This window comes from Chelativorans salis, assembly GCF_025336525.1.
GTDB lineage: Bacteria > Pseudomonadota > Alphaproteobacteria > Rhizobiales > Rhizobiaceae > Chelativorans > Chelativorans salis.
In genome coordinates this window covers 57165-113545 of record NZ_JAOCZP010000011.1, presented here as the reverse complement: position 1 = coordinate 113545, position 56381 = coordinate 57165, and the positions used below count along the sequence as shown (strand labels likewise).

Annotated in this window: 55 protein-coding genes and 3 pseudogenes (2 of these 58 cut by a window edge); 36 read left to right on the top strand and 22 right to left on the bottom strand. The window is 62.3% G+C overall.

Annotated features, from left to right (window positions below; translation table 11 throughout):
- The 3 genes and pseudogenes from N5A92_RS24370 to N5A92_RS27570 all read right to left on the bottom strand — a co-directional run.
- Positions 1 to 1120, bottom strand: the 5' portion of a protein-coding gene (locus N5A92_RS24370; RefSeq protein ID WP_260906973.1) for a glycerophosphodiester phosphodiesterase family protein. It extends 107 nt beyond the left edge of the window; the window shows 1120 of its 1227 coding nt (coding positions 1-1120); the start codon lies at positions 1118 to 1120; its stop codon lies beyond the left edge, outside the window.
- Positions 1121 to 1387: 267 nt separating this feature from the next.
- A complete protein-coding gene (locus tag N5A92_RS27575) occupies positions 1388 to 1495 on the bottom strand; it encodes a hypothetical protein (RefSeq protein WP_425248639.1) in 108 nt (35 codons plus the stop codon).
- Between the two features lie 82 nt (positions 1496 to 1577).
- Positions 1578 to 1706: pseudogene (locus N5A92_RS27570) on the bottom strand (hypothetical protein); the annotation flags it as partial.
- Between the two features lie 26 nt (positions 1707 to 1732).
- Between N5A92_RS27570 and N5A92_RS24360 the strand changes: the two are divergent.
- The 5 genes and pseudogenes from N5A92_RS24360 to N5A92_RS24340 form a co-directional block, all read left to right on the top strand.
- A pseudogene (locus N5A92_RS24360) lies at positions 1733 to 2110 on the top strand (hypothetical protein); the annotation flags it as partial.
- A gap of 331 nt (positions 2111 to 2441) precedes the next feature.
- Positions 2442 to 3947 (top strand): tripartite tricarboxylate transporter permease, encoded by a 1506-nt coding sequence (locus N5A92_RS24355; protein ID WP_260906972.1) that lies wholly within the window; start codon positions 2442 to 2444, stop codon positions 3945 to 3947.
- Entirely contained in the window at positions 3944 to 4429 is a 486-nt protein-coding gene (locus tag N5A92_RS24350; RefSeq protein WP_260906971.1) for a tripartite tricarboxylate transporter TctB family protein, read from the top strand. The genes N5A92_RS24355 and N5A92_RS24350 overlap by 4 nt, the downstream gene beginning before the upstream one ends.
- Positions 4430 to 4463: 34 nt before the next feature.
- Positions 4464 to 5429, top strand: a complete 966-nt coding sequence (locus N5A92_RS24345) for a Bug family tripartite tricarboxylate transporter substrate binding protein (protein ID WP_260906970.1) — start codon at positions 4464 to 4466, stop codon at positions 5427 to 5429.
- A gap of 54 nt (positions 5430 to 5483) precedes the next feature.
- Positions 5484 to 6734 (top strand): LysR substrate-binding domain-containing protein, encoded by a 1251-nt coding sequence (locus tag N5A92_RS24340; RefSeq protein WP_260906969.1) that lies wholly within the window; start codon positions 5484 to 5486, stop codon positions 6732 to 6734.
- 21 nt (positions 6735 to 6755) lie between these two features.
- Here N5A92_RS24340 and N5A92_RS24335 read toward each other — a convergent pair whose 3' ends face one another.
- The 8 genes and pseudogenes from N5A92_RS24335 to N5A92_RS24305 all read right to left on the bottom strand — a co-directional run bounded on the left by N5A92_RS24335 (position 6756) and on the right by N5A92_RS24305 (position 13279).
- Positions 6756 to 7637 (bottom strand): hypothetical protein, encoded by an 882-nt coding sequence (locus N5A92_RS24335; protein ID WP_260906968.1) that lies wholly within the window; start codon positions 7635 to 7637, stop codon positions 6756 to 6758.
- Positions 7634 to 8503, bottom strand: coding sequence for an amidohydrolase family protein (locus N5A92_RS24330; protein ID WP_260906967.1), 870 nt, complete (start codon positions 8501 to 8503; stop codon positions 7634 to 7636). The genes N5A92_RS24335 and N5A92_RS24330 overlap by 4 nt, the downstream gene beginning before the upstream one ends.
- Before the next feature lie 298 nt (positions 8504 to 8801).
- A pseudogene (locus N5A92_RS24325) lies at positions 8802 to 9079 on the bottom strand (IS5/IS1182 family transposase); the annotation flags it as partial.
- A gap of 187 nt (positions 9080 to 9266) precedes the next feature.
- Positions 9267 to 9710: a cupredoxin domain-containing protein gene (locus N5A92_RS24320; RefSeq protein WP_260906966.1), complete on the bottom strand. Its 444-nt coding sequence runs from the start codon at positions 9708 to 9710 to the stop codon at positions 9267 to 9269.
- A 232-nt stretch (positions 9711 to 9942) separates the two neighbouring features.
- Positions 9943 to 10830 carry a YghX family hydrolase gene (gene yghX, locus N5A92_RS24315; protein ID WP_260906965.1) on the bottom strand — a complete coding sequence of 296 codons (888 nt, stop codon included), beginning with the start codon at positions 10828 to 10830 and terminating at the stop codon, positions 9943 to 9945.
- A gap of 109 nt (positions 10831 to 10939) precedes the next feature.
- Positions 10940 to 11338 (bottom strand): GrpB family protein, encoded by a 399-nt coding sequence (locus N5A92_RS27565; RefSeq protein ID WP_425248638.1) that lies wholly within the window; start codon positions 11336 to 11338, stop codon positions 10940 to 10942.
- Positions 11339 to 11496: 158 nt separating this feature from the next.
- Positions 11497 to 12240 carry a class II aldolase/adducin family protein gene (locus tag N5A92_RS24310; protein ID WP_260906964.1) on the bottom strand — a complete coding sequence of 248 codons (744 nt, stop codon included), beginning with the start codon at positions 12238 to 12240 and terminating at the stop codon, positions 11497 to 11499.
- Positions 12241 to 12313: 73 nt separating this feature from the next.
- Positions 12314 to 13279, bottom strand: a complete 966-nt coding sequence (locus N5A92_RS24305) for a Bug family tripartite tricarboxylate transporter substrate binding protein (protein WP_260906962.1) — start codon at positions 13277 to 13279, stop codon at positions 12314 to 12316.
- A gap of 310 nt (positions 13280 to 13589) precedes the next feature.
- On the opposite strand from N5A92_RS24305, the gene N5A92_RS24300 reads away from it, so the two are divergent.
- Complete coding sequence (locus N5A92_RS24300; RefSeq protein WP_260906960.1) at positions 13590 to 14588, top strand: NAD(P)-dependent oxidoreductase; 999 nt, start codon at positions 13590 to 13592, stop codon at positions 14586 to 14588.
- On the opposite strand, the gene N5A92_RS24295 is transcribed toward N5A92_RS24300, so the two are convergent.
- Together N5A92_RS24295 and N5A92_RS24290 are read right to left on the bottom strand one after the other, a co-directional pair.
- Entirely contained in the window at positions 14548 to 15825 is a 1278-nt protein-coding gene (locus tag N5A92_RS24295; RefSeq protein WP_260906958.1) for a LysR family transcriptional regulator, read from the bottom strand. The two genes, N5A92_RS24300 and N5A92_RS24295, sit on opposite strands and share 41 nt — an antisense overlap.
- Positions 15826 to 15897: 72 nt before the next feature.
- Entirely contained in the window at positions 15898 to 17529 is a 1632-nt protein-coding gene (locus N5A92_RS24290) for an aldehyde dehydrogenase family protein (RefSeq protein ID WP_260906956.1), read from the bottom strand.
- Positions 17530 to 17641: 112 nt separating this feature from the next.
- Here N5A92_RS24290 and N5A92_RS24285 point away from each other — a divergent pair, with 112 nt between their 5' ends.
- Genes N5A92_RS24285 through N5A92_RS24275 form a run of 3 tightly spaced genes read left to right on the top strand, consistent with a single transcriptional unit; the run spans position 17642 to position 21411 of the window.
- Positions 17642 to 19408: a thiamine pyrophosphate-binding protein gene (locus N5A92_RS24285; RefSeq protein ID WP_260906954.1), complete on the top strand. Its 1767-nt coding sequence runs from the start codon at positions 17642 to 17644 to the stop codon at positions 19406 to 19408.
- A 36-nt stretch (positions 19409 to 19444) separates the two neighbouring features.
- Positions 19445 to 19894, top strand: a complete 450-nt coding sequence (locus N5A92_RS24280) for a tripartite tricarboxylate transporter TctB family protein (protein WP_260906953.1) — start codon at positions 19445 to 19447, stop codon at positions 19892 to 19894.
- The gene (locus N5A92_RS24275; RefSeq protein ID WP_260906951.1) at positions 19894 to 21411 is read left to right on the top strand and encodes a tripartite tricarboxylate transporter permease; all 1518 of its coding nucleotides are present in this window, start codon (positions 19894 to 19896) and stop codon (positions 21409 to 21411) included. The genes N5A92_RS24280 and N5A92_RS24275 overlap by 1 nt, the downstream gene beginning before the upstream one ends.
- 369 nt (positions 21412 to 21780) lie before the next feature.
- Here the strand turns inward: N5A92_RS24275 and N5A92_RS24270 are convergent, their stop codons facing one another.
- Positions 21781 to 22710, bottom strand: a complete 930-nt coding sequence (locus N5A92_RS24270; RefSeq protein WP_260906950.1) for a LysR family transcriptional regulator — start codon at positions 22708 to 22710, stop codon at positions 21781 to 21783.
- 153 nt (positions 22711 to 22863) lie between these two features.
- Here N5A92_RS24270 and N5A92_RS24265 point away from each other — a divergent pair, with 153 nt between their 5' ends.
- The 14 genes from N5A92_RS24265 to N5A92_RS24200 all read left to right on the top strand — a co-directional run bounded on the left by N5A92_RS24265 (position 22864) and on the right by N5A92_RS24200 (position 33544).
- Positions 22864 to 23616: a methyltransferase domain-containing protein gene (locus N5A92_RS24265; RefSeq protein WP_260906948.1), complete on the top strand. Its 753-nt coding sequence runs from the start codon at positions 22864 to 22866 to the stop codon at positions 23614 to 23616.
- An 88-nt stretch (positions 23617 to 23704) separates the two neighbouring features.
- Positions 23705 to 24670: a Bug family tripartite tricarboxylate transporter substrate binding protein gene (locus tag N5A92_RS24260; protein ID WP_260906946.1), complete on the top strand. Its 966-nt coding sequence runs from the start codon at positions 23705 to 23707 to the stop codon at positions 24668 to 24670.
- A 96-nt stretch (positions 24671 to 24766) separates the two neighbouring features.
- Positions 24767 to 25501 (top strand): class I SAM-dependent methyltransferase, encoded by a 735-nt coding sequence (locus N5A92_RS24255; RefSeq protein WP_260906945.1) that lies wholly within the window; start codon positions 24767 to 24769, stop codon positions 25499 to 25501.
- A gap of 30 nt (positions 25502 to 25531) precedes the next feature.
- Entirely contained in the window at positions 25532 to 26008 is a 477-nt protein-coding gene (locus N5A92_RS24250) for a tripartite tricarboxylate transporter TctB family protein (protein WP_260906944.1), read from the top strand.
- Between the two features lie 3 nt (positions 26009 to 26011).
- Positions 26012 to 27523, top strand: a complete 1512-nt coding sequence (locus tag N5A92_RS24245) for a tripartite tricarboxylate transporter permease (RefSeq protein WP_260906943.1) — start codon at positions 26012 to 26014, stop codon at positions 27521 to 27523.
- Positions 27523 to 28158, top strand: a complete 636-nt coding sequence (locus N5A92_RS24240; RefSeq protein ID WP_260906942.1) for a malonic semialdehyde reductase — start codon at positions 27523 to 27525, stop codon at positions 28156 to 28158. Before N5A92_RS24245 ends, N5A92_RS24240 begins: the two co-directional genes overlap by 1 nt.
- Positions 28159 to 28176: 18 nt before the next feature.
- Positions 28177 to 28737: a DsbA family protein gene (locus N5A92_RS24235; RefSeq protein WP_260906941.1), complete on the top strand. Its 561-nt coding sequence runs from the start codon at positions 28177 to 28179 to the stop codon at positions 28735 to 28737.
- A gap of 280 nt (positions 28738 to 29017) precedes the next feature.
- A complete protein-coding gene (locus N5A92_RS24230) occupies positions 29018 to 29686 on the top strand; it encodes a DUF6088 family protein (RefSeq protein ID WP_260906940.1) in 669 nt (222 codons plus the stop codon).
- A complete protein-coding gene (locus tag N5A92_RS24225; protein WP_425248637.1) occupies positions 29683 to 29937 on the top strand; it encodes a nucleotidyl transferase AbiEii/AbiGii toxin family protein in 255 nt (84 codons plus the stop codon). The genes N5A92_RS24230 and N5A92_RS24225 overlap by 4 nt, the downstream gene beginning before the upstream one ends.
- 605 nt (positions 29938 to 30542) lie before the next feature.
- Positions 30543 to 32057: a group II intron reverse transcriptase/maturase gene (gene ltrA / locus N5A92_RS24220; RefSeq protein WP_260906939.1), complete on the top strand. Its 1515-nt coding sequence runs from the start codon at positions 30543 to 30545 to the stop codon at positions 32055 to 32057.
- Positions 32058 to 32189: 132 nt separating this feature from the next.
- Positions 32190 to 32528 carry a nucleotidyl transferase AbiEii/AbiGii toxin family protein gene (locus N5A92_RS24215; protein ID WP_260906938.1) on the top strand — a complete coding sequence of 113 codons (339 nt, stop codon included), beginning with the start codon at positions 32190 to 32192 and terminating at the stop codon, positions 32526 to 32528.
- Positions 32504 to 32764, top strand: a complete 261-nt coding sequence (locus tag N5A92_RS24210) for a nucleotidyl transferase AbiEii/AbiGii toxin family protein (protein WP_260906937.1) — start codon at positions 32504 to 32506, stop codon at positions 32762 to 32764. Before N5A92_RS24215 ends, N5A92_RS24210 begins: the two co-directional genes overlap by 25 nt.
- Positions 32719 to 32976: a hypothetical protein gene (locus tag N5A92_RS24205; protein ID WP_260907045.1), complete on the top strand. Its 258-nt coding sequence runs from the start codon at positions 32719 to 32721 to the stop codon at positions 32974 to 32976. The genes N5A92_RS24210 and N5A92_RS24205 overlap by 46 nt, the downstream gene beginning before the upstream one ends.
- A 127-nt stretch (positions 32977 to 33103) precedes the next feature.
- Positions 33104 to 33544 (top strand): hypothetical protein, encoded by a 441-nt coding sequence (locus tag N5A92_RS24200; RefSeq protein WP_260906936.1) that lies wholly within the window; start codon positions 33104 to 33106, stop codon positions 33542 to 33544.
- Positions 33545 to 34058: 514 nt separating this feature from the next.
- Here N5A92_RS24200 and N5A92_RS24195 read toward each other — a convergent pair.
- From N5A92_RS24195 to N5A92_RS24185, 3 genes are all read right to left on the bottom strand, one after another.
- Positions 34059 to 34943: a GNAT family N-acetyltransferase gene (locus N5A92_RS24195; RefSeq protein WP_260906934.1), complete on the bottom strand. Its 885-nt coding sequence runs from the start codon at positions 34941 to 34943 to the stop codon at positions 34059 to 34061.
- 180 nt (positions 34944 to 35123) lie between these two features.
- Entirely contained in the window at positions 35124 to 35507 is a 384-nt protein-coding gene (locus N5A92_RS24190) for a hypothetical protein (protein WP_260906932.1), read from the bottom strand.
- 38 nt (positions 35508 to 35545) lie between these two features.
- A complete protein-coding gene (locus N5A92_RS24185; protein WP_260906931.1) occupies positions 35546 to 36871 on the bottom strand; it encodes an NAD(P)/FAD-dependent oxidoreductase in 1326 nt (441 codons plus the stop codon).
- A gap of 179 nt (positions 36872 to 37050) precedes the next feature.
- On the opposite strand from N5A92_RS24185, the gene argE reads away from it, so the two are divergent.
- From argE to N5A92_RS24155, 6 genes are all read left to right on the top strand, one after another.
- Positions 37051 to 38193, top strand: coding sequence for an acetylornithine deacetylase (gene argE / locus N5A92_RS24180; RefSeq protein WP_260906929.1), 1143 nt, complete (start codon positions 37051 to 37053; stop codon positions 38191 to 38193).
- A gap of 84 nt (positions 38194 to 38277) precedes the next feature.
- Positions 38278 to 39201, top strand: a complete 924-nt coding sequence (locus N5A92_RS24175; protein ID WP_260906927.1) for a 2-hydroxyacid dehydrogenase — start codon at positions 38278 to 38280, stop codon at positions 39199 to 39201.
- Positions 39202 to 39233: 32 nt separating this feature from the next.
- Complete coding sequence (locus N5A92_RS24170) at positions 39234 to 39587, top strand: cupin domain-containing protein (RefSeq protein WP_260906924.1); 354 nt, start codon at positions 39234 to 39236, stop codon at positions 39585 to 39587.
- A 29-nt stretch (positions 39588 to 39616) separates the two neighbouring features.
- Positions 39617 to 41080, top strand: coding sequence for an aldehyde dehydrogenase family protein (locus N5A92_RS24165; RefSeq protein WP_260906923.1), 1464 nt, complete (start codon positions 39617 to 39619; stop codon positions 41078 to 41080).
- A gap of 6 nt (positions 41081 to 41086) precedes the next feature.
- A complete protein-coding gene (locus tag N5A92_RS24160) occupies positions 41087 to 42130 on the top strand; it encodes a tartrate dehydrogenase (RefSeq protein ID WP_260906922.1) in 1044 nt (347 codons plus the stop codon).
- A 15-nt stretch (positions 42131 to 42145) separates the two neighbouring features.
- Positions 42146 to 43603 carry an NAD-dependent succinate-semialdehyde dehydrogenase gene (locus N5A92_RS24155; protein ID WP_260906921.1) on the top strand — a complete coding sequence of 486 codons (1458 nt, stop codon included), beginning with the start codon at positions 42146 to 42148 and terminating at the stop codon, positions 43601 to 43603.
- Between the two features lie 45 nt (positions 43604 to 43648).
- Here the strand turns inward: N5A92_RS24155 and N5A92_RS24150 are convergent, their stop codons facing one another.
- Complete coding sequence (locus N5A92_RS24150; RefSeq protein ID WP_260907044.1) at positions 43649 to 44926, bottom strand: NAD(P)/FAD-dependent oxidoreductase; 1278 nt, start codon at positions 44924 to 44926, stop codon at positions 43649 to 43651.
- Between the two features lie 11 nt (positions 44927 to 44937).
- The gene (locus N5A92_RS24145) at positions 44938 to 45606 is read right to left on the bottom strand and encodes a haloacid dehalogenase type II (protein ID WP_260906920.1); all 669 of its coding nucleotides are present in this window, start codon (positions 45604 to 45606) and stop codon (positions 44938 to 44940) included.
- Positions 45607 to 45777: 171 nt separating this feature from the next.
- Here N5A92_RS24145 and N5A92_RS24140 point away from each other — a divergent pair, with 171 nt between their 5' ends.
- From N5A92_RS24140 to N5A92_RS24115, 6 genes are all read left to right on the top strand, one after another.
- The gene (locus tag N5A92_RS24140) at positions 45778 to 46614 is read left to right on the top strand and encodes a GNAT family N-acetyltransferase (RefSeq protein ID WP_260907042.1); all 837 of its coding nucleotides are present in this window, start codon (positions 45778 to 45780) and stop codon (positions 46612 to 46614) included.
- A 15-nt stretch (positions 46615 to 46629) separates the two neighbouring features.
- Positions 46630 to 48027 (top strand): aspartate aminotransferase family protein, encoded by a 1398-nt coding sequence (locus N5A92_RS24135; protein ID WP_260906918.1) that lies wholly within the window; start codon positions 46630 to 46632, stop codon positions 48025 to 48027.
- Positions 48028 to 48150: 123 nt separating this feature from the next.
- Positions 48151 to 49755: an ABC transporter substrate-binding protein gene (locus tag N5A92_RS24130; RefSeq protein ID WP_260906917.1), complete on the top strand. Its 1605-nt coding sequence runs from the start codon at positions 48151 to 48153 to the stop codon at positions 49753 to 49755.
- A gap of 26 nt (positions 49756 to 49781) precedes the next feature.
- The gene (locus tag N5A92_RS24125) at positions 49782 to 50735 is read left to right on the top strand and encodes an ABC transporter permease (protein ID WP_260906916.1); all 954 of its coding nucleotides are present in this window, start codon (positions 49782 to 49784) and stop codon (positions 50733 to 50735) included.
- Positions 50736 to 50738: 3 nt separating this feature from the next.
- Positions 50739 to 51554: an ABC transporter permease gene (locus N5A92_RS24120; RefSeq protein WP_260906915.1), complete on the top strand. Its 816-nt coding sequence runs from the start codon at positions 50739 to 50741 to the stop codon at positions 51552 to 51554.
- Position 51555: 1 nt separating this feature from the next.
- Positions 51556 to 53211 (top strand): ABC transporter ATP-binding protein, encoded by a 1656-nt coding sequence (locus N5A92_RS24115; protein ID WP_260906914.1) that lies wholly within the window; start codon positions 51556 to 51558, stop codon positions 53209 to 53211.
- 99 nt (positions 53212 to 53310) lie between these two features.
- Here N5A92_RS24115 and N5A92_RS24110 read toward each other — a convergent pair whose 3' ends face one another.
- From N5A92_RS24110 to N5A92_RS24100, 3 genes are all read right to left on the bottom strand, one after another.
- On the bottom strand, positions 53311 to 53787 hold the full coding sequence (locus tag N5A92_RS24110) for an Lrp/AsnC family transcriptional regulator (RefSeq protein ID WP_260906913.1): 477 nt from the start codon (positions 53785 to 53787) through the stop codon (positions 53311 to 53313).
- A gap of 327 nt (positions 53788 to 54114) precedes the next feature.
- Positions 54115 to 54546 carry a RidA family protein gene (locus N5A92_RS24105; RefSeq protein WP_260906912.1) on the bottom strand — a complete coding sequence of 144 codons (432 nt, stop codon included), beginning with the start codon at positions 54544 to 54546 and terminating at the stop codon, positions 54115 to 54117.
- The gene (locus N5A92_RS24100; protein WP_260906911.1) at positions 54546 to 55628 is read right to left on the bottom strand and encodes an alanine racemase; all 1083 of its coding nucleotides are present in this window, start codon (positions 55626 to 55628) and stop codon (positions 54546 to 54548) included. The genes N5A92_RS24105 and N5A92_RS24100 overlap by 1 nt, the downstream gene beginning before the upstream one ends.
- Before the next feature lie 191 nt (positions 55629 to 55819).
- Here N5A92_RS24100 and N5A92_RS24095 point away from each other — a divergent pair, with 191 nt between their 5' ends.
- Positions 55820 to 56381 carry the 5' portion of a LysR family transcriptional regulator gene (locus N5A92_RS24095; protein WP_260906910.1) on the top strand. The gene runs 344 nt beyond the window's last position, so 562 of the gene's 906 nt are visible here — the first part of the coding sequence; it begins with the start codon at positions 55820 to 55822; its stop codon lies beyond the right edge, outside the window.

The following is a 56381-nucleotide window of genomic DNA, read 5'->3' as shown; positions in this document are numbered from 1 at the left end:
TATCGCCGTCATTGTTCGTCACATCGCTGATCGAGTGGTAGTACCAGCCGCCGCCGTCTTTGAGCGGCCCGGAGCGCTCTGCTGTCCAGGAGATAATCTTGAGGCCGGCAGCCTTGGCCTCCTTGGCATAGGTGGAGGGAACAATCTTGCCGTCCTCGACCGTCACCAGCATCCACATGGGCGGCGCGATGTAGTTCACATCCATCTCCTTCAACTCACGCATGCCCGGTTCCCAGCTGGACGGGTCCATGTGTGAGAAGCTCGCGTCCTCGTCGCGGCCGTCGAGATAGACGGCCTGCCGGCCGAATTCCGGCTCGTTCTCGACCCAGTAGAGCACGTCGGCCAGGTTGAAGGACTGGGGAAAGACGTCCGCCGGGTCGACGCCTGCCGCCTTGTATTCGTCGATCATCTGCTGGGCATACATTTCCTGCGTGTAGTCGCCCTCGAACGGCATCCGGACAGCAGGTGCCTTCAATTCCGGCGTGAACTTCACGCCGAGCGACTTGAAAAGCTCGATCGATTCGGCGTGGGTCATGACCGTGCCGTGAGTGGCGTAGAGATCGGTGCGCCAACGGGGCGTGGCGTCGAGAAACTCTTCGACGGTCACGGCTTGCTTGTCGCTTGCGTCCATCTTGCCGTTGAGCGACTTGAACTCGGCCAGGGTAATGTCGGAGGTTCTGCATTCGGCCGTGGCGTCTTGCCCGCCGCTGGCGGGCGTGAATGGTGTGGCGCAGGTGGAGGAGAATTCCCTGGCGAGGATGTCGGTGGTGGTGGCGAGATCGTCCTGGCTATGGCGGCAAACCAATGCGCGGTCCTTGGTGAAGGTGACGTCGCATTCCACAATCCCCGCTCCCATGCGTGCTGCAGCGACGTAGGATTCAAGCGTGTGTTCGGGAAACTGCAATCCAGCGCCGCGATGGCCGATCGACCAGGAGGACTTGGTGAAGGGGCCTGCCTGGCAGGCAGCGAGCTTTTCCTTAAGTTCACCTTCGTCCATGTCCTGGACGAGATAGAAGGGCCGCGGACCGAGCTGGATGCTTTGCGGGGCGTTGGCCGTTTCGGCCAAGCCCGGACCCGTGGCGGCGGCAAGAAGCAGTGCCGATACAAGATAGCGAGGCATGAACTGTCTCCCAGATGGCCCTTCGATCCGCGGACGCAATCAGTTTACCATGAGTTCGACCGCAATTACCTGACGGCCACATGACACATCGCGGACGACCAACATAACGGTATTGCCAAGACAGCACGACTGGTCGGCGTCGCGCATGCGAGAAGGCTCCCGTCCGGACGCGGGCAATCCCGTCGGAAACGCTGTCGCCAAACAGTCGCTCGGTTCCAGCTGCGGTGCGATCTTAAGTCGTTATAACAGATACCTCTGACGTTCAGCTCAACCTTGACATGAACTGTTGCTGCCGGGAGCGCTAGGAACAGCTGTTGCCTTCGGGTGGTTGAGCGCCTCGGCGGAGGCAAGGTCGGTGCCGAAAGGCTTTTCGATGACGATGCGGCGAAAGCCCCTTCTCCCGCGAAAATCCGGCAGCGCTCAGCTGCTCGATAACGATACCAAAGAAACGCGGCGCCGTGGCGAGGTAGAGGACGGCGTTGGCATGACCACTTTCCTTGGCACGCTTTTCCAGGCGCTCGGCAAGGCGGCGGTAGGTTTCGGGATTGTCGAAATCGCCCGTGAGATAGAAAAGACGCCCGACAATCCAGCCCCAAGTCTCCAGATCGAGATGGACCTTGGGTTAACGCGGCAGGCGAAACGATTGCCGAGAGTGTCGATGAATTGCATGGCGACCAGAACCTCATCAGCAAGGAGACGGCACTCGACGAGAACGGCGAGATGGTGAATGGCCGCGGCGACGATCCAAACCGCCACGATATACTCATGGGCTCAATGCCGGATGGTACGGCGCATGACGCGACGTGCGAGGACTGGACCTCAAGTGCAGAGGACGGCAGCGCCATGGTCGGTCATCATGACCGGATGGGATTTGACGATTCTGCCGCGTCGAAGTTTTGGAATTCGTCGCATCCATCTCGCGGATGCAGCCAAACAGCTCTCCAAGGCACCGGCGGGGATGGATTGTTCTACTGCTTCGCAACGCAGTAGAGCGTCACAAAAAGCTCTGGCGGGGTGCGCTCGCCGCGTCAGGTATCCTCGGACGGGTGAGTTTCGCGCCTACCTTGGATTGGCTGCCTCAACAGTGTAGCCCCATCCCCCAGTTGATGACTTACATGGGCCTCCGCACGGAATGACCTGGCGGACTGCGTCGTCTGGGCTACCGCGAACACAAAAGTTATAACAAAGGCATCCAAGTGATTTGTTGCTCGGTGCCTGGACGAATATACGTCCTGCGAAAATGTAATTGCCCTGTTGGGAGGAGGCGCGCGTCCGCAAGGAATGGCGCTTCGATAAAGGACCACAACGATCGAGGATAGGGATGGAGGACGCACTCGCGCACTCGTTCCACGCGCTGGTCGCGGGCGGCGGAGTGTTTTATCTGGCAATCGGCGCAGTGGTCGGGCTGGTGTTCGGGATCATTCCGGGCCTTGGCGGCCCGACGGCGCTGGCGCTGCTGATCCCGCTGACCTTCGGTATGGACACGACTTCGGCGATGTTCCTCGCGGGTGGCATCATGGGCGGGGTGCCCTTCGGCGGCTCGGTCACCGCGATCCTGCTGAACACACCCGGCACGGCGCCGAACGCCGCCACAGTCTTCGACGGCTACCCGATGACGTTGCAGGGCCGTGCCGGCGCGGCACTTGGCGCTGCCGGGGCCGCTTCGGCGATTGGTGGGCTGTTCGGGGTGATCCTGCTTCTCCTGGCGCTTCCGATCGCGCGCGAGGTGATCCTCTTTTTCGCGCCGCCGGAGTTCTTCATGCTGGCAGTGCTCGGCCTTAGCGCGATTGCGGTCTCTACCGAAGGCAAGCTGCTACGCGGGCTGATTGCCGCCGGTCTCGGTCTGATGATCGCCTTCGTCGGCTATGATGATGTCGGCTCGGGTACCCGCTTTACATATGGCGTCGACTACCTATGGGACGGGGTGCCTCTGGTGCCCACGCTGATCGGTCTGTTCGCCGTGGCCCAGATCGTCTCTCTTTACCTCTCGGGTGGCGCGATCACCAAGAACCCCGAGGAGGTGGAGGTCAGCCGGGTGGGAGAGGGTGTGCGTGCCGTCTTCCGCGAGTGGCCGACCGTGCTGCGCGGTTCCTCCATCGGTGCCGCCATAGGTGCAATTCCCGGGGTTGGCGGGACGGTGGCGGCTTTCCTTGCCTATTCCGTCACGGTTCAGATTTCCGACGAGCCGGAGACCTTCGGCAAGGGCAACATCAAGGGCGTGATCGCGCCCGAAGCGTCGAACAACGCACGCGAGGGCGGAGCGCTGATCCCGACCCTGGCCTTCGGCATCCCCGGCAGCGCGGAGATGGCGGTCTTTCTTGGTCTGCTGGTGCTGCATGGAATGCAGCCGGGGCCGGCAGTGTTGCTTAATCACATGGACGTGGTGACAAGCCTGATCCTGTCGCTCGCGTTCGCCTCGGTCTTTGCCTCGGTCATGTGCTTGCTGGTGGCGCGGCAACTCGCCCGGATCACCCTGATCGACGTGAACTATCTTGTGGCAATCATCCTGCCGGTCGCTCTGGTCGGTGCCTATGCTCTGAACAGCTCAATGTACGATGTGATCGTCGCGGTGATCTTCGGCGTGATCGGCTACCTGATGATCCGGTTCGACTATCCGCGCCTGCCATTGGTCATCGCGATGTTCCTCGGCAGCGTAATGGAGGTGAACTTCCGCCAGTCACTGATGATCTCGCGCGGTGACTGGACGACCTTCTTTTCACGGCCGGTGTCGCTGATCCTGTTCCTTCTGATCGTGCTCAGCCTTTGCGTGCCGGCGATCCGCTACGGCATCCGCAAGTTCAGAGAAGGAAAGGAGCAGGAAGCGTGACGGACCGCCGTGCCATTCTGACAAGCCTGGTCCTCATCGCAGTTTCGGCCGTCTACTTTGCGACCGCGCTGCAGTACAGCGCAGGCAGCAGGGCCATCCCGATCTCCGTTGCAACTCTGACGATCCTATTTCTATTCCTCGATATCCTGAGCCAGGGCGAGGGACGGGTGGCGCGCGGGCTGCGGCGGGCGTTTGGCGGCGCGGCCAGCATCCGCCCGGGCGGAGACGCTCAGGAACAGCCCGTCAGGCAGGAAGCGCTCGCGCTGGCATGGATCGTCGCCTTCACCGCTCTTGCGACCGCGTTCGGCTTCTACATCGCCATCCCGGTCTACGTGATCAGTTATCTATGGCTGCACGCTGGAAAGCCGATCTGGATAGCGGCGCTTGTCGCGATATCCCTCACCGGCGCCCTTTACCTCATTTTCGAGGTGCTCCTCGGATACGCTATATTCGAGGGTCTTATCTTCGGCGGCTACATGTGAGGCCGCGCTGCGACAACCCAAGGGAGGATTCCACATGGAATTAATGCGAAAACTGACACGGGCCGGCGGCGCACTGGCCGTCGCGGTTGCAACGCTGGCCGTGCCGGCGGCGGCGCAGGACTGGCCCAGCGGCAATATCGACCTGATCATCCCGTCGAGCCCAGGGGGCGGGTTCGACACTTATGGACGCATCCTCGGCAAGGTTCTGGGCGAGCAGCTTGGTGTGCAGATCGTGCCCAAGAACATCTCGGGCGGCGCCGGTATGCGGGGCGCGCAGGCTGCCTACAACGCGCGGCCCGACGGCCAGACCTTTGCCACCTTCAACGTTCCGGGCATAATCCAGCCGATCGTCCTGGGCGAGGAAACCGGCTATGACATCGACAAGATCGACTGGCTAGGCGCCATGGCCTTCAACCAGTACATCGTCGTCGTCGCGGCGGATTCGCCCTACAACACGATCGCGGACCTGAAAGCGGCGGGAGAGCCGGTCAGCTTCAGCGCCTATGGATCGTCAGGGATCGCAGCCAACCGAATCCTATGCAACGAGGTCGAGATCGAGTGCCAGATCATCTCGGGCTATCCGGGGAACAACGACGCACTTTTGGGCGTCGTGCGCGGCGACGCGGTGGCCTCGGTCACGCCGATCAACACCGCGACCGCCTTCAATACCGCCGGCGATCTGAAGGGCCTGCTGCTGATGACGGATCGCGACGTCGCCGACTTCCCGGATACCGAGAAGGCCGACTCGGCGGGCTATCCGGCGCTGGCCAGCCTTGGCCTGATCCGCGCCTTCGGCCTGCCTCCGGGGGTCGATCCGGAGGTCAGCGCTGCGTTCGAAGCGGCCTTCATGAAGGCGCTCGAGGCAGAGGAATTGCAGCAATGGGCCGCTGATACCGACTCGCAGCTCGACCCGATGAACGGCGACGAACTAAAGGCACTGATCGACTCGCAGACCGAGCTGTTGACGCGCTATAAGGACGTGCTCGCCCAGTCGAACTGAAGTCTTCAGGCTGGCGCGCGCCGCCGCCGGCCTTTTTCCATCACAGGTCCACTCATGTCGACCGAGATTCCCCCGCACCCTATCGGCGAGTCCCTCGCGACGCGTCCGGTTGAGGCGTTTCCCAATCTGCGGCACCTGTGGGCATTCCTCGAAGTCGGGTGTCTCAACAGCATGAACAAGGCTGCGGCCGTCATGAACCTTTCGCAGCCAGCTCTGACGCAGGCGATCACGCGGATCGAACGCGCATTTTCTGAGGAGTTCTTCACCCGGCATCCGACCGGGATGCATCCAACACGGGCGGGCGAAAGGGCTTTGCGCCGGATCCGGCGAGCGTTTGATGCGCTGTCTGCCGCTCTGGTCGATCTGGACTTTGCGCCGACCGCCGCGCCGCGTCCTGACCTGCTTCTGACGTCCAGCCAGCTTGCGGCGCTTGGCGCGCTGGTCCGCACGACCGGCCAGGAGGCCGCGGCACGCGGTATCGGCGTTACGCCACCTTCGCTGGTGCGCAACCTGCGCGGGCTCGAGAACCGTCTTGGTCGGACGCTTCTGCTGCGCGACGGGTCGCAGATCCGTTTATCGGCGCTCGGCACGCGTCTGGCGCGTGGCGCCTGCCTGGCAGAGAGAGAGCTGGAACTCCTGCGCGAAGAGCTTGACCTTGATCGCGGCATGACCCGCGGTCGCCTATCCGTGGGGGCGCTGCCGCTTGCACGCCCCTATGTCGCGGCAAAGCCGCTGGTCACTATCGCGCTGCGGCACCCGGCCATAAAGGTGCGGCTGGTCGAAGGCGCCTATCCGCCGCTATTGGAAGCGCTGAGGAATGGGGATATCGACATCCTGCTCGGCACCCTGCGCCAGCCGCCGCCCTTCGACGACGTTGTCGAGCATGTGCTGGCCGACGACATGCTGTGCGTGGTCGGTCGGACCGATCACCCGCTTGCCGGTCATCCGGCCCCGGGCGTCGCCGAGTTCCGCAAATACCCGTGGATCGCCCCGCGCCAGGGATCGCCGGCGCGCCAGGAGTTCGATGCGATCTTCGGCGCCGGCCAGCCATCGCCGCCACAGATGATGGAAGTCGCGTCGCATGTCGCTGTGCGCGCGATCCTGCACGAGAGTGACGCGTTGGCACTCGTTTCACGCCGCCAGATCCGCTACGAGGAGGCCAGCAATCAGCTTGCGGTGTTATCGACTACCCTCGCCGGCGCGCTGCGGCGGATCGGCTATACGTTGCGCTCAGATTGCGAGCCGACCCCGGTTCAGCAGGAATTCCTTGCCGAAGTCGCCGCCGCGGTCGCAGACGAAGGCTGACCCGCAAAGGGTCGCCCGCCATCAGCCGGCGTCGCCCAGAAGTGTTCGCGCCTCGCCGAAGACGTCTTCGATCGACAGCTTCCTCGTGACGAGCCCCTGGTTCTCGACCGATTTCAGGAGAGCCTCGACCGAGGTCCGTATCTCGTCGAGCCCAAGGGGGAACAGCGACGCCGTCTCGGACGGCAGGCTGTCCCGCACGTCGCGAAACGCCGCCATAAGGCGACCGACGCGGGCAGCGTCGGCGGCAACCTCCCTGGTTAGCGCGACGACGTGATTGATCGCGACGATGCCGGAGTCCCGGTGCAGCCGTCGCCCCGCCGCCTCGGGATCGTCGATGACCGGCGCGACCCAGCTCACGTCGGGAAGATCGTTACCGAAGATCGCTGCGTCGATCTCGCCGGTCTCGAGCATGTCGAGCAGCGGGTGCTCGCGCCCCACAACCTCGACGAAGTTCGGATCGGCGAACTCGGCCGCATGCGAGCCGATCTGTGTCACCCAGTGCATCGCGCGCGTCGGGACGCCGTACTCCGTCTCCAGGATGGCCCGAACCCAGGCGGCCGTGGTCTGGGAATAGGTTCGTACGCCGACCCGCTTGCCCGGCAGGTCTTTCGGTCCGAATGCGGGTCGGTGGCGGTTCCGGATGATACACTTGTGCTGATAGCGCGCGGCCATCGTTACCGGGAGCAACATCAGCGGCTTACCGAAAGATACAGCCTGAAGCGCCGCGACGATTGCCAGTTCGCTCGCCGGGTAGGCCTGCTCGCGGATCATCGGCGTGAAGGCGTCATGGATGGGATCGAGCGTCACCAGTCTGAAACCGGTGTCGTGCCCGTCGAGGATGTCTTGCGTGATCGCCCCGCTGAGCGCCGAGCGGCCGCCGAGAACCAGATCCTGCCCGCTCATGCCGCCTTGCTTCCCATCTGCCGCAGCATCGGGTAAAGCCGTTCGGCGGTGCCCGAAAAAACCTGCCGCCGCTCGTCGTCGCTGAGCGTCACGAAAGCTTCCCTGGCACGCGCGACAAGCTCGGTCAGCGGGCGTTCGGCGGCAGGAAAGTTGGAACCCCAGGCGATACGCTCGAAACCGAAGGTCGTGCGCAGCTTGTCCATGAACGCGGCGTGTGTCGATTTGCCCGAAGCGGCCCAGTCGATGTTTCGGATCGTCAGTTTCAGATGCACACCCGGGAAGGCGGTCAGATCCCAAAGGTCGGCGCCGGCCGCATAGGGCGGACCGTCGTCGACAGGCGTCCGCGCAAGGTGATCGAGGATCACCTTAGCACCGGGAAATCGCTCCAGCAGGCGGCGAAGACGGACAATGCCCTCGGGCCGCATCTGCACGCAGATCGGCAGCCCCGTTTCCTCGGCATAGGTCCAGGCCGGGTGCGAAGCGGCGGCGTCCAGCCAGTCGGCCTGGTCGGGCGTCGTCGTGCCGGTGGTGAAAAGGCGCATGCCCACAAGACCCTTGCCCCGCCAGTAACGGATCTTCTCGACGGCATCGGGCGCCAGGACATCGACCGAGAACACTCCAGTCAGGCGGTCCGGATGCCGCGCCACCGCCTCCGCCAGGTAGGAATTGTCGTGCCCGTACGCTGTCGAGGCCTGCACCACCACGGCCCGTGCTACACCCGCCGAGTCCATGGCAGCTACGAGGTCCTCATGGCTCGTCGGGTGGGCGGCGGACCAAGAGGACTGCTTGCCGCCGACCGGGGCAAGCGGGAAGCGCGTGGTATCGCGGGATATGACGTGCGGATGAATGTCGGTGACTGTGGTCATTGCATTCCTGAGCGGCGTGATTGGAATCTGACGAATGGTCGAAGCCGTTTGCCCCACCGGTACTGACGGCCGCGAACCGAATCCAATACAAATCGCACGCGAGTAATAAGTTCGGCCGGCTCGTGCCCTCCTGCGTCCAGGTCCCCCAACAAAGACCCAGCAACTACTTCTCGATCTCATCCGCGAAGCCGTGCACGAGAGTGACGTCTTATAGCTCTCTCTCTCTCTCTCTCTCTCTCTCTCTCTGATCCGCATCGCCAGGCTCTGATGTCGCGGATAATCCGCGCCAGCTTGCCGGCCCGGCACGCAGGTCGAGCCGCACCAGCCGCAGCGGGGCGCGATGGATGAGCTTGGCGTCGGTCGGGAACGTCACATTCTTGGCTGCACCGTCTTATCGATGATGACCCGGCGCGTGTCTTGCGGCTTCATCGCTCTAGTCTTCACCGCCACCGCGGGGCTTTCCTGCAGCAGGGCCATCATCTGCTCCTCGCCCATGCGCTGACGCCAGCGCGTCATCGACCAGCGGTCGAACGGCAGTTCATGTTGGAAGAACTCCTCGCCACACAGGTTGTCAAATGCAGAAGTCAATTGGAGCGACTGTCCTGCGAACGCACTATTGTTGGGCATCGAGGGTGCAGAAGTGAACCGGAGCGCGCAGGAGAAAACTGGAGGAGATCGCTGAGATCAGAAGTCTACCGGAGTGATTTCATTGAAGCGCCTATGGCGCGAATCGACCCACTCCTGCCGCCCAGAATGGAGCGCGCTACGACGCGAGTTGACCCTGACCTGCCCTTCGTGAGCCAGATTGACTGAACCGAAAGCGGCCTTTCACTCCTACGAGTAATTGTGACCCTTTGGCGGCCCTCCTGAATGCATCCACTGCGGAACGCGGGAAAAAGCGTATCAGGGTCGACACGAGGAACCGTCCCGCGGCGCGGGCGTCGAAGGAAACGGTGGCTTCCGTTTCGGGCTCGACCTCGGCCTCGAGGTCGTAGCCGTGAAGATGAAGCGCCATTGCGCGGTCGCTCGTCCACCGCAGCTCGATGCTGTCGCCTTGATCAACCACGAGTGTCGGTACGCTTCCCGACGAATCCGTAAACTCCGCACCGCTTGCGACGCCGTCGACCAGGGAGACCTCGACAACGCGCCGCTCGTCACCTGAGGCGGGCAGCGCGACCGCGAGGAGAAACAGGGCCGTTGCGGCCATCAGGGGAAGCCGCCCAGTCACTTTCCGAAGCCCGCCGTGTACATTGTTCAGCGTTGGGCCGATGGCCGATGGACATGCCATGCCTCCTATCAGAGGACCCTAGGTTGTCGCGATCGGGAAGTGAATACGCAACCTGTAGAGCGAGCGCTGGAGCCTGCTTCCTGCAAAGCTGAAAAGCCCCGTCCTCCGCCCAAGCTTTGAGCAGCGCCGCGTTCGGGCTTTGACTGCATCCTCAGGCGAGGTAGCGCGTGAACCAATCTACCGTCCGTTGCCAGGCGAGTTCGGCCGCCTCTTCATCGTATCGCGGTGTCGAGTCGTTGTGAAAGCCGTGATTCACGCCCGGATAGATATAGGCCTCGTAGGTCTTGCCGTGTTCCTTCAAGGCCGCCTCGTATTCCGGCCACCCCTCGTTTATGCGTGTGTCGAGTTCAGCATAGTGGATCAACAGTGGCGCCTGGATGTGCGGCACGTCCTCGGGGCGCGGCTGCCGCCCATAGAAGGGAACCGCCGCACCGAGCTCGGGATAGGCGACCGCCGCAGCGTTCGACACCCCACCGCCATAGCAGAAGCCCGTGATGCCCACCTTGCCGGTCGTCGCATCATGCTCCATGAGGAATTCGACGGCCGCGAAGAAATCGTTCATCAGCTTTTCGGGACCGACCTGCTGCTGCAGTTCACGCCCCTTGTCGTCATTGCCGGGATAGCCGCCGACAGAGGTCAGCCCATCCGGGGCCAGGGCTACGAAGCCCGCTTTCGCAACGCGGCGCGCCACGTCTTCGATATAAGGGTTGAGCCCGCGGTTCTCATGGACCACGACGACGCCCGGCACGGCGCCTGTAGCTTCCGACGGCCGCACGAAATAGCCGCGCACCTCGCCATGCCCTTCCGGAGAGGGATAGGTGATATATTCGGCAACGATATCGGGATCGGTAAACTCCACCTGCTGCGCCAACGCGTAGTTTGGGCTCATCGTCGCCAGTATCGTCGCCGCCGTCATGCCGCCGACGGTGAATTTGGTGGCGCGGTCGAGGAATTCACGCTTGGTGATCTTCCCATGAGCATAATAATCGTAGAGCTCAAGCAATTCGGGGTGGAAGTCCTTCGCCGTCAGCCGTGTCATGGAAAGATCCTGTTTCTTCAAGGGAGGGGCCGAACGTTAAAAGTTGGTAATTGTGACGTCAAATTACATATCGGTAAGCTTGGCTGACTGGCCGCCGAAGATCTGTGAGTTAAGATGGGTATCCATCAAGAAAAAACTTGTCGTTCCCCCGATCTTCTTGATTGGGCTCATGCCGCACGAGCATAATGTGATGTACTGCTGATAGGGACGGGTGGGCTCCTGGGACGCCAGAATTTTCGGCATAGTCGTAGCCAAGCTTGACCAGTGGATCAACGCATAGCCTCCAATCCGAAAACGGACGGATTCCTACCAGAATATCTATGATCGGCTTTGGCCGCATTCCGACGACCGCTGTCGATCCGTAGTGCTCAATACCCTTGGCGATCTTGCCGAGGGCTGCCGCGATTTGATCTCGCTCAGGGCGATCGTTCTCACCCGCAGCCTTCCAGCATCGCCGAGGCCATAGTCTTCTGGCCGGACTAGCGGGCACGCCGCTTGGAAAATTCATCGCGGCGCTGACCATCGGCAGCGTACCCACCGCGCTCTATCTCATGCGGCTCAGAGCACGGTGGGGAACTTAGTGCCCAATAGCATGAACCAGCTGCGCGGCAACTGTTCAGCCGATTCGTGGTTAAGGTCCAGGATGTCGCCCCAGGCGTCCGCTCCTCACCAGCCCGTGCTTGAACGAACCTCTTCGCGCCAAAGGTCCCAGGCACGCATGCCGGCGGTCTGGTTCGGCAGGTCCGCAAGTTGCCCTTCCTCTTCGCTGAGAAAGGCAATTGTTCCATTTTCTGCGAGACCTGTCGTCCATGTCTGGATACGGGCATTGACCTCAGTGTAGATGGCCCTGAAAACGGCAATCTCGAGTTTTAGGCCGCACGCGACCGAGCCATGCGCCCGCATCAGCGCAACATCCTTGTCGCCCAGCGTCTCGGCGAGGGCACGCCCCTTGGCGCAATCGCACACCAGCATGTCGGTTGCACCAAAGTTCCGGCTTATGTCGAAGGTAGGCACGCCCGCCGAGAGAAATGCAGCGTTGTGAAACATGGCATGCATGGGCCTGTCGATCAGTCCGAACGGAATGACTGAGGGAGAATGGCTGTGGACCACAGCGCCGACATCGGGGCGGCTGCGGTAGATCTCCCCATGTATGAAGCGTTCGAGAAACCCCTTGGGAGCATCGGGATCGATGCTGTTGCTGTCGAGATCATATTCGACGATATCGCCGGGTGTGACGAGCGCAGGGGCAATCGACCGCGACAGCAGATAGCGGTCGGGACGGGCAGGATGCCGTATCGAGACGTGGCCGAATGCATCCACCACCTCCTGCCGCGCAAGAATTCGGCTCGCTGCCGCAAGGTCGGCTAGCTGTTCGAACGAGACACCGGTAAGGTGGCTGGATTCCGCCATCGTTGAATTTCCAGTCGATCAAACCGCAAATCCGGCACGCCACAAGACGCGCCGGACAGTGGGGTTGGGGCAGTTACTGCGTGGCAGAAACCATTTCACGCCACAGTTCGATGTCGGTCTGCATGAATTGCTGGACAGCCGGAAGGTCGCGTTCGTGGACGACAACGCCGGCATCGGCAAATCGGGCTCGCGCATCGGGATCGCCCAGCACCGTGTTCACCGCCGCGTTGAGCGTCGCCTGGATGCCGGGATCAGTGGCTGCGGGAACAAGCAGGCCCACCCAGGACGAAACGACAAAGCCTTCATAACCCTGCTCGGTGAAGGTGCCAACTCCCGGCACTGCGTCATGGGGTGTGTTCGCAGCAATACCCAGGCCGGTGAGAAGGCCTTCGCGGATGAAGGGATAGACGGAGTTCGACGAGGCTACGAGTTGAACCTCGCCGGAAATCGCTGCCTGGTTGGCCGGTCCGCCGCCCGAATATGTGACCTCGATGACGTTGTCGAGTTCCGCCAACTGCTTGAGGAAATAGGACATCGTCACCTGGGATCCCGTACCGATACCCGCATGGCCAAATGTGACGTCTTCCTGGGTTTTGGCCCATTCGATCAGTTCGGCCAGGTTCTTCACTGGAACCGAGGGATGGGCGGCCAGCGTCTCTGGCGAGGAGACCGGAACTGCGACCGGTGCCAAATCGGAAACCTGATATTCGCGCTGCGCGCCAAGCGCTTCCGAAAGGGCGAAACTAGCGGTTGTCACAAGCACCGTATAACCATCCGGGTCGGCGGCAGCGACACGTGCTGCGGCAATATCGCCACCTGCGCCGCCCTGGTTTTCAACGACCACGGGCTGTCCGAGTTCCCGGCTGACCCCGTCGGCGATAATGCGTGCCATTGTGTCGGCAAAGCCGCCGGCGGAAAACCCAACGACGAAGGTGATCGGTTGCTCGGGATATGATTGCGCGACGGCTACCGTGCCGTAGCTCACCGACAATCCCAGTCCAAGGATCATTGCCCGGACGATGTTTTCAGAACGTGCCATAAGTTCCTCCCTTTAAGTCTGCATGTTTGCGGCGCGCGCCGCATGGCGATGCCTAAGGCATCGGAATTTCTGCGCCCTCGTGGCGCAGCGCGAAATTGCCGGCCGGGTGGAGAGATGCGCCCCGACACAGATTTGCCCTCGCTTCCTGGATGGCAGAGAACGGCCCCAGCAAACCAATTGGAAATATGAAACGATGGATAAGTTCTCATTTCGCGCCGCGCGCAGCTCTTCACCGCGTGAGTGCTCTGCACTAGTGTCGCCAATGTTTCGCAAATGCTGATAACGGCCGGCCTCGCACATGAATGTCGCCATGGAGATACCTGATCGTTCTGCTGGTCGGCCACCCATCACCCGTGTGGCCGTGCCCGCTATAGCCTTCGCCCAGCATCCAGGGCTGGTGGAGCGCCTTCTCGCGCTCTATCCAGACGCCAAGGTCAACACCGAAGGCGGCATCTACTACCGGGGCGAGGATGAGACAATCGACTACCTGGCCGGCTGCGAGGCTGCCATCATTTCATTCGAGAAGATTACGGACCGTGTGCTTCGCGCGTTGCCGGACCTGAGGGTGGTCTCGAAGCTTGGCGTTGGTCTCGATCAGATCGATCCCATCGCGATGCGCCGCCATGGCGTGCGGCTTGGCTGGACACCGGGCGTGAACAAGCGAGCGGTAGCCGAACTGGCGCTCTGCCTTGCCATGGCGGTGCTGCGCCAGGTTCTGCCGTGCAACCTGTCGATGCGCGCCGGGGACCGTCCCTTGACACGGCTCGGGCGGCAGTTGAGCGGCCGTGTCGTCGGCGTTCACGGCGTGGGCGAGATCGGGCAGGAGTTCATCCGCCTGCTCCAGTCGTTCGGGTGTCGCGTGCTTGGCTGCGATATCAAGGATCGCTCGGCCTTTTATGCCCAATATGGGGTTGAAGCTGTCAGCGCCGAGGAGCTGGCAGCGCGCTCGGAAGTACTCTCGATCCATCTCAATCTCAACCCGACCACGCGCAACCTGTACGATATTGGTATGTTGCGCAGCCTGCGGCCGGATTGTGTGCTGATCAATACGGGACGAGGCGAGGTGGTCAATGAACACGCCCTTTATCGTGCGCTCACCGAAGGCTGGATAGCCGCTGCCGGTCTTGATGTGTTCGAGACCGAGCCGGCAACCGATGACGCGCTCTTGAACCTTCCCAATCTGGTTGCAACGCCGCATATCGGAGCAGGATCGATCGAGGCCCGCTGGGAAATGGGCATTACCGCAATCGAGGGACTGACCGATAATTTCATTCCGGTCCCGGGAAAGCCACCTTTCGAGTTCTTTTAACGTGCTTGCCGGCGGTCCGAATGAGGGGCGCCTCGGCCGCAGCCTCAACAAGCTCGTCGACAAGGATTTTTTGCGCCAGGCTCGGCGCCCAACCGCTGCGAAGCGTGAGCCCGATCGGGCGCGCGGTATCGGGCAGTTCGAGTGGCAGGACTTCAAGCAGGCCGCTCTCTTCTTCGATCATGATCTGCCGGCGTGAAACCATGGCAATCCTGTCGCTTGCCAGCAAGGACGCGCGCATGCACACATTCGAGCTTACTTCCAGAATGCGCTTGGGCTCCATGAGGGCCCGCGATCGGAATACCGCGTGAAAGAGGTCCCGGGTCGGCGTGCCTTTGCTGGAAACGATCCAAGGGTAACCAATGGTATCGCTCAGCGAGACGGTTCTTTGCCGTGTCAGGGCGTGGCCCTTGCGGACCACGATGGACAGAGCATCGCTGAACAGTTCACGTTCTTCCACATCGGGGTAGGGCGCCGGTGTCCGCAGGGCGCCGACGACGACGTCGATCTCGCCGCTTCTGAGGCCCGCCATCAGCCCGGAATACGTACCTTCGAGGATGCGGATCTGCAGGTCGGGCAGACGGTTGAGCAGCCGCGCAACTGCCTTTGGAACGATATCGACACGGGCCAGCGGCATCGATCCGATGACGATGCGGCCGATCCTGTTGCCGCGCATGTGCTCGATTTCCTCACGGGCGCTTTCGATTTCGCGCACGGCGAGCTTGGCGTGGCGGGCAAATATATCGCCGCCCGCCGAGAGGACGATGCCATTGGCGGACCGTAGAAACAGGCGTGTGCCGAAGATGAACTCAAGTGCGCGCACCGTGCGCAGGAGCGAGGTCTTTGAAATTTGCAGCGTCTCGGCTGCGGTTTCGAAGCAGCCAAGGTCTGCAACGGCGATCATGGTGCGCAAGTGCGCTGAAGTAAGATGAGTGAGCGGGTCTCGCGCTGCATCGGCCCTGGCCTTTCCCTTGGGCATAATGGCTATTGAAGCAAGTGTTGCCAGCGCACGATCGACCCGATGCAGGAGCACGTTGCCATACTCGGTACAATACATGCCGGTCGGCGTGCGCGTGAAGAATGTTTCGCCGAATTCGGATTCGAGCTTGGAGACGGCCTGGGTCACGGCCGGCTGAGACAGGAATACCTCCGCCGCCGCGCGCTTGATGCTGTTGTGGCGTGCGGTCAGGCTGAAGGCTCGCAAATGCCGCAGATTGGGCAGCGATTGTAAAAGATGCATCGGTTTCCTCCCAGAACCGGCACCAGACTATGACGGGCTGCGGCCGCCAGCAAGACTGGCCGCCGCCCGCCGTTAGTCGAGGATTATGTTTATAACCTTTTCCTCGGTGTAGCTGAGCATGTCTTCATAGGACTCCTCACTACCAGTACCCGAATTCTTTTTGCCGCCGAATGGCACTGCCGGAAAATGGCTGCCGACGCCGTTGACCCAGATCACGCCGGAGTCGATACGGCGCGCAGTCTTGAGGGCCGTGTTTATGTCGCGTGACCAGACCGAGCCGGTAAGGCCATATTCGAGCGAATTGACGACCTCGATGGTCTCGTCGATGTCCGTCCATTTGAACACCGCCAGTACCGGACCGAACACTTCCTTTTGTGCCAGCGTCATATCCGGGCGCATCCCGGAAAAGATCGTCGGCTCGTACCAGTAGCCGCCCTCGGGGTATTCCGGGCCGGCCGGGCGCTTCCCTCCGGTTTCAAGCTTTCCGCCTTCCGTGATAGTGGTTTCAACGAACCGGACAACCTTGTCATATTGAGCCCTGTTGTTGATCGGACCGACCTGAGCCGTCGGATCCCATGGATTGCCAATCTTGCGGGCCCTGACCTTGTCGATCACCTCGGCGAGCACCTGGTCGTGGATGTCGGCATGCAGGAACAGGCGGCTTGTCGAGCCGCAGGACTGGCCCTGCCAGCCGAAATTCATGCCCCTGACCGCGGCATCGGCCGCCTTCGCAAGATCGGCGTCAGGAAATACGATCATGGGGTTCTTGCCGCCCAGTTCGAGCGAAATGTTCTTGACGGCGACTTCGGCAGCGCGGCGTTGGATGAGCTTGCCCGTCTCGACCGAGCCGATGAAGCCGATGCGCTTGACCTTTGGATGCCGCACGAGCGCATCGCCGGCCTCCGGTCCAAGACCGGTGACGATGTTGACCACGCCTTTGGGAAAGATGTCCTTGCACAAAAGGGCAAGATAACAGGCCGAAAGCGGGCTCTGGTCGGCAGGTTTGATCACGACGGTGTTGCCCGTGATCAGTGGTGCAGCCATCTTTGCGGCCGCGAACATCAGCGGATGGTTGAAGGGCACGATCTTGCCCACGACCCCGTAGGGCTCGCGTACCGTAAGATGCAAATTGTTGGCCGAGGCGGGGATGGTCCGGCCTTTGAGCTCATAGCCGAGCCCGGCGTAGTATTCGAGCTGATTGGCGGCATTGACCACATCGTGGTGCATTTCGGCGATGGTGTTGCCGGTGTCACGCACCTCGATATCGAGCACGGCATTGGCATGTGCGCGCAACGCGGCAGCGAGCTTTTTGAGGTAGGTTGCACGCTCGGGCATCGAAAAGGCCGCCCATGCCCGCTGGGCGCGATCGGCCGCTGCGACGGCCTGGTCTATATCTGCAGCAGTCCCGCGCGGTACACTGCCCATCACCTCGCCGGTGCAGGGGTCGTAGGAGTCGTAACGCTGTCCACTCTCGGATTCGACGATCTCACCGTCGATGAGCATGCGGGCGGCGTTCATGTCGAAATCAAGCTTTGTCATCGTTGCGTCACAAGTCCCTTTATCGCCGCCAATGGAGGAACGCGCGGCCTTCCAGTGAAGGCTAACGGGATAAGCCCGCCCCGCCGAAGGCTCAAATTGATTTCGGGTTCGACTTGATAAGTTACGGCCACGCCTTCCGAACTTTGGCCCGACGACCGTATCCATCCTGCCCATCGAGATATTAGTTTTAGGTTCCGCCGGCTTGCGCACGCACACTGCCGCCATCATCGTTGAGACGATTTTGCGACGCTTGGCACAATGCAAGGAAGACGAGGCTTTGAACCTGAAGACGGAAAGATCAGAACCCGCCAGCGCAAGTGTGGCCGGCTGGGCCAGCGACGTTGCCGCGCAGACCATCCGCGAACTCGGCTACCGTTACATCGCCATGGTGCCGGGATCGAGCTTCAGGGGGCTGCAGGACAGCATCGTCAACCTGCTCGGCAACGCATCCCCCGAAATCGTAATGGCGCTGCACGAAGCTCAGAGCGTATTCATCGCGCAGGGCTATGCACGGGCGACCGACGAGCCAATGGGGGTGGCCTTGCATGCAAATGTCGGCCTGCTCAACGGCGCCATGGGGATTTTCGATACCTGGTGCGACCGTCAGCCGATGCTGGTCATCGGCGCCACCGGACCGGTCGACGCAGATAAACGGCGTCCCTGGATCGACTGGGTCCACACCGCCCGCGACCAGGGCGCGCTGGTGCGCAACTTCGTCAAATGGGACGATCAGCCGAACTCGACCGAGGCCACGGTGGAGTCACTGCTGCGCGCGCACCAGATCGCCAACACCGAGCCCTCCGGGCCCGTCTATGTGTGCCTCGATGCGGGAATACAGGAGAGCCGGCTGTCGCATCCCGTCGCCATACCACCGGTCGAGCGGTTTGCTCCGCCGCCGCCACCGGCAGCGGGCCCTGCGAGCATCAGCGCACTCGTCGAAGCCTTGCGAGCGGCCAAAAGGCCACTGCTGCTTTTCGGGCGTGGCCGCAGAAGCCTGGAAGCCTGGAACAAGCGCGTGGTGCTGGCCGAGGCGTGCGGCGCGACGGTGCTGAGCGGCACACACGCCGCCGCGGTATTCCCCACCACGCACATCCAACACGTGCTGCCTCCCGTGGGAGAACGGCCCACAAGTTTGGAGCGGGACCTCGTGGCGGCTGCCGATCTGATCGTAAGCTTCGACTGGCACGACCTCGCAGGTTTCCTGAGGGCTCGAACCGGGGCGGCGCAGACACAACAGCCGCTCGACGCGCGGATTGCGAGTGTGTCGCTGGAGCCGGTGCTCGCCAATGGCTGGAACATGGACCACCAGGCCCTGCCGGCAGTGGATATTCCAGTGCTCGCCGACCCGGACACGGTGGTTGGGCAACTGGTCATCGCGCTCGGCGGCGAGAAGATGCCAAGCCGGCTCATCGAGGCTGAACATTGGACGGCCCATGCCGATTGTGAGCGGGCGAAGGCACGCGGGTCCGAATTGACCGTTCAGGATTTGGCCTGGGTCGTAACCGGCGCTCTGCAGGGAGAGCCTGTTACCTATGCGCGGCTTCCTTTCGGCTGGCCGACTATTGCCTGCGTTTTTGAGCATCCGCTAGCATTCCTGGGCAAGGACGCGGGCGGCACGGTAGGCAGCGGGCCCGGACACACGGTCGGTAGTGCGCTGGCCCTCAAGGGGAGTGGCCGGCTTGTCGTTGGCATCATCGGGGATGGTGATTTTGCCATCGGCATGCAGGCGCTCTGGAGCGCGAGCTATACCGATACGCCGGCCTTGTTTATCGTTGCCAACAACCGGTCTTATTTCAACGACGAGGTCCATCAGGAGCGCGTCGCCCGTGAACGCGACAGGCCGGTCGAGAACAAATGGATCGGCCAGAGGATCGAGCCCTTTGTCGACAATGCCGCAATCGCGCGGGCGCAGGGCTTTGCCGCCCTTGGGCCACTCGAGGGCGAGCAGGCCGTACGTGATGCGTTGGAGGAGGCCGTCCGCGTCGTCCAGAGCGGTGGTCGCGTATTGCTCGATGTCGTGGTCAAGGGAGGCTATGGGGAATGAGCGCAGGTGATCGTTGCCCTGCCGGGGGAGCGGATCATGTCCCGCTGTAACCCTGCCGATGTCGCAGGCGGGCTGTTCGTCGCCGCCATTGGCGCGGCCTTTGCAGCGGTGGCAGCCGGCTATCCACTCGGCCAGCTCGCAAATCCCGGGCCGGGGGTGTTTCCATTGGCGACTGGGATCATCACCGCAGTCGTAGGACTTGGTATCGCAGTCAAAGGCTTCCTGCGTTCGGGAGAGGTGCGTATCACGATCTCCCATCGCTCCGTCATCGCCGTGGTTGCGTCGGTCGCCGCCTTTGCGCTGATGATCCGCCCACTCGGGTTGGTCCCAACCCTTTTTGTGGTTGTGCTGGTAGCAGCGCTCGGTTCGAGCAAAAGCCGCCCGCTGCATGCGCTCGCGGTTGCCGTTGCCACTGCTGCCGGGGGGTGGCTGGTGTTCATCGTCGGCTTGGGGCTGCCGATCCCGGCAATTAGGATGCCGTTCTGATGGCCGAACTGCTCCAGGGATTCTCGGTAGCGCTATCGGCCGAAAATCTCGCCTACTGTTTCATCGGCGTGTTTCTCGGCATGGTCGTGGGCGTGCTGCCTGGAATTGGTTCGCTCGCCGCGATCTCCATGCTCCTGCCGATCACGTTCTATCTCGATCCAACCACTGCGATCATCATGTTGGCCGGAGTCTATTACGGCTCCGAGTATGGTGGCTCCACCGCTTCCATCCTGCTCAACCTGCCGGGCACGCCATCGAACGCGGTCACCTGCCTCGACGGCTATCCGATGGCGCAAAAGGGCAGGGCGGGTGTTGCGCTTTTTGTCACCACCATAGCGTCCTTCGTTGGCGGGTCCCTGGGGATCATTCTTCTGACCGTGGCGACGCCGGCCTTCATCTCGTTCGCCATGATGTTCCAGAGCAAGGAGTATTTCGTCGCCCTGCTGCTCGGGCTGATCATGGCGGCGACCATTTCACAGGGAAGCCCGGCCAGAGGGCTGGCCGTGCTCGGCGTCGGGATATTGCTCGGGTGTATCGGTGCCGACATCCAGACGGGCATGGCCCGGTTCACCATGGGCCGAATCCAACTGTTTGACGGCATTAGCATCGTCATTGTGGCGATGGGCCTGTTCGGCGTTTCCGAGATCATATGGTCGATAGCCGCGCACACGACGCCCATCATCAAGGACCGCATTACGTTGCAATCCCTGATCCCAACGCGCGACGATATCGCTCGCTCGGCGATTCCGACACTGCGCGGCACAGCCGTTGGCAGCATCGTAGGGCCGCTACCGGGCGCTGGGCTGGCCTTGGCATCTTTCTTCGCCTATGCCCTCGAAAAAAGGTTTTCCCGCCGCCCGGAGGCCTTCGGAACCGGTATCGTCGAGGGAATTGCGGCGCCTGAAGCCGCCAACAATGCAGCGGCGCAGACCGCATTCATTCCAACCTTTGCGCTGGGTATTCCCGGTACAACGACCATGGCCATCATGCTTGGTGCGATGATGATGCACGGGATTGTTCCCGGGCCCCAGTTCGTGCGCGAGAATTTCGACATGTTCTGGGCGGTGGTTGCGAGCTTCTGGATCGGCAATCTCATCCTGTTGCTGCTCAACATCCCCTTCATAGGTGTTTGGGTGCGGCTCCTGAAAATCCCCTATGTGCTTCTTTATCCGGCCATCATTTGCCTCGTATGCATCGGGGTCTATTCCCTGAGTTATTCTGTATTCGATGTGGTCCTGCTGCTCGGGTTCGGCCTGCTCGGCTATGTTCTGCGCCTTATCCGGTTCGAGGCTGCGCCGCTGCTGATGGGCTTTGTGCTGGGTCCGTTGCTTGAGGAAAACTTCCGCAGGGCGCTTCTGCTGGCTCAGGGCGATCTGCTCACGCTGTTCTCGGGTCCCATCAACACCACCATGCTTACGCTCGCTGGTCTGGCGTCTGCCTGGGCGATATATGCGCGAATACGTGCTCTGCGTCGCAGCGAACCCAGCACTCTGCCTGCTGCTTCCGAAGATGCTTGAGCTTGCTTACTCAGCTTCGAGTGGCGAGGGCCTCGTGCTCGATGCCTCCAACGCGTGCTGCCAGCATGCAGGTCGCACAATGGCAGTTTCGAGGTCGGTGGATGGGACGCCGAGCCCAACGCTGGCCGAGCCCGGGCCGGGTCACCCGGTTCGCGGCCGATGCGGCGGAGATCGTCGTGTCGATCGCTAGCGACGGCTCCAGTTCCAGTGTCCGGGCCCTCTACACGGGCCGGAGGGCTTACTGTCGACGGACGTATCGGCGACCTTCGTCGATTTGAGCTCGGTGCAACCCGACGCCAGGGAGTTCCTGGCGGAACGGCTCGCGGTCCAGGAGCTGCAGTTTCCATGATGCCGGGCGCCGGACATATCTCACCTGGGCACCCTGGCGCCTTGCCACGCGCCGCTCTCGATCAGCCTGCGGGTCACGGTCACGAGCGCGTCCGAGACCGCCTGAAGCACCGGGTTGCGCAGGTTGGCGGTGCGGATTGCCATCGACAGGACCCAACTGATCTTGTCCGGGTCGAGCTGCGCGTAGGACAGGGGGCTGTCCTCGGGCAAATCCGCGATCGAAGACAGCGTGGTCAGCGAATACCCCTTGCCCGCCATCAGGAGCGTCCGAGTCACCACGAAACTGTCGACCTCGGCCTGGACGTTCAGCACGAGGTTCTGGTCCTTGAACGCCTTTTCGACGAGCAGCCGCCGGCTGTTGGGCGAGGACGGCAGGATCAGCGGCAGGTTCTCCAGCTCGCTGAGCGCGCAGGGGTCGCCCAGGAGCGACAGCATCTCGCGCCGCGCGACGAGGTGCATGTCCTCCACAGCGACGGGGGTGAGTTGCAGGTCGCGGTGCGGCAGCGGGTCGTAGAGCAGGCATACATGGACGGTCTGCGACAGCAGCCGGTCGTGGTTCTCGGCGCTGATGCCCTCGATGGTGCGAATGCGAATGCCCGGGTGGCGGTCCGCCAGGTAGGCGAGGAGGGCCGGCACGAGGAGCTGCCCCGCGGCCGCCGGAACGCCGACCGTGGCGTTCCCGGCGACCACGTCGACCTGGGACCGGACTTCGTGCTGGATCTGGCTGAACTGATCGAGGATGTCCTTCGCCCGCCGGCGCAGCAGCCGGCCCGAGCGGGTCATCTCGATGCCGTTCCGGGAGCGGTCGAACAGGCGGGCGCCGAGATCCTGTTCCAGCTGCTTCACGCTGCGGCTGAGCGCCGGCTGCCCGATCCGGAGCTGCAGCGCCGCCTTCGAGAAACTGCGGTTGTCGGCGACGCTGACGAAGTAGCGGAGTGCGCGCATGTCCATGACCGCCCCCATTCATTTCAGGCATATTCAGTATTCTCTGATTGCCTTGGACGTCAACTCGGCTGGGGAGGTACCCTTTTGGAGACGGAGGGGTCCTCGCGCTGCCGCACAGTCAGTGCAACTCCCGGATCCCGGATTTTGGGAGGAGCCCGAATGGGAAAAATCGAACTCAAGAACCCGCTGCCCGAGGGCACGACGCCGTGGGACCTGATGCAGGCCTTCGACGCCAAGCGCTTCGGCGAGGACGTGTTCGACCTCGAGAACCAGAAACGGTGGGCCACGGCGATCTTCGTCGGCGGGCTGCCATATATGTGGCGCAAGGCCTACGTGGTCCTCGACATGATCTACAATCTCTGCGAGCTCGAAGAGGGCTCCAAGGTCTTCCTGATCGGGGAGTCGCTCGAAAGCTGCGGCTTCATCGACGACATCAAAAGGCGCATCGGCGCCTCGGGCGAGCTGACGGCGATCGACAACCAGGAAGAATGCCGCGACGCGATGTTCCACAACAAGGTCGGCCGCGGCGGCCAGCGCGGGACGTTCAAGTACGACTACTGCAAGGATATCCCCGACAACAGCTATGACGCGGTGCTGAACCTGCAGGCTATCCAGCATGCCGACGACTGGACCGAGGCCGGGGCGGAGTTCGTCCGCATTCTGAAACCCGGGCGGCGGCTGGTAATGGCCGAGATCATCCTCGGCGGGCCCGAGCAGATCTTCAAGATCAAGCAGGACCTGCATCTGGATCACCTGATCACCAAGATCATGTCGCGGATCGCGACCCGGTTCGAGGACTTCCCCTACTACAGCCCCGGCGAGTTGAAAGACGCCTTCAAGGGCATGCTGGAGGACATGGACGAGTTCGAATGGCGCGGGCTCGAGGTGTTCTGGGGACGGAAACCCGGATGAGCGCCCGGGAGGGAGATGGAGCGGGGTAGGGCAGGCGGATTTGCCCCGCGCGGAGAGACGGCACGCCTGCGAACCAAGGGAGGAAAACATGAAACGTATCGTCAGACGCACGGTACTGGCGTGGCCGCTGGCGCTTGCCATGACGGCGCAGTTGACCGGGACTGCCGGGGCGCAGAACTATCCCAACGACACGATCACCTTCGTGGTCGGGTTCTCCGCCGGCGGCTTCGCCGATTCTGTGGCGCGGATCATGGCCGAGCACGTCGGCTCGGTGCTCGGCGCCACCGTGATCGTGGAGAACCAGGCCGGCGCGGCGTCGAACATCGCCGCCCGCGCGGTGGCGAGCGCGGAGCCCGACGGCTACACGGTGCTGGTCAGCACCACCTCCCTCGCGATCAATGCGACGATGTTCCGGAACATCGACTACAATCTGATGGAGGACTTGATCCCGGTCGGCATCGCGGTGCGTGCACCCGAGACCCTCTCGGTCTACCCAGGCCGTGCCGCGAGCCTCGAGAAGTTCATGGCCTCCGAGGGCACCTACAGCAGCGCCGGCGTCGGGTCGGGCTCTTACTTCACCTGGTACTCGTTCTTCGAGAGCGTCGACGGCGCGAACGTCGTGCACGTCCCGTTCCAGGGCGGCGCGCCCGCGACGCAGGCCGCGATCGGCGGCCAGGTCGACGCGCTGGCGGCGACGGCCTCGGGAAACACGGTATCGAACGTCACCTCGGGCCAGCTCGACTGCCTCGCCGTGGCAGCGCCGGAGCGCTATAGCAAGCTGCCCGACTGCCCGACGCTGGAAGAACTCGGCTATCCGAACCACTACGGCTCGTCGTGGGTCGGGTTCTGGGTCCCGGCCGGCACGCCGGACGACATCGTCGAGACCCTGAACGAGGCCATCAACTCGATCGCCGAAAATGCTAACGCGGCCGAGAACCTGATGCGGCACGGCAACCTTGCCGGCATGAACGCCGCCGACACGCTGGACTTCATGCAGTCCGAGGTCGACACTTGGGGGGAACGGGTCATCGCGACAGATGCGCAGATCGAGTGACGCATGCGTCCGGGCCGGCTGCCCGCCCGGACGCGTTTTCCGAGGCTGAAGTCCGGGGGGGGCCGCGGCAGCAGCCCCGCCGACGGGAGACGAAGCATGCTGGAGATCGACGGAAAGAAAGTCTCGCCGTGGGACCTGATGCAGTCCTTCGACGCCGATCGTTTCGGCGCCGACATCTTCGATCCGAAGGAGCAGGCGCGCTGGTGCCGGGCGATCCTGATCGGCGGGTTGCCTTACATGTGGCGGATCGCGCGGCCGGTGCTGGACGAAATCTACCGTATCGCCGAGATTGAGCCGGGTCACAAGGTGCTGCTGTTCGGCGAGGCGCTGGAAAGCTGCGGCTTCATCGACGATGTGAACAGGCTGGTCGGGCCCGGAGGCGAAGTCACGACCATCGACATCCAGCAGTACGCCCGCGACATGTCGATCGGCGGGGTGCCGGGCAAGAACGGCATCATCGGGACCTTCCCCTACGATTTCTTCGGTCATCTCCCAGAGGAGTCCTTCGACGTGGTCCTGAACCTGCAGGCCATCGAGCACGCCGAGGACTGGACCGAGGCGGGGGAACGATTGCTGCGCGTGCTGAAACCCGGGCGGCGCCTGGTGATGGCCGAGATCTTCATGGTGACCAAGGAACTGCCCTGGAAGATCAAGGCCGACCTGCACATACAGCACCTGATCGACAAGATCTTCGCCGGCATCGGCCGTACACTGGAGGGCAGGCCCTACTACAGTCACGCGGACTTGCGGCAGGCGTTCGACTGGATGCTTACCGACACCGACCACTTCGAATGGCGTGGGCTGGAGGCGTTCTGGGGCCGGAAGCCATGACCGCGCCCTCGGGCCGGGAAAGGGACACCCATGACTGACGCGATCCGCATTCGCGCGCCGAAAAGGTTCTACGCCGGCCTTGTGCTCATCGGGATCTGCCTGTTCGTGTTCTGGGCCAACCATGGCATGACGCTCGGCACACCCCGGATGATGGGTCCGGCGATGTTCCCGAGGATCCTCGCGGTGATGATCGGTATCTCAGGCGCCGTGCTCGTCTTGCTGTCGCTGAACTTCGACGGCGAGAAGCTGGAGCGCTTCTCGATCCGCGGCCCGTTCTTCGTGACGCTCTCGATCATCGCCTTCTCTCTGACGATCCGGTCGATGGGCATGGCGGTCGCGGGCATGCTGGCGCTGACGCTCAGCGGCTTCGCCACCCCCGAGGCGCGCCCGCGCGAAGTACTGATCTTCGCGGCGGTCATGACCGTGCTCAGCATCCTCCTGTTCCACTACTTCCTGGGGATGTCGGTGAAAATACTCGATATTCCCGGGACCGGGATCGAGTTTTGAGCGGTGGGCGACCTCTTCGCACATCTCGCCCACGGGTTCACAGTCGCCCTGTCGGTCCAGAACATCCTGTTGTGCTTTGTAGGCTGCCTGCTCGGCACGCTGATCGGGGTGCTGCCCGGGATCGGGCCGATCGCGACCATCGCGATCCTGTTGCCGATGACCTTCGGCTTCCCGCCGGAAAGCGCGCTGATCATGGTCGCCGGGATCTACTATGGCGCACAGTACGGCAGTTCGACCACTGCGATCCTGATGTCGATTCCGGGCGAGGCGAGCTCTACCGTGACCTGCCTCGACGGCCACGAGATGGCCAAGCGCGGCCGGGCCGGCACCGCGCTTGGCATCGCGGCCATCGGGTCGTTCTTTGCCGGGACCGTGGCGACCGTGTTCGTCGCGGCGCTCGCGATCCCGCTGACCTCGGTCGCGCTCTCCTTCGGACCGGCGGAGTATTTCTCGCTCATGCTCATGGGCCTCGTCTTCGCGGCCGCGCTGGCGCGCGGGTCGATGTTCCACGCGCTGATCTCGATCATGGTCGGCGTGCTCCTGTCGACGGTCGGGCCGGACCTGATGACGGCGCAGCTCCGCATGACCTTCGGCGTCCCGCAGCTCGCCGACGGATTCAACTTCGCGATCCTCGGCATGGGACTGTTCGGGATCGGGGAGATCCTGCGCAACCTCGAACAGTCGACGTCGCGGGAGGTGTTGAAGTCCACAATCGGCCGTCTCCTGCCCGGGCGCGAGGATCTGCGCCGCTCGTTCTGGCCGATGGTGCGGGGTACGGCGCTCGGCGGCAGCCTCGGCATCCTGCCGGGAAACGGCGCGGTGCTCGGCGCCTTCGCCTCCTATACCATCGAGAAGAAGGTCGCCCGCAATCCGAAGGAATTCGGCTACGGCGCCATCGAGGGCGTCGCCGGTCCGGAATCGGCGAACAACGCCGGGGCGCAGACTTCCTTCATCCCGCTCTTGACCCTCGGCTTGCCGCCGAACTCGGTGATGGCGATCATGATCGGCGCGATGACGATCCACGGCATCGTGCCGGGCCCGCAGGTGATCAACTCCAATCCGGAGCTGTTCTGGGGGTTGATCGCCTCGATGTGGATCGGAAACCTGATGCTGCTGGTCATCAACCTGCCGATGATCTCGATCTGGGTGAAGCTCCTGACGGTGCCCTATCGGCTGCTGTTCCCGGCGATCATCCTGTTCTGCTGCATCGGGGTCTATTCCCTGTCCGGTTCCACCGTGGACGTGCTGATCCTCGCCGCGTTCGGGCTGATCGGCTACACGATGTGGAAGTTCGGCTTCGAGCCGGCGCCGCTGTTGCTCGGCGTCGTGCTCGGCTCGCGGATGGAAGAGGCGCTGAGGCAGGCGCTGATCATCTCGCGCGGGGACTTCTCGACCTTCGTCACCCGGCCGATCAGCGCGGTGCTGCTGACAGTCACCGTGTTCCTGATCCTCATCGTCGCGCTGCCCGAGATCAGAAAGCGCCGCGAGAAGATCTTTGTCGAAGAGGAGGACTGATGGCGCCCACAGCCCACAAGGAAAGAACCCGCATGGACGATCTGCCCGCCGCCGACCCGGCCGTGCTCGACGCTCTTTTTCTCGAAGCGCACACCTGCTACAAGTTCTCCGACCGGGAGGTGCCGGACGATCTGCTCGGGCGGATCTACGATGTCGCTCGTGTGGGCCCGACCAGCAGCAACGGCAGCCCGATGCGGGTGATCTTCGTGAAGAGCGCCGAGGGCAAGGCGCGGCTGATGCCGGGCGTGAGGCCGAACAACGTGCCCAAGGTGGAAAGCGCGCCGGTGACGGCGGTATTCGGGATCGACCAGGAGTTTTATGAGCACTTCGACCGGCTCGCACCCCACGCGATCGACCGGATCGCCAACTACCGCAAGGACAAGGATCTGGCGCAGCGGGCCTCGTTCCGCAACGCAACGCTCCAGGCCGCCTACTTCCTGGTCATGGCGCGCGCACACGGGCTGAGTTGCGGGCCGATGTCGGGGTTCCTGCACGACGTTGTAGACGATACGTTCTTCGAGGGTGGACACCGCGTGAAATCGAACTTCCTCATGAATATCGGTTATCCTGCCGAGGGCGCCTTCCGCCCGCGGGGCTACCGGTTCGGCTTCGATGAAGTCTGCGAGATTATCTGAAACGGAACGGGACGTGATATGACATCCGACGGCGGCACTTGGGGTGAACTGGTCTGGGGGCGGGGACCGAAGCTGATGGACTGGTTCCTGGAGCCGACCTGTCCGCACTGCGGCAGGGCATTCGGCAAGCTGCTGCCGCTCCTCGAGCGGGCCGGAGAGGACCGGCTGACCGTGCGGCTGACCGTGCACTCGCAGCCCTGGCACCTGTTCTCGGGCGTCGTGAGCCGCGCGGTGCTGGCGGCGACGCTGACGCCGGAGGGCCGGGACGCGGCTTACCGCGTGATGGCCGCGGTCTACGAACACCGCGAAGACTACATCGCCACCGACCATTCCAGCGGCCCCAACATGGACGCGCCGCCGTCGACTATGCTGCAGCGGATCGCCGACCACTGCGGGCTCGACCTGCGCGCCGTCTTCGAGCGGAAAGAGGCCGGTGACATGCTCAAGCGGCACATACGCTTCGCGCGGCAGAACGGCATCCACGCCTCGCCGACCTTCATGGTCGACGGCCTTGTGAACGACAAGCTAGGCAGCAGGGACGAGGTGGACACGTGGCTCGGCGAACTCGGCCTAGCCTGACCGGACCCGGCCGACGGCGGTAGGGGGATTGCCACCATCCTGATCGGTCTGGCGTGGTATCGGCTGTTCCTGCAGCTCAGGACGCTCGGCCGGGTCTGAACGACACAGGGCAGCCCGCAGCGAGGCGACGACCGGAGGATTCTCACAGATGCAATCCGAAGCATAACTTGGAAGCTGTGGGGTAACATCAAGTGGCGGCAGTTCGATAGCTGCTGTCCGAAGATTGTCACATTTTTCGGACTCCCTTGCCGATGTCCGAAAAATGTAGCATATTTCGGACATGACCGCTCCAGCTCAAGATACCGATCTGCGCACCAGGCTTCTGGCCAGGGTCGCGTCTCAGCTCGATGAGGTCTGGACGCCCGCCGACTTTGCCGATCTCGGCGGGCGCGCCGCCATCGACAAAACCCTTCAGCGGCTCGCCGCCGCCGGCGAGCTCCGCCGCATAGACCGCGGTCTTTATGATCGGCCGCGTAAGAACTCACTGACGGGACACCCCACCGTTCCGGATTATCGGGCTGTGATCCGCGCCGTGACCCGTCGCGACCAAGCACGGGCCGTTGTCGACGGTATGACCGCTGCAAACGATCTCGGTCTCACCACAGCCGTACCGGCTCGCATCGAAGTGTTGGTCGATGCACGGCTAAAGCCGATCAAACTCGGTAAACAGGAGATCCATTTCAAGTTCGCTGCACCGAGCCGCCTCTACTGGGCCGGCCGGCCCGCCATGCGCGTCGTCCAAGCGCTGCACTGGATGCAGGACATGCTGACCCAGGACAGCGAGCACGAGCGCGTTCAGGCCGCGCTACGTCGCTTGTTCGCCGATCCGAAGCATGGCAAGGCGATCCGCGACGACCTCCGCACCGGCCTTTCCGCCCTGCCGATCTGGATGCAGGAATTTTTGCGCGACCTGATCAACCCCAACGATGCCAAGGTGGGGCAGAAATGAGCACGGCTGCCTACAAGCAGGTCGTCGAGACCCCTGCGCGGGACCGGCTCGATTTGTTCCTTGCGACCGCCAACCGTCTCGGAGCACCAGTGGGCAACATCGAGAAGGACTTCTGGGTCTGCTGGACCTTGAACGCGCTCTATCATGAACGTCCCGCCGGCGCGCCGCGCCTCCTCTTCAAGGGCGGCACATCGCTGTCGAAAGCCCACAACCTGATCCAGCGCTTTTCCGAAGATATCGGTGCGCCGTGACGGCGCGGGAGGGTAGTATGACATAGTTAGAACCCCTCCTAGCTTTGCTGATTTTCGACCGACGGCTGCAATGCCGTCCCTTTCGTGGGAACAACGAAAGGAAGGGGACCGAAAAGCTGGACCGGGTGTCGCCGGTTCGGTGCCATAAGCAGATCGGTCTGAACCGTACCGGACGGAAGCCATCACTACCGGGCCGGGCTACCGCAGTGCTCATGGTGAGACAACGAAGTGCGTGATTGAAGCCTCTGAATATCCGAGAAGTTTCCCAACCGTGATGGCGGGGGAGACAAATAGCGCGATCAGACATGGCAGGGCTCAATGTTCCCTGCTGAGGGGTGCGAGAAATACGCACTCGGGGTGGGCGAGTTCCTTTAACCCACTCTCCGCATCGCCAGGGGTATAGCGCACCACCTACAGGCACGAAGGTTGAAAATCGGAACACGGGAACTTGAACCGTCTGCCCGGCAGGAACCGGGCTAGCCGCGACGACCGGAGACGGGCGTGTTCAAGGGCGGAGCCTCCGTAGTAGTCCGAGTCCGGGAAAGCCGGGCACATGGCGAAGGGAGGCAGGAAGATGATCGGTTGGCATGACGGAGGAGTGATCTGTGGACACGGATCATCAGGCTGATGAAGCTTGGGTACTCGGCGTTCAGCGCAAACTGTATCAGTGGAGTAAGGCGAATCCCGACGATCAGTGGCGGGACATGTGGGGCTGGTTGACAGACTCGCGCATGCTTCGTCACGCTTGGCGTCGCGTGTCCACCAATAAGGGAGGTCGCACGGCCGGGGTCGACGGGATGACCGTGGGACGCATCCGGAAAAGGGGAGAACAACGCTTTCTCGACAGGCTTCAGGCTGAACTACGCTCTTGCGCGTACAGACCGAGCCCGGCGAGGCGCAAGCTCATCCCCAAAGCCGGTAAACCGGGGCAGTTCCGGCCCCTGGGCATTCCCACGATCAAGGACCGCGTCGTACAATGCGCGGTCAAAACACTTCTGGAGCCAATCTTCGAGGCGCAGTTCTGGCATGTTTCCTATGGGTTCAGGCCCGGACGGAGCACGCACGGCGCCTTGGAGCATATCCGACGGGCTGCTCAGTCGCATAAACGCGGCGGGGATACCCGGAGGCACGGGATGCCATATCCGTGGGTCATCGAGGGAGACATCAAGGGCTGCTTTGACAACATCAACCATCACTATCTGATGGAACGGCTACGCAAACGCGTCGCCAACCAGCGGGTGGCACGGTTGGTCGGGCAGTTCCTGAAAGCCGGCGTGCTGGCGGAGGAGCAGTTCTTCCGCACGGAAGCCGGAACCCCGCAGGGTGGGATCATATCACCGCTGCTCGCCAACATTGCGCTCAGCGCGATTGAGGAGAGATATAAACGGTGGGTGCATCCTGATCTGACGGGGAGGTCTTCACGACAATCGATACTCTCGGCGGCATCGGGTAGACGTATGTGGGATCGCAAGACAGGGCACTGCGTGTGCTTCCCCGTACGCTATGCGGACGACTTTGTGGTGCTGGTCTCCGGTACGCAGGAAGAGGCTATTGCGGAGAAATCCGCGCTGGCAAAATACCTGCAGGAGACGACAGGCCTCAAGCTGTCACCGGAAAAGACGAAGATCACCGCAATGACGGACGGGTTCGAATTCCTCGGGTTCCGCTTCGTCATGAAATGGGACAGACGCTACGGATATTGTGCACGTGTACAAATCCCCAAGGCCAAGTCCCACGATTTCCGTCACAAAGTCAAGGAGTGCACCGGGCGTACCAGCGCCAGAGGCACCCTTGGTGCAAAGCTGCAGGAGCTTAATCCCATCCTGCGCGGATGGGCGAATTACTTCCGTTTCTGCTACGGAGCCAGCAACGTGTTCACCAGCCTCGACTGGTACACCGGGGATCGGCTCTGGCGCTGGCAGCGGAAGGTGCGCCCAAACGCCAACGCGAGCGAAATCGCAAAAGGTAGACAACGCAGCAGTCGCCGTCCGACGGTGAGACTGTGGCGCGATGGGTCCGTCGAGCAATATATGCTCGCATGGACTCCCGTCTGCCGGTTTCGTCTGGCGTGGATGGGAACGCCAAACTTCGCCATATCTTCTGGCGAGCCGGATGCATAACGAAAGGTGCACGTCCGGTTCTGCGAGGGGTGGTGAGAAACGGGCCGCCGCAAGGCGGTACCGCGCTCGCCACCTACTCTACACATCACCGTATTCCGCGACGATCTCCACGAACCGGCATCGGTCGAGGACTTGGAGGCCCTCTCGAACAAGAAACGCCGCGCCAGGCTCGACGCAATCCGGGACGCGTGCCGCGCCTATATCACCGGCCCGCTCCGAGAGCTTCTTGCCGAGCAGCTCGCCGACATTACCAGCGGAGCAGGACGTATCGAGATCGACGAAGCCGATCCTGACGGGCAAACACTTCTGGTCTGGTATCCGGAGGTCGAACCGCGCGACGGCGCCTATGTGCGGCCGGCCGTTCGAATCGAAGCCGGTGCGAAGTCGGCGCTTGATCCGAATCGGCCCGTCACGATCCGCCCCTACATCGCCGAAGAGGTGGCGGAATGGACTTGGCCGTTGCCGACGTAACCACTGTCGATGCCACACGAACCTTTTGGGACAAAGTCGTCATCGCGCATGGTTTGCGCCGCTGGTACGAGCGGCGCGGTGTCCTTCGGCAGGAAGGTCAACGCGTATCACGACACTATTACGACCTTCATTGCCTCCTCAACTCGGCTGTCGGCCATACTGCGCTCGCGGATCGCGACCTCGGCGCCGATTGCGTTCGACATGCACGGATGTTCTTCAACCGGCCTACGATCTAACCTCAGCGCAGCCAGGGACATTCGCCATCGAGCCGGTCGCCGGCATGGTAGCGGTGCTCAAGGATGACTACGCCAACACGACCGCAATGATCTTCGGAGCGGCACCCGAATTCGATGACGTGCTCGCGTCTGCAAAGACGATCGAGCACCATCTGAACGAGGTTGCAACTCGACACGTGCAAGGGGAGGGCGATGCCGGTAAGGAGAGCTGAGGGCATTGTTGGCAGGATGTTGAAGCGCCAGTTCGAACAAGGGGACGACGGTGCCTTTGTGTGCCAGGAATCCGGTGCACCGGGATTGGTACTTTGTCCGGAATCTTAAGATGAGCTGAAGCGGACCATGGATCGGCTCACCCTCTCCTACGTCTGGAAGCAGAAACAGATACCTGTCGTGCTGCGCAGAACGGGGCGAGGCGAGCGAATTCGCGTTCGACTACCATTTGCCGACGACAATCGGCACTGGCCTCAGAACGGGCGGCGAACAGCACCCGAATGGATCGGCGGCACCGAAGCCTACTGGGAGCTGCCGAAAGCCTGGTTTAACGACCTCGTCGATCGAGCGTTGCTTCGATATGGCAAGATCTACATCATCCAGCCGTGCCGCGAGCAGGAAATTTGCGCGAGGGCATGCCAGAAAGCGCGCGGTCATGAATGCCAATGCTCCTGCATGGGCGCCAACCACGGTGCCGGCAACGACGGGAGCTGGTTCGAGGTGTCGGACACATTCTCCACCCGCTGGGGCGTGCGTGAACTCGCCTGCCGCTTGCTCACGACAAGATAGACGCCGCCGTCACGATTCGAACTGATCCCGCCGGAAAGCTGTCTAGATAGCCGGACAGCGAACAAACTTTTCGGCCACGTTGCCAAGAAAGACACGCTGGATATGATGTCCTGCTCCCTCGACGAGACTGCGGACGACCAGGGGCAGTTCCCGCACCGAGCACTGCACGTCACAGGTTTCTGGCCTGTCCCGAATCAGTGGTCCATCCTCATCGAGAGGGCCGGACGCATTCGGGTGGAAGATGGCGCCGATACTGTAGCATGCGGCTAGTCAGATCAGCCGACTGGGATTTCAACCAAGCCGCTCCGTACCCAGCTGATCCCGTCAAGCGCCAGTGACGAGCACGCAGAGAACAAGGCACCCGAAAGCGTCGAGAATGCCCGAAACAGAGCCGCCGCTCGCGTAAAATACACGCTCACGATCAAATGAAACGAGCATTCACCATCGTTTGTGACCGCTGCTTACAATCAGCGAAATACGCAAACATTCGGCCTCTGCTGTCCCTGAAAGTCCCTCAACCTGTCGCCTGCGCGGCCAGTGCATAGACCGCGGCCTCCGGCGAGGCGGCCAGGGGCCACTGTCGGCCGAGAGACATGCGCGTTACCGTGTCGTAAACCGGCAGGCCGGACAGCGTGAGGAATTGCGTGAAGGTGCCGGTGGTCGCACCAGTATCGAGCCGCACGAACTTGCCGATCCGGGCGGCAATATGGGGCCGCACGACTGTCGCGGCATCTTCGTCATTTGCCGCGAGGACCGGACCGATGACCGTTCCCCGCCCGAAGAGCCGCGCGAGAGCATAGGCCGCAAGCTCGCCGTCGCGGTAAAGCACGATGCCTTCTGACCGCTCGACAAGCATTGAGAGAAGGCGTGATCGGTTCGTGCCGGTCGTTCGCTTGTCCAGAGCCAGCAATTCTGCATGGTCGGCGCGCCGCAATTCTCTCATTTCCCCTCCGTTAACGGGGCCGACGTCAGGCGGGATCGCCGCAATCCCCTGGTGCTGATTGATCGTCCGTTCATCTGAGAAACTGTAGGAGCGATAGAGGCGGTAAGCATCCCGCGTGGCATGAAGACCCAAGGCGCGGCCTCCTATCTGCTCAAGCACGTGTTGCATCAGCCACTTACCCCCGCCATTGGCCTGTAGCCGTGGCGAGGTGATCACCATGCCGATCGTGGCGAAGTCCTTGCCAAAGGGAAACCACATGGCTGAGGCGTGGACGCGGCCACTCGCATCCACCGCTACATAGCCTTCCCCGTACTCGCGCAGGAACTGCCAGTCCTCCGCCCTATGGGGCCAACTGACGCTCACCGACAACGCATGCAGCGCCGTCAAGTCGGCCTCGCGGATATCCTGCCGGCTGACAGTGATGGCGTCGAGGGGAAAGCTTTCTTCGGGCAACATGCCACGCCTCCTATAGGCTCAATTGGACATCCGCGTCACGCAGGGCGGCCACGCAACGGTCCAGATCGCGCTTCAGCATGTAGATGTGGGAAGAAGCCACCCGCAACCCTTAGTGATGCTCGACCTCGCGACATTTGACGTGGACCCGACATCTCTCCCGCAATGCGCATTCCAAGGCTTTCAGATCAACGCCATCGACGGAAGAGAAGCTGAGTGCCCCACGCTCGTCGCCCTCGAGCGGCGTGTACAGCCGGAAACCCGGAATGTCTCCGTTGATAATCCATCCGAGGAATTGCGGTTCAGTGCAATTTCCGTTGGCGCACAGTCAATCAGCCGAACGGGCGCAGCCTTTGTTTCGGGCAGCGCGGCGTCCAATTTGCTCCAAATGCTAATGTCGCGATTGCAGTTGGTGGGGCGGTAGGCCTCGTCAACGGCTTGCTCGACGACGAGGGGCGGCGGGCTGACGACGGCATTATTGATATTCATCAGCGGTTCCTGCTTTGAATAGGTAGTGCTAACCTCTTCCCGGAACGCCGCCGAAACGACCACCTGTGCATTGTCCACGGCTGCCTCCCGTGCTTTCCGGCCTTTGCGTCGGAACATCAGATGCTTCCCACTTGAACTTTCGAGCCGTCACGGAACCGCGACAGGCGGAACGGTGTGGGATCGACACACGGCGTTTCGCCGGCAACTAGGTCCGCCGCGAGATGGCCGATGCCAGGGCCGATGCCGAAGCCGTGCCCGGAGCAGCCGGCGGCGATAAACAGGCCCGGCACCGCTTCACCATGCGAGATCACCGGCACGGCATCCGGGGTGGAATCGACGTAGCCCCCCCAGGAGGAAGCCATCTCGACGCCGGACATGGCCGGAAACAGGGCTTTCACTCGCGCCATTATTTTTTTGATTACGCGTGCATCGGGAAGGGGGTCGAGCACGCGGATGCGCTCGAAAGGCGTGGGCCTGTCCATGCGCCACTTCCCGAAAGCCTCCGGCCCTTCGAAGAAGGACCGGCTGATGCCGATCTCGATTGCCTTCAGCCGCTTGACGAACATCGGCAGGAAGGCGCGTGCATGGCGGATCCCTTGTGGCGTGAGTTCGAGCGTCGCCTTGCCGCTGATCGCCAATGTGTAGCTGCCGTCAATCCGGCGCGTGAGCGCGCAGTCGGGTGTGTAGATCGCTTCGCCAAGATTCGGCGCAGGGCCGGTGCGAAGCGTGCTCTGGCGGATGCTGGCCTGCGGAAAGGAAATTCCATGCATGCGCAGGAAAGCCGAAGCCCAGGCGCCGGCGGCGCAAAGCACTGCATTGGTCCGGATCAACCCTTTTTCGGTGACGACGCCGCTCACCCTTCCATTCGTGAGATCAAGGCCGCGTGCAGCGCAGTCCTGGTGAATGGTCGCGCCATGCGTGCGCGCCCCCTCGGCAATCCGGGGCGCGGCGAGCCACGGTTCAGCCTTGCCGTCATCTACCGAGTTTACCCCGCCCAGCCAATTGCGACCGTGGCCTCCGGGAACGGCAGCACCGGCCTCGGCGGCTGTCAGCATCCGCGTGTTGACGTTAAACTGTCGTGCTGTCTCGCGCCACTTTTCCCATTCGGCAAGCTGCTTGGGATTGTCCGTCGCATAGACCAGACCGCAGCGCCGGAAGCCGAGGTCCTGCCCGATCTCTTCGGTCAGCTGGTCCCACAGACGCAAGGCCAGGCCGGAGAGCGGCAATTCCCGCGCATCGCGGTTTTGCTGACGGCACCAGCCCCAGTTCCGGCTCGACTGCTCGCACCCGACATACCCCTTTTCGAGGAGCGCCACAGACAGGCCACGTCGCGCCAGGAAATATGCCGCGCTCGCGCCGACGATACCGCCTCCGATCACAACGACGTCCGCCGAAGCGGGAAGTCTTTCATCACTGCTGATCCGGTGGGCAACGGGTGACATGAACTAGGCCTTTAATTCTTGCAATGTTGGTAGCAGTATCGGTTCATCGCCTCCGCAGAATTCATCTATAGACCGATAGGATTCGGAATCTTGCGCCGAATCTGCCGCGTTTTCGGCAGGTGACGCGGTCGATGCCTGCCTACCCTCGCAGCATCCGATCCAATTGCCGGAGCGACCGCTTGAACGCCGAAGAAATCCTCGCACGACTTGTCGCCTTCCCCACGGTCGTTGGTCGACCGAACGATGAAATTGTGAGCTGGATTCGGGCTTACGCCGAAGGCGTCGGTGCCACCGTGACGGTGCTGCCCGGTCCGGAAGGGGATAGGGCCAACCTGTTCGCCACGCTCGGCCCGCGCGACGTGCCGGGCTATGTTTTGTCCGGGCATATGGACGTGGTGCCTGCCGGCGAGCCGGAATGGTCGTCAGATCCTTTCCGCCTGCGCCGCGATGGCGAGCGCCTCTACGGGCGCGGCAGCAGCGATATGAAAGGCTTCCTGGCGGCGGTGCTCGCGGCATTGCCCGCCCTTGGTGCTCGGCGGCTCGCCCGGCCCATACATCTTGCCTTCTCCTATGACGAGGAAGCGGGCTGCCATGGCGTGCCACACATGATCGCGCGGCTGCCTGAGCTCTGCGCCCCACCCCTTGGCTGTATCATCGGCGAACCGAGCGGCCTCACGCCCATCCGAGCGCACAAGGGAAAGGCTGCGGTGCGGCTGGCGATCACGGGTCGTTCGGGGCATTCCTCGCGCCCGGATCAGGGCCTCAATGCCATCCACGCCATGGCGGCTGTGCTCAACGAAGCAGTGGCGCAAGCGAAAGCGCTGGAGAAGGGGCCGTTCGACGGCAGCTTCACGCCACCATTTTCTTCGCTGCAGGTCGGCGTCGTCCAGGGAGGGCAGGGGGTCAACATCATCCCCGACACTTGCGCGGTGGAACTGGAGGCGCGGGCCATTGCCGGGGTTGACCCAATGCGTCTGCTTGCCTCGATCAAGGCGGAGGCGGTAGCACTGGCAAAAGAAGGGTTCGGGATCGAGTGGACGCTCCTGTCCAGCTATCCGGCGTTGTCATCGCGGGAAAACGAAAGCCTCGCAACGCTTCTCTCGGAACTGACGGGCCATGACCCCATAGCTGCCGTTAGCTACGGCACGGAAGCCGGTCTTTTCGAGGCCGCCGGCCTGCCGGCCATCATCTGCGGCCCCGGCGATATCGCCCGTGCGCACAGGCCCGACGAATATATCGAAACCGGCGAACTCGCCGCCTGCCAAATGCTGATCGAAGCGATCGGCGCACGCCTGCAGGCTGAGGATCATAATTCGATGTGATGTGCCGCTCGGCCGTCGTCCTTCGGCGCATTCTGCCGCCGGGCTGCGTCATGCTTGGCCGCATAGAACCGAAAGAGATGGCAGATGGCTTTCCTGTTCAATTCAGATGCCGAACGAGCGAAAGTCTTCGCGGCTGAGTTTGCCCGCGAACTACCCGGCCTGCGTTTCGCTTCCCGGCCCGACGCGGTCGATGCTGCTGAAGTACGGTATCTGCTGACCTGGACCGCGCCCGAAGGTATTCAGCAATATCGAAATCTCGAAGTGCTGTTCTCGATTGGAGCCGGTGTCGATCAGATCGATACCACTGGGCTGCCTCCCACCGTCAAGCTCGTGCGCATGGTGGACGAGGAGATCGTTCGCATGATGCAGGAATATGCGACAATGGCTGTGCTGGCCCTGCATCGCGATCTGCCCGGCTATCTCGCCCAGCAGGCCGACGCTGTCTGGCGGGCCCGATCGGCACGCCAGGCTCGCGAGCGCCGTGTAGGCGTCCTCGGCCTTGGCGTTTTGGGTGCCGCCGTGCTGGAGCGGCTGGAACCCTTTGGTTTTCAGCTTCAGGGCTGGAGCCGATCTCCGCGTAGCATTCCGGGCGTCGCCTGCTATAGCGGGCGTTCCGAGTTGAAGAGCTTTCTCGGGCAAACCGACATTCTCGTATGTCTGTTGCCGCTCACGGCAGAAACGCACGGCATACTGGATGCCGAACTGTTTTCAGCGCTGCCCTGCGGCGCCAGCCTTGTCCATGTAGGACGCGGACCGCAACTCGATCACGGCGCATTGCTCGAGGCGCTCGATAACGGGCAGATCTCGAGCGCCGTAATCGATGTGACTGAACCCGAACCACTTCCTTCCGGCCACCCGTTCTGGCGCCATCCCAAGGCGCTTCTGACCCCGCACATTGCCAGCGTGACCTCCCCGCGGAGCGCCGCAAGGGCTGTCATCGAGAATATCCGCAGGCACGAGGACGGGATCGACCCAATCGGGCTTGTCGACCGCAGCCGCGGTTATTGACCCCTCTCGTTCAAGAAAAACAGGAGAATACAATGACGCTACTCAAAACCATCGACCCGAACCCCTCCTTCGAACCGAAGCACGCGACCCCTGCGCCAGACCGGCTGATCGCAGGCAATCCCGCCTTCAAGACGTGGGCGCAGGACAGCGACAAGGACGGCAGTGTGAATACCGGCGTCTGGGAAGCCACTCCAGGCGAGACGCACTCGATCAAGGGCGAGACGTTTGAGTTCTGCCACATTCTGAACGGCGTGATTGAGCTGACCGAGAAGGGCAAGGAGCCGGTCATCTATCGCGCCGGCGACAGTTTCGTGCTCAAACCCGGCTATGTCGGCGTGTGGAAGACGATCGAGACGGTGCGGAAAATCTACGTGACCGTCACCTGACACGAGCACCGCTACCTATAGGCTTGCCCATGTCGCTCAGCTTTGATCCAGACCGCCTTGACCTTCCAAAGGGGCACTTCATCGGCGGCGCCTGCGTGCCGGCGAGGGGCGTACTGCCGATGCACCGTCCCTCCGATGGCAAGGAATTCGGCGCCTGTCCGATCGCCTCGGAGGACTTCGTCGACCAGGCGGTGGCAACCGCGAAGAAAGCCTTGCGTGACAGCGGCTGGGCTACGTGTCCGCCGCGCCGGCGCACCAACCTCTTGCACCGCTGGGCCGACCTCATGGAGGCCGAGGCAGTCACCCTGGCGCGACTGGAGGCCTTCTGCTCCACGCGTCCCGTCGGCCAGCTGATCGAAGGCGATATTGCGGTGACGGCCGAGCAGATCCGCTTCTTCGCCGAATTCGCCGACAAGGAAGGCGGCGACGTCGTGCCGACCGGGGACGCCAGTCTCGGTATGGTGATGAGCGAGCCTTACGGAGTCGTAGGCGCGATCACGCCATGGAACGTGCCGCTTTCCATGGCCGGCTGGAAGCTCGGGCCGGCGCTGGCCGCAGGCAATGCGGTCGTCTTGAAGCCCTCGGAGTTGACGCCGTTTTCGACGCTCTTCATCGCGGAGCTTGCCGAGCGTGCAGGCCTGCCGTCTGGCTTGATCAATATCGTCCTCGGCGACGGCCCGACGACGGGGGCCGCCATCACCGCCCATCCGGACATTGCAAAGCTCAGCTTTACCGGTTCGACGGCGGCCGGCTCGGCCATCATGGAGAATATCGCGCGCACCGGCGTGAAACCCATGACGCTGGAGCTCGGCGGCAAGAGCCCGCAGCTGGTTTTCGCCGACGCTGACCTCGACCTCGCCGCCAATGCGATTGTCACCAGCATTCTCGCCAATGCCGGTCAGGCATGCGTGGCGGGGTCCCGGCTCATCATCGAGGAAAGCGTGGCCGCGCCGGTTGTCGCCGCCATTGCCGCTCGCATGAAGGCGGTAAGTGCCGGGCCGACTTGGGACGAGACGAGCACCTATTCACCGATCATCTCGGAACGGCAGCTCCAGCGCATTCACAGGCTCGTCCAGGCTGCAGGCAGGGAGGGGGCCGAACGCCTGGTCGGCGGGGCGGCCATGGACCATCCAGGCTACTTCTACCAGCCGACGCTGCTTGCCGGCGTCCAGCAGGACTCACCGGCGGTGCAGGAAGAAATCTTCGGCCCCGTGCTGACGGTTCAAACCTTCCGCGAGGAAGAAGAGGCGGTCGCGCTCGCCGATCATCCGGTCTACGGCCTTGCCGCGGGTCTTTTCACACGCGACCTCTCCCGGGCAGTGCGCATCACCCGCGCGCTGCAGGCCGGTACGGTTTGGGTCAACCGCTACAGCCGCTCGCGCGATCACATCCTCCCGACCGGCGGTTACAAGCGCTCGGGCATCGGCAAGGATCTCGGACGCGAAGCCTATCTTGCCAATCGCAAGAGCAAGAGCGTGCTGATTGCCCTGTGAGGAACGATGAAGACGCATTCGATAGCAATCATCCCGGGTGACGGCATCGGCCGTGATGTGATGGAAGCGGCCTGGCACGTGTTGCTTGCGGCAGCCCATGGCGCGGGCATGATCCTCGAGGGGACACGATTTCCTTGGTCGTGCGACTATTATCTCGAAACTGGCAGAATGATGCCGGAGGACGGCATCGAGACGCTAAACCGTTTCGACTCGATCCTCCTGGGCGCGGTCGGCTGGCCGGAGAAGGTGCCTGACTCGCTGTCGCTTCACGGCCTGCTACTGCCGATACGCAAGGCGTTCCAGCAATACGCCAACATTCGCCCTCATCGGCTGCTGCCCAGCGTCGAGGGACCGCTCAAGAAGACGGAATTCGACATTCTCTGCATTCGCGAGAATACAGAAGGCGAATATTCCGGCGCCGGGGGCCGCGTCCATCGGGGCACGGACAACGAAGTGGCCGTGGAAACGGGGATATTTACCCGCAGGGGCGTGGAACGCATCCTGCGTTTCGCCTTCGAGCAGGCGAGGTCCCGGCGCGGGAAACTCGCATCGGTCACCAAGTCGAATGCGCAGAAGCACTCCATGGTGTTCTGGGACGAAGTCACCCGGGAACTGGCTGAGCAATATCCTGACGTCGAGGTCACGAGCTATCACATCGACGCCATGGCCGCGCGTATGGTCATGGTTCCGGAGAGCCTGGATGTGATTGTCGCTTCAAACCTCTTCGGCGATATCCTGACGGATCTTGGGGCGGCTATTCAGGGCGGTCTCGGCTTCGCCGCTTCCGCGAACATCAATCCCGACAGGAGTGTCCCGTCGATGTTCGAGCCGGTCCACGGCTCGGCTCCCGATATCGCGCATCTCGGCATCGCCAATCCGATCGCAGCCATCTGGTCCGGCGCGCTCATGCTCGACCATCTGGGCGAGAGCAGCGCGGCGGAGCGGATCATGTTTGCGCTGGAGGCGGTAACCGCACGGGGCATCGGCACCGTCGCCGGCCGCAACCGCACAGATGAGATCACCAATGCCGTGCTGGCAGCACTGGACTGAAACGGAGACCTGCAAGTGAAAGCATTGAGAGATCCCGGGCTGTTCCGTCAGGAAGCCCTGATTGGCGGTGCATGGCGGACGGCCGCATCGGGGAAGACAGTTACCGTCACCGACCCGGCGACCGGCGAAACGCTCGGCATCATTCCCGATCTCGGTCGGGAGGAAACTCGCGAGGCGATCGATGCTGCGGAGGGCGCCTTTGCGGACTTTCGGCGCACCACCCACGCAGAGCGCGCAGCGCTGCTGGAAACCTGGTATGATTTGATACTCGAGCATCAGGAAGATCTCGCGCGTATTATGACCCTGGAACAGGGCAAGCCGCTGGCCGAGGCGCGCGGGGAGATCGTCTATGCCGCGTCTTTCGTAAAGTGGTTCGCCGAGGAAGTCCGCCGGATTGGTGGGACGACCATTTCCGCACCTCAGCGCGACCGCCGCATCATCGTCCTCAAGGAAGCGGTCGGCGTCGCCGCCGTCATCACGCCCTGGAACTTTCCGGTGGCGATGATCACTCGCAAGGTCGCCCCAGCCATCGCGGCCGGATGCACCACCGTGATCAAGCCTTCCGAATTCACGCCACACTCGGCACTCGCCGTGGGCGTGCTGTCCGAACGTGCGGGTATCCCGGCAGGTGTCGTAAACATCGTCACCGGCATGCCCGCCGAAATCGGACAAGAGCTGACGGGCAATTCGGCGGTACGGAAGATATCCTTCACCGGCTCAACCCGCGTCGGGGCGCTTTTGATGCGGCAGGCGTCGGACAGCATCAAGCGGTTGAGCCTTGAGCTCGGCGGCAACGCACCCTTTATTGTCTTCGACGACGCCGATCTCGATATGGCGGTCGAGGGTGTCATGGCCTCCAAGTTCCGCAATGGCGGTCAGACCTGCGTCTGCGCAAATCGCATCCTCGTTCAGGAGGGGATCTATGATGTCTTTGCGGAGAAGCTCGCCGTGCGTGTTTCGGCTCTCAAGGTAGGGTCCGGTCTGGAGGAGGGGGTGCAAATCGGTCCCATGATCAGCCGGGCGGCCATCGAGAAGATCGAGCGCCATATTGACGACGCGCTTGCCAAGGGTGCTCGGCCTATCGGTGCGCGCCCGGCCGTGCCGTTGGGCTCGCAATATACTGCGCCCGTCGTGCTGGCCGATGCCAACACTGACATGCTGCTGGCGAGCGAAGAGACCTTCGGGCCGGTTGCGCCCCTGTTCCGCTTCAAGAACGATGAGGAGGCGATCGCGATCGCCAATGCCACGCCCTACGGTCTCGCTGCCTATTTCTACACGGAGAGCCTGAAGCGTGCATGGGCGGTGGGTGAGGCGCTGGAGTTCGGCATGGTCGGCCTCAACACCGGTACCATCTCTACCGAGGTCGCCCCCTTCGGCGGTGTCAAGCAGTCCGGCCTCGGCCGTGAGGGCGGCCAGGCCGGCATTGACGAATATCTCGAGACGAAGAGCTTCCATATCGGCGGCCTGAACTGAGCCGCGCGCGCCGGGCTGCTTGTTGCAGCCCGGCGTAATCGGCTCTCAGCGGATAAGGTCCAGAAAGCGGTACCACAGCCCCATGGCAGGCATGAACCACGGCGTGCCCGAATAAAGCGGCAGCGCCGGCCAGGGCATATCCCGGAAAGGATTCCGGTCGTCTCGCCCCAGAATGATGTCTGCCATGACCGTGCCCATATGCACCGACATATGTGTGCCGTGGCCGGAATAGCCCATGGCGAAGTGCATACCGTCCATAAAACCAGCGCGCGGAAAGCGGTCCTTGGTCATGTCCACCAAGCCGCCCCAGCAATAGTCGATCCCGATATCGGCCAGATGGGGGAAAATGCCTGCAAGGTTTGCCCGCAATATGGCGCCGCTTTTCGAATCTGAGCGTTGATCTACGCGTGCCGAGAACCGTGCGCGGCCGCCGAAGATCAGGCGCCTGTCGGGCGCTAGGCGGAAATAATTGACGAAGTTGTTCGAGTTCACATAGGTGCGGTCGCGGGGCACGGTTGCGGCGATCTCCGCATCCGTCAGCGGCCGCGTGGCGATGATGAAGGCGCCGACGGGCACGATGCGGCGGCGCAGTTCCGGGAACGGCCCGGAGGTGTAGGCACCGGTGGCAACGAGGACGTTGTCCGCCAATACGCTGCCGCGCGCCGTCGTCAGCTTGTGACGGCCCGCTTCGCGGGACCGAGCTGTGACGGCGGCGTCCTCGAAGATCACCGCGCCGGCTTTCTTTGCGGCCTCTGCTAGGCCATTCACAAAGCGGCCCATGTGCATCATCCCCGCTTTCCGCGAGAGCATGGCACCGTAAAAGCCATCCGAGCCGATTTCATCTGCAAGCTCGGTCCGGCCGAGAAGCGCCGTGTCGGGATCGGCCTCCTTGTGAAGGGCTTCGAAGTTGCGCGCAAGAGCGTCGAAATGCTTCGGCTTGGATGCCAGCTTCAGCTTGCCGCCGCGGCGGAACGCGCAATCGATCTTCTCGTCGCGGACGATGCCTTCCACGGTGTCGACCGCGTCGTCGAAGGCGTGATAGAGCGCAACGGCCTTCTCGGTGCCGAACCGGGCCTTCGTCGCTAAAAAACTGTGGGCCAGCCCGTTGTTGACATGCCCGCCATTACGGCCCGACGCCCCGCAGCCGACGCGGTCGGCTTCCAGAACGGCGACGCGGGCGCCGCCCCGGGCCAGTTGCCGGGCGGCGGCGAGCCCCGTAAAGCCGCCGCCGATCACAACGATGTCGAAGTGCCCCTCGACGGGGCCTTCGCGCGCGCCGGAGAACGGTGGCGCGGTGTCTTGCCAGTAGGATACGAAGCGCATCACTCAGCCCTTCAAAGACCGAAAACCCCGGGCAGTCCCGAGATATCCGCGATTTCCGTATATTCGTAGTAGGGATTGGCGGGCTCGTGATGGCGATTGACCCAAACCTTGCTTTTGATCCCCAGATCGTAGGCAGACATCAGATCATACCGGAAAGACGAGGAGACGTGGGTAACGTCCTCAGGGCCGCATCCGAGCATGTCGAACATATACTCGAACGCCCTGAAATGCGGTTTGTACGCACGTGCCTGTTGGGCGGTGTACACGGCATGGAACGGCGCGCCCAGCGTTTCCACGTTTGACGGAATCTGGGCGTCCATCGCATTCGAGAGAATAACCAGGGGAATTTCCTTGGCTACCTTGGCCAGTCCCTCGGGCACGTCCGCATGCGGACCCCAGCCTGGGATGCGGTCGTAGATCATTTCCGCATCCTCTGCCCGGAACGGCAGGTTGTTGCGCCGGCAGGTACGCTCCAGCGCATTGTGGACGACTTCTGCATACGGCTTCCACTCATGAGTCACTTCGTCGAGGCGGTATGCCGAGAAATTCCTGATGAATTTGTCCATGCGCGGCGCATCCAGAATCTGCGCATAAAGATCCCTGGAGGCCTCCGCCATCGCGAAGTGGATCAGCGTGCCATAGCAGTCGAAGGTGACGTATTTCGGCCGGAAGCGGTTCATGGTCATGTTCCTTATAGATGATCTTCCTCCATCGAGCATAGCGGCGGGCCTGGGGCAGAATGTGCTGCAATGCGCAGTCATTCGGTAGAAGGCTCATCCGCTCAGGGCGAAATCGGCACGACCTTTCACTCCGCTCCTTCTAGCGTGAGGGCAATGGCAAGGAGAAGAAACATGGACACTGAAGCCATCGCATTCGCGCCTTTTGAAGCGCACCATCTCGACGGAGCCGTGGCCCTTTCACGTGAGGCCGCCTGGCCGCACCGGAAGGAAGACTGGGCCATGATATGGGCTCTGAGTGAAGGTCGGGTCGCGCTCGAAGGCGATAGCGTCGTGGGCACGGCGTTCATGACCCCCTTCGGTGAAACATGCGCAACACTCAATCTGATTATTGTCGATGAAAGAATGCGCGGCCGCGGATTGGGGCGACGGCTGACCGCCGCTGCGCTCGAGCTTGCGGGGGATCGCGAGTGCCGCCTGACCGCCACGGCAGACGGGCTGCCGCTTTATGAGAAGCTGGGCTTTGTCGCGACCCACAAGATCCGTCAGCACCAGGGCATTACCGGACAGATCGATGCGCCTGCGAACGTAAAATGGGTGGGACCGGAGGCTTTGCCGACTCTCGTCGCGCTTGATCGTGCTGCCTTCGGCGCGAATCGCGCGGCGCTCTACGAAGCGCTGGCGAAAGAGGGGCCGTTTGCCGCGATCCAGAACGGTGAGAGTATCGTCGCTTTCGCGGCCACGCGACCATTCGGGAGGGGCGAAGTCGTCGGGCCGGTCGTGGCGGAGAACGTCGACCAGGCGAGGGACCTGATCGCCTTCATTCTCTCCGGCAAGCAGGGCCGCTTCGTGCGCATCGACATCCCTGAGCACGCCGGCCTTTCGTCATGGCTTGAAGGATTGGGTCTCGCTCATGTGGGTGGCCCCATCGCCATGGTTCGGGGCGCGACAGACAAATCGCAATCCGCCGGCGTTCGCACCTTCGCCCTGGCCAGCCAGGCCCTTGGCTGAATCGGAGACGATATTATGCTGAGCAATTCGCTCGTTGAGCTCGACCGCGCCCATCTCATTCATCCCGTCGCCTCTTGGCGCGGGCATGAACAGGCGGGCGTCCGATTGCTCACCTCTGCCAAGGGAGCAACGGTGACGGATACCGCCGATCGGCATCTCCTGGATGGCTTCTCCGGCCTGTGGTGCGTCAACGCCGGCTACGGCCATGACAGCATCGTCGAGGCGGCGAGCCGGCAAATGCGCGAACTGCCCTACGCGACGGGCTATTTCGGGCTCGGGAGCGAGCCGGCTGTCCGCCTTGCCGCGGAACTGGCCGAACGAGCGCCCGGCGATCTCAACCACGTCTATTTCACGCTGGGCGGATCGGATGCGGTCGATTCCAGCGTAAGGTTCATCAGCTACTATCACCACGCGAAAGGCGAACCGCAGCGCGACCAGTTCATCTCGCTGGAGCACGGATATCACGGCTCCTCCACCGTGGGGGCGGGACTGACGGCCCTGTCCGCCTTCCATCAGGGTTTTGGTCTGCCTTACCCGTGGCAGCATAAGATTCCGTCCTCCTATCCCTATCGCAATTCTGCCGGCACCGACGATGCGTCCAACATCGCCGCTTCCGTGGCAGCGCTGCGGGCAAAAGTGGCCGAGATCGGCGCGGACCGCGTGGCTGCCTTCTATGCTGAACCGATACAGGGATCGGGTGGCGTTATTGTTCCACCCCGCGGCTGGATGAAGGCAATGCGCGACACATGCCTGGAACTGGGTATCCTGTTTGTCGCCGATGAGGTCATCACCGGTTTCGGCCGCACCGGGCCGCTATTCGCTTGCGCAGAAGATGATGTTGTTCCGGATCTCCTGACCGTCGCCAAGGGACTAACCTCGGGTTATGCGCCTATGGGCGCGGTGTTCCTATCCGAACATGTCTACAACACGATTGCTGATGGTGCCGGGTCGTCTGCTGTTGGCCACGGCTTCACCTATTCGGCCCATCCGGTCAGTGCTGCGGTCGGGCTGGAGGTTCTGCGGCTCTATGAAGAGGGTGGGCTTTTGGCGAACGGACGCGTCATGGGTGCCCGGCTCATGGAAGGTCTGCAAAGTCTCAGCGATCATCCGCTCGTGGGCGACGTGCGCGGCCGCGGCATGCTGGCGGCGCTGGAACTTGTTATCGACAAGGAGAGGAAGACGCCGTTGCCGGCCGCTGCGGAAGCCGGCCGGCGCATCTTCGAACGCGCCTGGGACTGTGGTCTCATTATCCGAGCCTTTGCCCACGGCTGTATCGGCTACGCACCGCCCCTTTGCTGCACGGAAGCCGAGATCGACGCCATCGTTGAGAAGACGCGCCGGGTTCTCGATCTGACGCTCGAAGATGGCGACGTCCGTGCCGCGATGCGGGGGGAGTCACAAAATGCCGTCTGAGACTGCCATACGCCACTTTCTGCCGTGCGGGGCATGCGTTTTAGAGTGCGCGCATGGCGCGGGAGCGTAGACTGAAGAACACAATAACAAGCAAGGCCGCAACCAAAACCAAAGGGGATTACAATGACGACACGTGACTGGTCGGATCGAGACGGCGCCATGGTGGCGGGTCTCATGCAAAAAGGAATGGGCAGGCGCGATGTTCTGCGCATGCTGACAGCAGGCGGGCTCGCGATGACCTCGGCTGGCGCCATGCTGACACACGCCGGCCGGGCTTTCGCCCAAACACCGGTTAGAGGCGGTTCGATCCGCGTTGCCGGCATCACGTCGTCGAACGCAGACACGCTCGATCCCGCCAAGGCCTCCAATCAGACAGACTATATCCGTGCCTGCGCCTTCTACAACCGCCTCACGGTCCTCGACAATGGCGGCCTTCCGCAGATGGATTTGGCGGAAAGCGTCGATAGCGCCGACGCCAAAACCTGGACCATACGCCTCAAAAGCGGCGTCACCTTCCACGACAGCAAATCCCTGACCTCCGCCGACGTGGTCTATTCGCTGCAGCGGCACCTGGACGAGACGGTCGGCTCCAAGGTCAATTCCATTGCCAAGCAGATGACGACAATCCGCGCCGTCGATGACCTTACGATCGAAGTCGGGCTCGATACGGCAAACGCGGACCTGCCGACTATCCTGGCCTTGCATCACTTCATGATTGTGGCCGATGGGACAACGGACTTCACTAAGGGCAACGGCACCGGGCCGTTCATCTGCGAGAGCTTCGAGCCCGGCGTGCGCGCAATCGGTGTCAGGAATCCGAACTACTTTAAGGACGGCAAGCCTTACCTCGATTCATTCGAACACTTCGGCATTGCCGACAACTCGGCGCGGGTCAACGCTCTCCTGTCCGGTGACGTTCATCTCGCTTCATCGGTTAAGCCGCAATACCTGCGCCTGGTCGAGAACAATCCGGCAATCGCGCTGGTAACGACGAATGCTGGCAACTACACCAACCTCAATGTGCGCCTCGACCTAGAGCCTGGGATGAAGGCCGGTTTCGCTGAGGGCCTCAAGCACTTGCTCAACCGCGAGCTCATCGTCAACTCGATCTTGCGCGGGGTTGGCGAGATCGGCAACGATCAGCCGATCCCCTCTGCCAGCTTCTACTACAATCATGAATTGCCCGCCAAACCCTTCGATCCAGAAAAGGCTCGGTTCCTGTTCGAGAAGGCGGGCCTGTTGGGTCAGACGATTCCGATCGTCGCATCTGACGCCGCCGACGCTTCGGTGGAAATGGCGACGGTTCTGCAGCAGGCGGGCGCTGAGATCGGGATGAAATTCGAAATCCAGCGTGTGCCGTCGGACGGCTACTGGTCGAACTACTGGCTGAAATCGCCGGTTCACTTCGGCAACATCAATCCGCGTCCGACGCCGGATATCTACTTCTCGCTCCTTTATGCCTCCGACGCACCCTGGAACGAAAGCCAGTACCGTTCGGAAGCTTTCGATAAGCTCCTGCTCGAGGCACGCGGTCTGCTCGACCTTGAGCGCCGCAAGGAGATCTACCATCAGATGCAGGTGATGATCGCCGGCGAGGCCGGAACGGCAATTCCCGCCCGGAGCGGCACCATCGACGCGATGACCTCGAAACTCAAGGGGTTCGAAGCCAACCCGCTAGGCGGCCTGATGGGCTATGCATTCTCCGAGCATGTCTGGCTAGAGGCGTGATCCTGAGCAACTGAAGGGCGCCCTCCATGAGAACGGTTCTGTTTCAGCTCCTGGTGGGGCGCCTGGCAATCGGCCTGGCGACGCTTTTCATTGTCGCCATCGTCGTCTTCAGTGCGACGATGCTGCTGCCGGGTGATGTGGTCGAAGTCCTGCTTGGCCAGGCGGCGACGCCTGAGGCCATAGCAGGGCTGCGGACCGCCATGCATCTGGACGATCCTGCACCTGTCCGCTTTGTCCATTGGTTGATGGGGCTGTTGCAGGGTGACTTAGGCCAGTCCTATGTCAACAATCTGCCAGTTGCTGATCTGATAGCCTCCCGCCTGCCCAACACCCTGCGGCTTGCCGGCGTCACGGCAGCCATTGCCATACCGCTGTCGCTGTTCCTCGGCATCACCGCTGCGGTGATGCGCGGCACCCCATACGACAGGACGGTGAGCATTCTCACTGTGGCGGTCATTTCGGTTCCCGAATTCATGACCGCCACATTGGCAGTGCTCTTCTTCTCCGTCTGGCTCGGCTGGTTGCCCGCCCTCTCCCACCTCAATCACGTGGACAGCATTGGCGACATGATGCGGGTCTACGCTATGCCGGTCATTTCGCTGACCTTCGTCGTCTCGGCTCAGATGATCCGCATGACCCGCGCTGGCGTCATCGAAACGCTCGACTCCCCTTACGCCGAGATGGCGCGGCTCAAGGGCGCGTCCCCAGCGCGTGTGGTATTGCGTCACGCTCTGCCGAATGCGCTTGGTCCGATCGTCAACGCAATGGCGCTCTCGCTGTCCTACCTCCTCGGCGGTGTCATCATCGTTGAGACCATCTTCAACTATCCCGGCATTGCTCGCCTGATGGTAGACGCGGTCGCTACCAGGGATCTGCCGCTCATCCAGAGCTGCGCGATGATCTTCTGCGTCGGCTACCTCATTCTGGTGATGCTGGCCGACATCGTCGCTCTGATGGCGAACCCGAAACTGAGAGGTTAAGCCATGTTTGGATTCCGAGTCCCGTTACCTAGCCTGATTGGCCTCGTCGTCCTTCTGGCCTGGGCTGTGGTCGCCATTGCTGCTCCGCTGCTGGTGCCCTATTCTGTCGGCGAGATCGTCGACTTCGATATCTTCGGCCCCGCCACGGATCAATTCTGGTTCGGGACGGATTATCTGGGACGAGATGTCTTCTCCCGCATACTCATGGGGGCCCGTGTCACTATCGGGATATCGCTCGCCGCCGTAACGCTGGCGGTGGTGGCTGGCGTCGGGCTCGGCATGCTCGCAGCCCTCCTCGGCGGCAAGTTCGATTCGCTCCTGAGCCGCTTCTTCGATGCCCTGAGCTCGATTCCGAACAAGCTTTTTGCGCTCGTGGCAGTGGCCGGCGGCGGCTCGTCGATCCCGATGCTGATTGCCATTCTTGCCTTGATCTACACGCCCGGCTCCTACCGCTTCGCGCGCTCGCTGGCGGTCAACATCAACGCGATGGACTATGTCATCGTGGCGCGGCTGCGCGGCGAAAGCTTCTTCTATCTGGCGCGTGCGGAAATCCTGCCCAACATTCTTGGGCCGGTGCTGACGGATTTCGGTCTCAGGTTCGTCTTTATCGTTCTCCTGCTTTCGAGCCTGTCGTTTCTGGGGCTGGGCGTACAGCCGCCGCTCGCCGATTGGGGCGCACTGGTGCGCGAGAATATCGGGGGGCTACCCTTCGGTGCGCCGGCGGTGATTTTGCCGTCGCTTGCCATCGCGAGCCTGACGATTGCCGTCAACATCACCATCGACAACCTGCCGAGAAAAATCCGGGATCGGAGTGCGTGAGATGACCGAGCTTGTCAGTATTCGTGACCTGAAGGTTGAAGCAACGAGCGATGCGGGCCGCCGCATCGAGATCATCAAGGGTGTGAGCTTCGAGGTCAAAGAGGGCGAGATCGTCTCGCTCATCGGTGAAAGCGGATCCGGCAAATCGACCATCGCTCTCAGCCTGATGGGCTACGCCCGCACAGGCTGTCGCATCAGTGGCGGCGAGGTGATGCTGGACGGCAGGAACGTGGCGCGTATGGGCGAACGGGCCCGCGCAGGGATGCGTGGCGCAGTCGTGTCCTACATCCCGCAAAGCGCGGCAGCCGCATTCAATCCAGCGCACCGCATCCTCACGCAGGTGGTGGAAACCGCGCGTATCCACGACCTGATGTCGGAAGCAGCGGCCAAGGCGCGGGCAATCGAACTGTTCCGTGCCTTGGCGCTGCCCGAACCGGAGACGATTGGATTTCGCTACCCGCACCAGGTATCCGGCGGGCAACTACAACGGCTTGCCGCTGCCATGGCGCTGATCACGCATCCCAAGCTCGTGATATTCGACGAGCCCACCACTGCCCTCGACGTGACGACACAGGTCGAGGTGCTGCGCGCATTCAAGGCCGTCATGCGCGAGCGTGGCATTGCAGGCGTATATGTCTCGCACGATCTCGCCGTGGTTGCCCAGGTTGCCGACCGCATCATAGTGCTCAAGGATGGCGCGGTTCAGGAGGAAGGTGCGACGGGGCAGATCCTTCATCACGCACGTCATCCTTATACGCGTGAACTCTTGGCCGCCTTCCATCCCTCTCCGCGCGCGGGAGAGCCAATCGAGACGAATCCCGCGGCCGAAACCCCGTTGCTCGACGTCTCGGACCTCGTGGTCGGCTATGGTGGTCTCAAGGCGGACGGAATGCCCCAGATCACCGCAGTAAAGAATGTCAGCTTGCGACTGGAGAAGGGGCGCAATCTGGGCATCATTGGGGAGTCGGGCTCTGGAAAATCTACCCTGGCGCGCGCTGTGGCGGGGCTCTTGCCTCCGGCATCCGGCAAAGTGAGCTTTGAAGGGCGGATGCTTGCTCCGTCCGCCGGGAAGCGTAGCCGGCAGGATCTGCGCGACATTCAGATCGTGTTCCAATACGCCGACACCGCACTCAATCCGGCTCACATTATCAGCGACATTCTGGGTCGACCGCTGAAGTTCTTTCACGGGCTGAGAGGTTCCGAACAGGATGTCCGCATCAATCAACTGCTTGACATGGTGAAGTTGCCGCGCGCGCTACGCGACCGGCGGCCCGCCGAGTTGTCCGGGGGGCAGAAACAGCGTGTGAATCTCGCCAGAGCCCTTGCGGCGGAGCCGAAGCTTATCCTTTGCGACGAGGTGACCTCCGCGCTCGATACGGTCGTAGCCGCCGCCGTAATCGACCTGCTGAAAGAACTCCAGCGCGAGCTCGGCTTGTCTTATCTCTTCATTAGCCACGATCTTTCCACCGTTCGCGCAATCTGCGACGAAGCGGCCGTCATGTACTGCGGCGAGAAGGTCGAACAGCTCACCCCCGCGAAAATGGATTCAGGTGGACAGCACCCCTATACGCGCTTGTTGTTTTCATCGGTTCCTAAGCTGGATCCTAGATGGCTCGACAGCTTTGAGCACGATAGGGAAGCCGTTTCGGCAGCCTGACGAACTTTCGAGGAAGCAGCCCATTGCCCCGGCCAACCCGGGAGCGGCAGGGCAGCATGACTTTTGTCAGAGAGGTTTTGGACGTCGTGCGCCCCGCGCTCACTCGCCGAAGAGGTTTGTCAGCGGTAGATGATAACGGGTGATGGGCGATTTCAGCACCACGTAGCTGAAGTACTTGTCTATGCCGATATCCATGTCGGTCAGGCGCTCCATGACCTCCTGGTAGTCAGAGATGCCGCGGGTGACGAATTTGAGCAGATAGTCATAGCCGCCCGACACCAGATGGCATTCGACGATGTTGTCCACCTTGCTGATGGCGGCCAGGAATCGCGCGAAATCGGCCTGACGGTGATTCTTGAGCGTCACTTCGGTGAATACCGTCAAGGCTTCGCCGAGACGCGCAAGATCGATATGTGCGGAATAGCCAACGATGTAGCCTTCGTCCTGCAGTCTCTTGGTCCGCGTCAAGCAGGGGCTGGGCGACAGGTGCACGCGCTCGGCCAGCTCGACATTGGTCATCCGGCCGTTTTTCTGCAGCTCCGATAGGATGTTAATGTCGATCCGGTCGAGTTTCATGAATCCCTCTTCACGAAGGAAGCAGTAGCCTGTGGGGGCAAGGTGTCAAGCCAACGGTCACGCTTGCCGCAACAGCTTCCGCATGTGTCGAAACTGCATCTCCTCCGCTCGTTGATGAGTATTGAGGGTGCGTCACCGAGCACTGGAAATCAATCTTCATAAGGAAAACTGGGCTGGGCCAAGGACCGGGCGGCGATAGCCCCAGGCGATTGAGACACCTGCGAGCACAGCGCCAAAGACGCCGAGATCAATTCCACGACATTCCTCGGAGAACATTGTCGTGACTTCGCCTCCACAAACCTGCCAATACTCTCCCTCGATCCGACTCTACATCTCTTCGCCAGCATTCACTGCCTCGGCCTTGAAAGCATCGTGCCGAATGACGGCGATCGCGTCGACTTCGACGAGGTATCCATAGTGGAGTTCCGGCACTGGAACGACGGTGCGAGCCGGGCGAGCATCACCTAGGTTGGCCGCATACACCTGATTGAAGCGTGGCCAATTGGCGACGTCGACGATGTAGGCGGTGACTTTAACGAGATCGGCCGGGGTTCCGCCGGCGGCTTTCAGAATCGCCAGCATGTTGTAGAGAGCCTGCGCTGCTTGGCTCTCGAAGCTCTCGTCGGCAAGGCCTTCTCCGCTTGGTCGGATTGGCAGTTGACCCGAAATATAAACATGCTGCCTGCTTCGCTTCGCCTGCGCGTAGTGGCCTGCGGGGAGCGGTGCTCCGTTGGTCTCAACCGTTATGATCTTGGACATCACCAACCTCCGAAACGGGTCCAGTGTGCCTCGACGACGTGTGAGCTGCCCCGGACCACATTGTAGGATCCGTGCTGTGCGGCTGTCGCGCAGGCGTGGTTTGGTAGGAGCCGCACCCGATCTCCGACCGCTAGATCGGGTAGTCGCGCGTTCGATCCGGCGCGCGCGGCGAGGATGCCATGTTCCTGGTTCGCGTCGGCAACAATGATGTCGGGATAGGGCGTGCCATTGACATCGCACACCAGCCCATATCCTTGATCGACGGTTTGCTTGGACGTGCCGCGGTCCCGCGACAGAGCCATCCATCCACCGTCGGTAACGATCCAGCCCTTCTCGCGCTGATGACCGATGACCGTCGCCAGAACGCTGAGCGCGATATCATCGACCTGGCAGACGCCGATCCCGGCCATCACGAGATCGAAGAAGACGAATACGCCGGCGCGAACCTCGGTCACACCCATGAGATCCGTTGCGTGATGCGCCGTGGGTGTCGAGCCCACGCTGACCACGGGGCAGGGCAGGCCTGCATGCTGCAGGATGCGGGCTGCATCTACAACGGCGAGCCGCTCCACCTCCGCGCAGTGCTGCAGCGCTTCGGCGCCTCCTCCCCTATAGCTGTCGCCGGCATGGGTAAGAACGCCGCGAAGCTCGGCACCTGCCGCCAGCGCCTGTCCGATCTCCACAAGCTGTACCTGATTGGTGGGGCGGACACCCGAACGATGGCCGTCGCAATCGATCTCGATCAGGGCAGGAATGCGAACTCCCGTCTGCCGCGACACCTCTGCGACCGCTCGCGCCTGCTCGACAGTATCCAGAATGACCGCGAGGTCGACGCCGCCTTCCAGCAACTGCGCGACGCGCGCGAGCTTCGCTGGCGTGATGCCGACCGCATAGATGATGTCGCGGACGCCTGCCGCCGCGAACTGCTCAGCCTCCTTGAGCGTGGAGACCATTGCTGGGCCTTCCGGCGAATTCATCACGCAGCGTGCCACTTCGACCGACTTGGCCGTCTTGAGGTGGGGCCTGAGGGATACGCCCAAGCCGTCGAGTCGATTCCTGAGGCGGGCGATATTCCGATCCATTCGGTCGGCGTCCAGAACTAGGCACGGCGTTTCCAGCCCCTCGAGGCTGGTCGGAGCGGTCAGCGGGGCAGTTCGGTCATTCGTCTTTGCTAAAGCCAAAGCTTCATCCTCCATCCGAAGCTTGCACCTTGCGGTGAAAGCATGAAGATGGCAATTAATGCCTTGTGAAGTTTCGCTTCAGGTAGGGATTAATGCTTACGTCCGACGACCTCGCCTTCTTTGCGGTTCTGGCAGATTCAAAATCACTCGCAGAGAGCGCAAGAACACTGAACGTCACCCCCCCAGCGGTCACGCAGCGCCTTCGGGCGCTAGAGGAGAAAGTCGGGGTGCGGCTCATCGATCGGTCCGGACGGCGGCTGCGCCTTACGGAAGAGGGCTCTTTGGTCGCCTCTCACAGCACCGTTGTAAACGATGCGCTGGATTCGCTTGCCGAAGCATTGGCTGACCGCAGGGGTATGGTTCGCGGACATCTCAGAGTCGCGGCGCCCCACGGTTTCGGTCGTGCTCATATAGCACCGGTCGTGGAGGCGTTCGCGTGCGAGCATGCCGGTGTGACCGTTACCCTCCAACTGTCCGACCATCCGGCGGCACTGCTCATTGAAAGCTACGACGTCGTCGTTCACATCGGGGGGGCAGGGCACCTGGACCAGGTCGTCACGACATTGGCGCCTAACCAGCGCATTCTATGTGCAAGCCAGACTTACCTTGACACTGCTTCGCCCATATCAGCGCCTGGTGACCTTGTTCAGCATC

Excerpts from the sequence above, each read along its gene's own strand:
- N5A92_RS24355 (WP_260906972.1), top strand. The coding sequence starts at position 2,442 with ATGGAGGACGCACTCGCGCACTCGTTCCACGCGCTGGTCGCGGGCGGC.
- N5A92_RS24345 (WP_260906970.1), top strand. The coding sequence starts at position 4,464 with ATGGAATTAATGCGAAAACTGACACGGGCCGGCGGCGCACTGGCCGTC.
- N5A92_RS24340 (WP_260906969.1), top strand. The coding sequence starts at position 5,484 with ATGTCGACCGAGATTCCCCCGCACCCTATCGGCGAGTCCCTCGCGACG.
- N5A92_RS24335 (WP_260906968.1), bottom strand. The coding sequence starts at position 7,637 with ATGAGCGGGCAGGATCTGGTTCTCGGCGGCCGCTCGGCGCTCAGCGGG.
- N5A92_RS24330 (WP_260906967.1), bottom strand. The coding sequence starts at position 8,503 with ATGACCACAGTCACCGACATTCATCCGCACGTCATATCCCGCGATACC.
- N5A92_RS24320 (WP_260906966.1), bottom strand. The coding sequence starts at position 9,710 with ATGGCCGCAACGGCCCTGTTTCTCCTCGCGGTCGCGCTGCCCGCCTCA.
- yghX (WP_260906965.1), bottom strand. The coding sequence starts at position 10,830 with ATGACACGGCTGACGGCGAAGGACTTCCACCCCGAATTGCTTGAGCTC.
- N5A92_RS27565 (WP_425248638.1), bottom strand. The coding sequence starts at position 11,338 with ATGAATTTTCCAAGCGGCGTGCCCGCTAGTCCGGCCAGAAGACTATGG.
- N5A92_RS24310 (WP_260906964.1), bottom strand. The coding sequence starts at position 12,240 with ATGGCGGAATCCAGCCACCTTACCGGTGTCTCGTTCGAACAGCTAGCC.
- N5A92_RS24305 (WP_260906962.1), bottom strand. The coding sequence starts at position 13,279 with ATGGCACGTTCTGAAAACATCGTCCGGGCAATGATCCTTGGACTGGGA.
- N5A92_RS24300 (WP_260906960.1), top strand. The coding sequence starts at position 13,590 with ATGGAGATACCTGATCGTTCTGCTGGTCGGCCACCCATCACCCGTGTG.
- N5A92_RS24295 (WP_260906958.1), bottom strand. The coding sequence starts at position 15,825 with ATGCATCTTTTACAATCGCTGCCCAATCTGCGGCATTTGCGAGCCTTC.
- N5A92_RS24290 (WP_260906956.1), bottom strand. The coding sequence starts at position 17,529 with ATGGATACGGTCGTCGGGCCAAAGTTCGGAAGGCGTGGCCGTAACTTA.
- N5A92_RS24280 (WP_260906953.1), top strand. The coding sequence starts at position 19,445 with ATGTCCCGCTGTAACCCTGCCGATGTCGCAGGCGGGCTGTTCGTCGCC.
- N5A92_RS24275 (WP_260906951.1), top strand. The coding sequence starts at position 19,894 with ATGGCCGAACTGCTCCAGGGATTCTCGGTAGCGCTATCGGCCGAAAAT.
- N5A92_RS24270 (WP_260906950.1), bottom strand. The coding sequence starts at position 22,710 with ATGGACATGCGCGCACTCCGCTACTTCGTCAGCGTCGCCGACAACCGC.
- N5A92_RS24265 (WP_260906948.1), top strand. The coding sequence starts at position 22,864 with ATGGGAAAAATCGAACTCAAGAACCCGCTGCCCGAGGGCACGACGCCG.
- N5A92_RS24260 (WP_260906946.1), top strand. The coding sequence starts at position 23,705 with ATGAAACGTATCGTCAGACGCACGGTACTGGCGTGGCCGCTGGCGCTT.
- N5A92_RS24255 (WP_260906945.1), top strand. The coding sequence starts at position 24,767 with ATGCTGGAGATCGACGGAAAGAAAGTCTCGCCGTGGGACCTGATGCAG.
- N5A92_RS24250 (WP_260906944.1), top strand. The coding sequence starts at position 25,532 with ATGACTGACGCGATCCGCATTCGCGCGCCGAAAAGGTTCTACGCCGGC.
- N5A92_RS24240 (WP_260906942.1), top strand. The coding sequence starts at position 27,523 with ATGGCGCCCACAGCCCACAAGGAAAGAACCCGCATGGACGATCTGCCC.
- N5A92_RS24235 (WP_260906941.1), top strand. The coding sequence starts at position 28,177 with ATGACATCCGACGGCGGCACTTGGGGTGAACTGGTCTGGGGGCGGGGA.
- N5A92_RS24230 (WP_260906940.1), top strand. The coding sequence starts at position 29,018 with ATGACCGCTCCAGCTCAAGATACCGATCTGCGCACCAGGCTTCTGGCC.
- N5A92_RS24225 (WP_425248637.1), top strand. The coding sequence starts at position 29,683 with ATGAGCACGGCTGCCTACAAGCAGGTCGTCGAGACCCCTGCGCGGGAC.
- N5A92_RS24210 (WP_260906937.1), top strand. The coding sequence starts at position 32,504 with ATGGACTTGGCCGTTGCCGACGTAACCACTGTCGATGCCACACGAACC.
- N5A92_RS24200 (WP_260906936.1), top strand. The coding sequence starts at position 33,104 with ATGGATCGGCTCACCCTCTCCTACGTCTGGAAGCAGAAACAGATACCT.
- N5A92_RS24195 (WP_260906934.1), bottom strand. The coding sequence starts at position 34,943 with ATGTTGCCCGAAGAAAGCTTTCCCCTCGACGCCATCACTGTCAGCCGG.
- N5A92_RS24185 (WP_260906931.1), bottom strand. The coding sequence starts at position 36,871 with ATGTCACCCGTTGCCCACCGGATCAGCAGTGATGAAAGACTTCCCGCT.
- N5A92_RS24175 (WP_260906927.1), top strand. The coding sequence starts at position 38,278 with ATGGCTTTCCTGTTCAATTCAGATGCCGAACGAGCGAAAGTCTTCGCG.
- N5A92_RS24170 (WP_260906924.1), top strand. The coding sequence starts at position 39,234 with ATGACGCTACTCAAAACCATCGACCCGAACCCCTCCTTCGAACCGAAG.
- N5A92_RS24165 (WP_260906923.1), top strand. The coding sequence starts at position 39,617 with ATGTCGCTCAGCTTTGATCCAGACCGCCTTGACCTTCCAAAGGGGCAC.
- N5A92_RS24160 (WP_260906922.1), top strand. The coding sequence starts at position 41,087 with ATGAAGACGCATTCGATAGCAATCATCCCGGGTGACGGCATCGGCCGT.
- N5A92_RS24150 (WP_260907044.1), bottom strand. The coding sequence starts at position 44,926 with ATGCGCTTCGTATCCTACTGGCAAGACACCGCGCCACCGTTCTCCGGC.
- N5A92_RS24145 (WP_260906920.1), bottom strand. The coding sequence starts at position 45,606 with ATGAACCGCTTCCGGCCGAAATACGTCACCTTCGACTGCTATGGCACG.
- N5A92_RS24140 (WP_260907042.1), top strand. The coding sequence starts at position 45,778 with ATGGACACTGAAGCCATCGCATTCGCGCCTTTTGAAGCGCACCATCTC.
- N5A92_RS24135 (WP_260906918.1), top strand. The coding sequence starts at position 46,630 with ATGCTGAGCAATTCGCTCGTTGAGCTCGACCGCGCCCATCTCATTCAT.
- N5A92_RS24130 (WP_260906917.1), top strand. The coding sequence starts at position 48,151 with ATGACGACACGTGACTGGTCGGATCGAGACGGCGCCATGGTGGCGGGT.
- N5A92_RS24125 (WP_260906916.1), top strand. The coding sequence starts at position 49,782 with ATGAGAACGGTTCTGTTTCAGCTCCTGGTGGGGCGCCTGGCAATCGGC.
- N5A92_RS24120 (WP_260906915.1), top strand. The coding sequence starts at position 50,739 with ATGTTTGGATTCCGAGTCCCGTTACCTAGCCTGATTGGCCTCGTCGTC.
- N5A92_RS24115 (WP_260906914.1), top strand. The coding sequence starts at position 51,556 with ATGACCGAGCTTGTCAGTATTCGTGACCTGAAGGTTGAAGCAACGAGC.
- N5A92_RS24110 (WP_260906913.1), bottom strand. The coding sequence starts at position 53,787 with ATGAAACTCGACCGGATCGACATTAACATCCTATCGGAGCTGCAGAAA.
- N5A92_RS24105 (WP_260906912.1), bottom strand. The coding sequence starts at position 54,546 with ATGTCCAAGATCATAACGGTTGAGACCAACGGAGCACCGCTCCCCGCA.
- N5A92_RS24100 (WP_260906911.1), bottom strand. The coding sequence starts at position 55,628 with ATGGATCGGAATATCGCCCGCCTCAGGAATCGACTCGACGGCTTGGGC.